The organism is Salmonella sp. SJTUF15570 (assembly GCF_043357055.1).
In the GTDB taxonomy this organism is placed as follows: Bacteria; Pseudomonadota; Gammaproteobacteria; order Enterobacterales; family Enterobacteriaceae; genus Salmonella; species Salmonella enterica.
In genome coordinates this window covers 115,344-165,936 of record NZ_JBEUKJ010000010.1, presented here as the reverse complement: position 1 = coordinate 165,936, position 50,593 = coordinate 115,344, and the positions used below count along the sequence as shown (strand labels likewise).

Here is a 50,593-nt window from a genome sequence, read left to right as displayed (position 1 = left end):
AATAAATATCCTCCGGCATAGCCGGAGGTTTTTCAGATGCGCCTGTAAGGCTCTCTTACCAGCCGCGCCCTAACAGGCGCATACGATCTGACATTTGCATCAAACTTCGTTACTTACGGCCCGTAAACGGGCTGCCCGGATAAGGGATCGATAATTGCTCACCCATTTTATCCTCTTCAAGCTGGTGCTTTATGTAGTCCTGTATCTTCGCCGTGTTCTTACCCACCGTATCGACATAGTACCCTCTGCACCAGAACTCCCTGTTCCTGTATTTGAATTTTAGATCCCCAAACTGCTCGTAAAGCATCAGACTACTTTTACCCTTCAGATATCCCATGAAGCTCGACACACTCATCTTCGGCGGGATCTCCAGAAGCATGTGAATATGATCTGCACAACATTCCGCTTCCAGAATTCGTACGTTTTTCCATTCACACAATTTTCTTAATATGCTGCCTACTGCCCTACGCTTCTCTCCATAGAACGCTTGTCTTCGGTATTTGGGCGCGAAAACTATGTGATATTTACAGTTCCATCGGGTGTGCGCTAAGCTCTTTTCGTCCCCCATTGGGACCCCCTTTTGATTTCTTGTTGAACTTTTGCAGTTGCCAGACCGCAAGATGTTTTAACAAATCAAAAGGGGTTTTAATAACTGACTTAAAGCTGAAAGCTTTCCGGAACCCCCAGCCTAGCTGGGGGTTTTCCATAGACAATAAAAAGGTGAGCGCAATGCTCACCTTTTTGATCCGTCTCAGAAAGAGATTAGAACGCGTAGTTAAAGTTAGTACCGAACAGCCAGGCTTTCCCTTCAGATTCAAACTGATAAGGGCCTTCATTAATTTTCACGCTCTGACCATGCATATAAGAGACGCCAACGTCGACAGACGCATCTTTGTTAAAGGCGTAAGTCGTACCGGCGCTCAGCCAGAAACGGTCCTGGTCCGGAATAGAGATAGAACGGTTTTGCGCTGGTACCGGGCTGTCATCGAAGGCGATACCGGTACGGAACGTCCAGTTGTCATCGTAGTAATAGGTGGTGCCCAACGCAATGCGGTAAGCGTCTTTAAAGCCTTCATGCTTCTCAAAGAGCGTATCGCCAGCGGTCGATTTTGCCTTCAATTCCTGGAACTGGCTCCAGCTGGTATAGGCCAGGCTATAGTGGATGGCCCACTGTGGCGCCACACGGTTATAACCGGACACTTCCCACATTTCCGGCAGATTCAGCGTCAGGTAGCCTGACTGCGTCGCGCCGCCGGTTGCCGTTGGGATAGGCAGGTTAAATCGGTTTATAGCGATGGGAAGATCGCTACTGTAGTTGCCTTTAAAGTCAATTTTGACTTCCGAGCGGTAGGTCAGCGCGTAGCGGTTATTTTTATCCAGTTCATAAAGGATACCGGCATTCCAGCCAAAGCCCCACTGATTACCGTTCAGGTGGGCAATCTTGGTGTCGCTGGGAATCTGACCCGCAACCGGCGCCAGCGCCGGATTCTGTGCCGCGACCAACTGGCCTAAATCGCCCGCAAAACGTTCGATTTTCGCGCGCGCGTATACCGCATCAAAGCCGAGGCCGAAGCTCCAGGCCTCATTTAAGCGATAAGCGCCGCTTAAATTCAGGTTCATGGTTTCAAGATCGGTCGTACCGCCAACCGAGCCGCCGGCGTATGTGTCGTTAAACTCTGTCGCCAGACCATAGTTAGAGGTAATAGAAGCCCCCCAGCCAAACTGGTCGTTAATCGGGGCGACAAAATGGACGTTCGGCACCCAGGCCGTCGGCGCGATGTTATCCGCATCTAACGTCCGACGAGATGGCGATGTCCCGCTAATATTAACATCAGGATCAATATAAACCGCGCCCGCTGAAAACGTCGGGCGGTCAAACATGGTAATTAACGCCGGGTTGCGGCTAACGTTACCCGCATCATCTGCGATTGCGCCTTCACCCGAATAGGCCCGGCCAAGGCCAGAGGAAGAAAATTCGTTTAACTGAAAGCCTGCAGACCAGGCCTGGGTGGAGATGATTGCCACTGCGACTGCGAGAGCAGACTTTGTAAACAGGGTTTTCTGGCTCATGACCATAACCTCATTGATTATTTTTATACAAACTATGTTACATGCTGTAACAGGAGCGCGAAGTGTAGGGTCTGCGGTACGACTTAGAAATCAGACCAGTGGCGAGAGTATAGGTCTGACCAGCTAGAATGTTGCAAGTATGTTTATAAGTTTTTTCAATTGTGATCTTAGAAACGAGATCTGGCTGGCAAAATCGGCGGGCTTAACGGTCACCCGATCGCGCGATTTTTGTTTTAGATCATTTTTAAGTGTGATTTCGGTCACTTAACGCGTTTCCCACCATTAACGACTGGAGAGGCGAATGCCGGGAGCGTAAAATATCCCCATCGTTTATCTGGCACCCTGGGTGCAAATACAGAGGAAATCTACAATGAGTAAATGCAGTGCTGATGAAACCCCGGTTTGCTGCTGTATGGACGTTGGAACCATCATGGACAACTCCGATTGCACCGCGTCATACAGCCGCGTATTCGCTACCCGCGCAGAGGCTGAAGAGACGCTGGCGGCGTTAACCGAAAAAGCGCGTAGCGTGGAGTCTGAACCTTGCCAAATTACGCCAACCTTTACCGAGGAATCCGAAGGCGTTCGTCTGGATATTGATTTTGTTTTCGCCTGCGAAGCAGAAACGCTGATCTTCCAGCTCGGCCTGCGTTAATCCGTTCATTCACGACGCCTCCGTCATCATCTGGCGGAGGCGTTTTCTTTTTTTGTCGTTTCCCTTCACTGTGCCTTAGCTCCCACTTTCTTTTCTCTCTGCTTGGCTAAATGTAAAAAATTGGTTAAGACTGTGATCAGGTCAGACCACTAATTTATTTTTTTACAGGGGAGTACTATGCGTCAGGCTTTACCGTTGGTCACCCGTCAGGGCGATCGCATTGCTATTGTCAGTGGGTTACGAACCCCCTTCGCTCGTCAGGCCACTGCATTTCATGGTATTCCCGCTGTTGATCTCGGCAAGATGGTGGTAGGCGAGCTGCTGGCGCGCAGTGAAATTCCAGCCGATGCCATTGAGCAACTGGTTTTTGGTCAGGTAGTACAAATGCCGGAAGCCCCCAATATTGCGCGCGAAATTGTGCTGGGTACGGGAATGAATGTTCATACCGATGCCTATAGCGTAAGCCGCGCCTGCGCCACCAGTTTTCAGGCGGTAGCGAATGTGGCGGAAAGCCTGATGGCCGGCACGATACGCGCCGGTATCGCTGGCGGCGCAGATTCGTAGTCGGTACTGCCAATAGGCGTGAGTAAAGCCCTGGCGCGGGTACTGGTTGATGTCAATAAAGCCCGGACGACCCGCCAACGGCTGACGATTTTTTCTCGTCTGCGCTTACGCGACCTGCTGCCCGTTCCTCCCGCCGTTGCTGAGTATTCCACCGGTCTGCGCATGGGCGATACCGCCGAACAGATGGCGAAAACGTATGGTATTACGCGTGAACAGCAGGACGCGCTGGCGCATCGTTCACATCAGCGCGCCGCGCAGGCATGGGCGGAGGGCAAACTGGCGGAAGAAGTGATGACGACCTATGTGCCGCCGTATAAAAACCCCTTTGCAGAAGATAACAACATTCGCGGCACCTCCACGCTGGCGGACTACGCTAAACTGCGTCCCGCTTTTGACAGAAAACATGGCTCCGTAACCGCCGCCAACAGTACACCGCTGACCGACGGCGCTGCCGCCGTTATTCTGATGACCGAATCCCGCGCTAAAGAGCTGGGGCTGCACCTGCTTGGTTATCTGCGCAGCTACGCCTTTACCGCTATTGATGTCTGGCAGGACATGCTATTGGGGCCGGCCTGGTCAACGCCGCTGGCGCTGGAGCGGGCCGGGTTGACGATGGCCGATCTGACGCTTTTCGACATGCATGAAGCGTTTGCCGCTCAGACTCTGGCGAACTTACAACTGCTGGGCAGCGAACGATTTGCCCGTGAGGTGCTTGGTCGTGCGCAGGCGACAGGGGAGGTGGATGACGCTAAATTCAACGTGCTCGGCGGCTCAATCGCCTACGGGCATCCTTTTGCCGCAACGGGCGCGCGGATGATAACCCAAACGTTGCATGAGTTACGGCGTCGGGGCGGAGGTTTTGGCCTGGTCACGGCCTGCGCAGCTGGCGGTCTTGGCGCGGCGATGGTTCTGGAGGCGGAATAATGACTACCACATCAGCTTTTATGCTTAACGTGCGTCTGGATAATGTCGCGGTTGTCGCTATTGATGTCCCTGGAGAAAAGGTGAACACCCTGAAAGCGGAGTTTGCCGCGCAGGTACGCGCCATCCTGAAGCAGATCCGGGAAAATAAAGCGTTGCAGGGCGTTGTTTTTATCTCAGCCAAAGCAGATAACTTTATTGCTGGCGCTGATATCAACATGATAGGTCACTGCCAAAATGCGCAGGAAGCGGAAACGCTGGCGCGTCAGGGGCAACAACTGATGGCGGAGATTCAGGCGTTGCCTGTTCCGGTTATCGCTGCCATTCATGGCGCCTGTCTGGGGGGCGGTCTTGAAATGGCGCTGGCCTGCCATCGGCGTATCTGTACCGACGACGTTAAAACCGTTCTTGGACTGCCGGAGGTACAGTTAGGGCTTTTACCGGGATCGGGCGGAACGCAGCGACTTCCACGGCTGGTGGGGGTCAGTACCGCGCTGGATATGATCCTGACAGGTAAACAGCTTCGCGCCAGACAGGCGCTTAAAGCCGGGCTGGTTGATGATGTGGTGCCGCAAACTATTTTACTGGAAGCGGCTGTCGAGCTGGCTAAAAAAGAACGCCTGGCGCAACGGACATTACCGGTCCGTGAACGTATCCTGGCGGGGCCGCTGGGGCGCGCGCTGTTATTTCGCCTGGTGCGTAAAAAGACAGCGCAAAAAACGCAGGGTAATTATCCGGCGACGGAGCGGATCATTGATGTGATTGAAACCGGACTGGCGCAGGGCAGCAGTAGCGGCTATGACGCGGAAGCGCGCGCTTTCGGCGAGCTGGCGATGACGCCTCAATCGCAGGCGCTGCGCGCTGTTTTTTTTGCCAGTACCGAGGTGAAAAAAGATCCCGGTAGCGATGCGCCGCCCGGCCCGCTGAACAGCGTGGGCATCTTAGGCGGCGGGTTAATGGGCGGCGGTATCGCCTGGGTTACGGCCTGTAAAGGCGGCTTGCCAGTACGAATTAAGGATATAAATACTCAGGGGATCAATCATGCTCTGAAGTACAGCTGGGATCTGCTTGAAACAAAAGTACGCCGCCGCCATATCAAAGCCAGCGAACGCGATAAACAGTTGGCGTTGATATCAGGTTCGACCGATTATCGTGGTTTCAGTCATCGTGATCTGGTCATTGAAGCGGTGTTTGAAGATCTGCCGTTAAAACAACAGATGGTGGCGGAAGTGGAGCAAAATTGCGCTGCTCACACCATTTTTGCCTCCAATACTTCTTCCCTGCCGATTGGCGATATTGCGGCGAATGCGGCCAGACCGGAACAGGTGATTGGATTGCACTTTTTTAGCCCGGTCGAAAAAATGCCGCTGGTTGAGGTCATTCCTCATGCGTCTACTTCCGCGCAGACCATCGCCACGACCGTTAAGCTGGCGAAAAAACAGGGTAAAACCCCGATAGTCGTCAGCGATAAAGCCGGGTTTTATGTTAACCGAATTCTTGCGCCGTATATCAATGAGGCGATTCGGATGCTGACTGAAGGCGAACGCGTCGAACATATTGACGCCGCCCTGGTAAAATTTGGTTTTCCGGTGGGGCCAATCCAACTTTTGGATGAGGTAGGAATCGACACGGGCACTAAAATTATTCCTGTGCTTGAGGCGGCGTATGGAGAACGTTTTAGCGCGCCTGCAAATGTTGTCGCTTCAATTTTGAATGACGATCGCAAAGGTAGAAAAAATGGTCGCGGTTTCTATCTTTATGGCGAAAAAGGGCGTAAAAGCAAAAAACAGGTTGACCCTGCTATTTATAAGCTTATTGGCGTGCAAGGGCAGAGTCGACTATCTGCGCAGCAGGTGGCAGAGCGCTGTGTCATGTTAATGCTTAACGAAGCGGCGCGCTGTTTCGACGAAAAAGTGATTCGCAGCGCGCGCGATGGCGATATTGGCGCCGTGTTTGGTATCGGTTTTCCGCCGTTTCTCGGTGGCCCGTTCCGCTATATGGATGCTCTCGGGCCGGGTGAAATGGTGGCGACATTACAGCGCCTGGCCGCACTTTACGGTCCTCGTTACGCGCCTTGTGAACAATTAGTGCGCATGGCGGAGCGCAGGGAGCATTTCTGGACGAATGGGGAAACTGACCAGGGAAATTGAGGTCAAAGAGAATATGAATCCGCACTGAATGCCTCCTTAGTGGCGAAATAATAATCAAGGATTGACTATACTTACGCCATTGAGGTAAAAAACAGCGTTTCATTCAGTGAATGGATAAGGCACAATGCCGGCCACCGCATTTTTGCCGCAGCCAATAGGGGCATGTGGTAAGCGTGTTGGTGAAACTGGTTAACAAAAGCGGTGCAATATGCAAGTTTTTATCATGCGTCACGGCGACGCAGCCCTCGATGCCGCCAGTGATTCGGTTCGTCCCTTGACCCCTTGTGGGTGTGACGAGTCTCGCCTGATGGCGAACTGGCTGAAAGGTCAAAAAGTGGATATCGAACGTGTTCTGGTGAGTCCGTTTCTTCGGGCCGAACAGACGTTAGATGTGGTCGGCGATTGTATGAATCTGCCGGCTCAGGTGGATGTCCTGCCGGAGCTAACGCCCTGTGGCGATGTCGGTCTGGTCAGCGCCTACCTGCAGGCGCTGGCCAATGAAGAGATCGGATCGGTGCTGGTGATCTCTCACTTACCTCTGGTCGGATACCTGGTATCTGAGCTTTGTCCGGGCGAAACGCCGCCGATGTTCACGACGTCCGCAATTGCCAACGTTACGCTTGATGTAAGCGGCAAGGGGACATTCAACTGGCAAATGAGTCCCTGCAATCTGAAAATGGCGAAAGCGATTTAATCTTTGCTGCCTGATGGCGCTTCGCTTATCAGGCCTACGACAGCGCTGGCTGTTCGTAGGCTGGATAAGGCGCTTGCGCCGCCATCCGGCAATTCCGCATCAGGGTAATTCGGGCGGTTGCCACTCTTCCACTTCAATCAACACCAGCAGCGCGGCGTCGCCGCCGTACTCTTTCGGCGCCTGATGAAAGGCCATCACATGCGGATGCTGCGCCAGCCATAACGGCGTTTGCTGTTTCAGAATATGTTTACCGTGTCCATGCATGACGCAGGCGCAAAAAATATGTTCCCGACGGCAGGCGGCAATCAGCGCCCCCAGTTCCTGCTTGGCCTGAAGCTGCGTTAAGCCGTGTAAATCCAGAAACAGTTCCGGCGAATAGTCGCCGCGGCGCATTTTTTTTAGCTCGAAATGGCTGACATCTTCACGGACATACTTTACCGGCCCTTCCGTATTGAGCAGCGGCTGGAACTCATCGGAAAAATAGTGGCTGGCGTCCGCCTGTTCCTGAATTAACCTTCGGGTAGGGACTTCCGTGATTTTCTTGCGCAGTGGCCGATGGACGATAGTATCCTGTTTAATCTTTCGGGTGCCGACCATCAGCTGACGGAACAGCGCCTGGTCCTCCTCGCTGAGCGATGTTTTCTTTTTCATTCGTGGGTCTCGTCTGATCTTTTGCCTTAGTTTACCCGACCTGGAGGATATCCGAACGGTCAAAACGGATTTTTCGTATTCTCCCGCCGCGTCAATGCTGATTTATCCCTGTCTTCGTGGCAAACTAGCCGCCGAATTTAATGCGAGCATGCCCTGGAGGAATACGTGGATAAAATTTTCGTCGATGAAGCAGTAAGTGAACTGCATACCATTCAGGACATGTTGCGCTGGGCGGTAAGCCGCTTTAGCGCGGCGAATATCTGGTATGGACACGGTACCGATAACCCGTGGGATGAAGCGGTGCAACTGGTGTTGCCGTCTCTTTATCTGCCGCTGGATATTCCGGAAGATATGCGGACCGCGCGGCTGACGTCCAGCGAAAAACACCGCATTGTCGAGCGAGTGATTCGTCGCATTAACGAGCGTATCCCGGTCGCCTACCTGACCAATAAAGCCTGGTTCTGCGGCCACGAATTTTATGTCGATGAGCGCGTGCTGGTGCCGCGTTCGCCCATTGGCGAGCTGATTAATAACCACTTCGCCGGCCTTATTAGCCAACAGCCGAAATATATTCTGGATATGTGTACCGGTAGTGGCTGCATCGCCATCGCCTGTGCTTATGCTTTCCCGGACGCAGAGGTTGATGCGGTCGATATTTCGCCGGATGCGCTGGCTGTCGCCGAGCATAACATTGAAGAACACGGTCTTATCCATCACGTGACGCCAATCCGTTCCGATCTGTTCCGCGATCTGCCGAAAGTTCAGTACGATCTGATAGTCACTAACCCGCCCTATGTCGATGCGGAGGATATGTCCGATCTGCCGAACGAATATCGCCACGAACCTGAGCTGGGGCTGGCGTCCGGCACTGACGGCCTCAAATTGACCCGTCGTATCCTGGGAAATGCGCCGGATTATCTGTCCGATGATGGCGTTCTGATTTGTGAAGTCGGAAACAGCATGGTACATCTGATGGAGCAGTATCCGGATGTGCCGTTCACCTGGCTGGAGTTTGACAACGGTGGCGATGGCGTTTTTATGTTGACCAAAGCGCAGTTGCTCGCGGCCCGTGAACATTTCAACATTTATAAAGATTAAAACACGCAAACGACAACAACGATAACGGAGCCGTGATGGCAGGAAACACAATTGGACAACTCTTTCGCGTAACCACTTTCGGCGAATCACACGGGCTGGCGCTTGGGTGTATCGTCGATGGCGTGCCGCCCGGCATCCCGTTGACGGAGGCCGATCTGCAACACGATCTCGACAGACGCCGCCCCGGCACCTCGCGCTATACTACCCAGCGCCGCGAACCGGATCAGGTAAAAATTCTCTCCGGCGTGTTTGATGGCGTGACGACCGGCACCAGCATTGGCCTGCTGATTGAAAACACCGATCAGCGCTCGCAGGACTACAGCGCGATTAAAGATGTTTTTCGTCCGGGACACGCGGATTATACCTATGAGCAGAAATACGGCCTGCGCGATTACCGTGGCGGTGGACGTTCTTCCGCGCGTGAAACCGCGATGCGCGTAGCGGCAGGGGCGATTGCCAAGAAATACCTGGCGGAAAAGTTCGGCATCGAAATCCGCGGCTGCCTGACCCAGATGGGCGACATTCCGCTGGAGATTAAAGACTGGCGTCAGGTTGAGCTTAATCCGTTCTTTTGTCCCGATGCGGACAAACTTGACGCGCTGGACGAACTGATGCGCGCGCTGAAAAAAGAGGGTGACTCCATCGGCGCGAAAGTGACGGTGATGGCGAGCGGCGTGCCGGCAGGGCTTGGCGAACCGGTATTTGACCGACTGGATGCGGACATCGCCCATGCGCTGATGAGCATTAATGCGGTGAAAGGCGTGGAGATCGGCGAAGGATTTAACGTGGTGGCGCTGCGCGGCAGCCAGAATCGCGATGAAATCACGGCGCAGGGTTTTCAGAGCAACCACGCTGGCGGCATCCTCGGTGGTATCAGTAGCGGGCAACACATTGTGGCGCATATGGCGCTGAAACCTACCTCCAGCATTACCGTGCCGGGACGTACGATCAACCGGATGGGTGAAGAAGTCGAAATGATCACCAAAGGGCGCCACGATCCGTGTGTGGGGATTCGCGCAGTGCCGATCGCAGAAGCCATGCTGGCGATCGTGCTGATGGATCACCTACTGCGCCATCGGGCACAGAATGCGGATGTAAAGACAGAGATTCCACGCTGGTAAGAAATGAAAAAAACCGCGATTGCGCTGCTGGCATGGTTTGTCAGTAGCGCCAGCCTGGCGGCGACGCCGTGGCAGAAAATAACCCATCCTGTCCCCGGCGCCGCCCAGTCTATTGGTAGCTTTGCCAACGGATGCATCATTGGCGCCGACACGTTGCCGGTACAGTCCGATAATTATCAGGTGATGCGCACCGATCAGCGCCGTTATTTCGGCCACCCGGATCTGGTCATGTTTATCCAGCGGTTGAGTCATCAGGCGCAGCAACGGGGGCTCGGAATCGTCCTGATAGGCGACATGGGGATGCCTGCCGGAGGCCGCTTTAATGGCGGACACGCCAGTCATCAGACCGGGCTTGATGTGGATATTTTCTTGCAGTTGCCGAAAACGCGCTGGAGCCAGGCGCAGCTATTGCGCCCGCAGGCGTTAGATCTGGTGTCCCGCGACGGTAAACACGTCGTGCCGTCGCGCTGGTCGTCGGATATCGCCAGTCTGATCAAACTGGCGGCACAAGACAATGACGTCACCCGTATTTTCGTCAATCCGGCTATTAAACAACAGCTTTGCCTCGATGCCGGAAACGATCGTGACTGGCTACGTAAAGTACGCCCCTGGTTCCAGCATCGCGCGCATATGCACGTGCGTTTACGCTGCCCTGCCGACAGCCTGGAGTGCGAAGATCAACCTTTACCCCCGCCGGGCGATGGATGCGGCGCTGAACTGCAAAGCTGGTTCGAACCGCCAAAACCTGGCACCACAAAGCCTGAGAAGAAGACACCGCCGCCGCTGCCGCCTTCCTGCCAGGCGCTACTGGATGAGCATGTACTCTGATGGACAATTTTTATGATCTGTTTATGGTCTCCCCGCTGCTGCTGGTGGTGCTGTTTTTTGTCGCCGTACTGGCAGGATTTATCGATTCTATCGCCGGGGGCGGAGGGCTGCTCACTATCCCTGCGCTGATGGCCGCCGGGATGTCGCCGGCAAACGCGCTGGCGACCAATAAATTACAGGCGTGCGGCGGCTCCCTCTCGTCTTCGCTCTATTTTATTCGCCGTAAAGTGGTAAACCTGGCCGAGCAAAAGCTCAATATTCTGATGACGTTCATTGGCTCGATGAGCGGCGCGCTGCTGGTGCAGCACGTGCAGGCGGATATTTTGCGCCAGATCTTGCCCATCCTGGTGATTTTCATCGGCCTCTATTTTTTATTGATGCCGAAGCTGGGCGAGGAAGATCGCCAGCGCCGCCTGTATGGATTACCGTTCGCGCTGATAGCCGGGGGATGCGTCGGGTTTTACGACGGCTTTTTCGGGCCTGCCGCCGGGTCGTTTTACGCTCTGGCGTTTGTCACCTTATGTGGCTATAACCTGGCGAAATCCACGGCACATGCCAAAGTGCTTAACGCTACCTCCAACGTTGGCGGCCTGCTGTTATTTATCATCGGCGGCAAAGTGATCTGGGCGACGGGCTTCGTGATGCTGGTTGGTCAGTTTTTAGGGGCGCGAATGGGGTCGCGTCTGGTGTTGAGCAAAGGCCAAAAGCTTATCAGACCGATGATCGTTATTGTCTCGGCGGTAATGAGCGCCAGGTTACTTTATGATAGCCACGGACAGGAGATCCTCCACTGGTTGGGGATGAATTAATGAACAATACGCACCATTACGAACAGTTAATTGAGATTTTTAACGGCTGCTTTGCCGAAGAATTTAATACCCGTCTGATTAAAGGCGACGACGAACCGATCTATCTTCCTGCTGACGCGCAGGTACCGTACCACCGTATCGTCTTTGCGCATGGGTTTTACGCCAGCGCGCTGCATGAGATTTCTCACTGGTGTATCGCCGGTAAGGCGCGCCGCGAACTGGTTGACTTTGGTTACTGGTACTGCCCGGACGGACGCGACGCGCAGACCCAAAGTCAATTCGAAGACGTTGAGGTGAAGCCACAGGCTTTCGACTGGTTGTTTTGCGTGGCGGCGGGGTATCCCTTTAACGTCAGTTGCGACAATCTGGAAGGCGATATTGAGCCGGATCGCGTGGCGTTTCAGCGCCGGGTTCATGCGCAGGTAATGGCGTATCTGGAGCAGGGCATTCCTGAACGTCCGGCCCGCTTCATCAAAGCGCTACAGAATTACTATCACACGCCCGAACTTAAGGCGGAACAGTTCCCGTGGCCGGAAGCGCTTAATTAAAGCCAGCGCCACGTTTACAATGAGGAAAGAAGATGATCGCGGAGTTTGAATCACGCATTCTGGCATTAATTGACGATATGGTAGAGCACGCCAGCGACGATGAGCTTTTTGCCAGTGGATACCTGCGTGGCCACCTGACGTTAGCCATTGCCGAGCTGGAGAGCGGTGATGACCACTCCGTTGAGGCGGTCTATGCCAACGTTAGCCAAAGTCTGGAAAAAGCGATCGGCGCCGGCGAACTGTCGCCGCGCGATCAGGCGTTAGTCAAAGCGATGTGGGACAATTTGTTCGACAAGGCAAAACAATAACGCCGTGGGCCGGAAGGCGACGCTTGCCGCCTTCCGTTATTGACCCATTACTTCACCGCTTTTCCCTTCAATAACTTTCTCACCCATAACCGATTCGGATTTAACGCCGCCAGCGTACCGGCATCCAGTGGAATCGGCTCGTTACTCATCTGCGCCGCCAGAATTTCTGCGCATAATGGCGCTGAGCACAAACCACGCGATCCCAGCGCGCCGAGCATAAATAAACCCGGATACACAGGCGCAGGCGCCGCCGACGTTTTATTATCGGCTAAATCGGCGTAATGCGTCAGCGTGGCATGGTAATCCGGGACATTGCCCACCATCGGCAGATGGTCGCGGGTGGCGCAACGCACGCCGCAACGGGCGCTGTTGCCGCTAACGTCAACCTCTGTGGCCCATTTCGCATCCGGAAAACAGTCAAGCAGACGCTGTCGGTTCTGACGCTGATCTTCTTCGCGCCAGACGGTGCTTTCGTCACCCCGGTGATAGCTGGCGCCAATACAGTGTTGCTGATTATGCGGATTTTGCGGCGTCAGATAGCCGTCGTAGCATAACACCTGACGCAACGCCGAGAGAGCGGGGGTGGTGGGAATATGACTGACCTGCCCCCCGACGGCATACACCGGCAGCGGCTGGGTCTGATCAAAACGGTTAATCTGATGGCCGTTCGCCAGGACGACGGTCTCATGGCTGACGGTTTCACCTGACGTAAAGCGCAGTTGCCAGCGCGACTCCTGCGCAACGAGCGACGTGAGCGTATGGCGAAAGCGCGTTTGTAAACCCTGTTCGGTCGCCAGTGCGATGACTGCGCGAGTTAATTGTTCCGGGCACAGCCAGCCGCCTTCCGGATAGGTAATTCCTCCGCAGCGTGTCGTCACGCCAACCGCCTGTTCCGCCTCTTCAGCATTGAGCGCCGAGGCCAGTCCGGCGGGCAGCGCCAGGGACAGCATCTGGGCAATTTTCTGCTGGCTTTTCTCATCCCATCCGAGCTGCGTCACGCCGCACCAGTCATGATCAAAAGAGACGGGCAGGGCATCATACAGGCGACGGGCAAAGGTGAATGCGGTCGGGAAAAAGCGATTAATGGCGGCGTCATGTTTGCTAAGGAGCGGATAAAGCGCGCCCTGTCGATTACCGGAAGCGCCCTGGGCGGGCTGATCATCTGCGCAATAGAGCGTCACCTGCCAGCCGCGACGCAGTAACGCCAGTGATAACAACGCGCTGGCGATGCCGCCGCCAATGATCGCCATTTCACGTTTTTCGCTTCCGCTGCGGTAAAACCAGGGCGCGGAAAGGGTCGGCATGAGGTGTTGTTCCATCACTCCGCAAAGCATCTCGCGTTTACGTCCGAAGCCTTTGCGTTTTTGCATGGTAAAACCGGCTTCCTGTAATCCCCGACGGACGAAACCCGCCGAGGTAAACGTCGCCAGCGTTGCGCCGGGCCGCGCCAGCCGCGCCATCGCGTTAAACAGGTTTGGCGTCCACATATCTGGATTTTTCGCCGGGGCAAAACCGTCGAGGAACCAGGCGTCGACTGTTTGATTCAGCGTGGCGTCCAGTTGGTCGGTCAGCTCATTAATATCGCCAAACCACAAATCCAGCGTCACCCGACCCCGATCCAGCAATAGGCGGTGGCACCCCGGGAGCGGCAGCGGCCATTGCGCCTGCAGCTGCTCTGCCCAGGGCGCGAGCTCCGGCCAGTGTTGGTGCGCCAGCGCCAGATCGTCGCGCGTTAACGGGAATTTCTCAAAACTGATGAAATGTAACCTTTGCAGCGTCGCCTGTGGGTGCGCAGAACGAAAGCTGTCAAACGCCTGCCACAGCGTCAGGAAGTTGAGTCCGGTGCCAAAACCGCTTTCCGCGACTATAAATAATGGATGTGAATGTACGGGAAATCGCTCCGCAAGACGATTGCCGCCAAGAAAAACGTAGCGTGTCTCTTCGAGTCCATTGTCATTAGAAAAATAGACATCATCAAAATCTCGGGAAACAGGTGTACCCTCAGCGTTAAATTCGAGTGTGGCGGGTTGTATGGCGTATTGTTTCACGTAAGTTACTCGTCTGACGGGCGGTATCGCGATCTTAACGATGTGTGCCTGACGGCGCAAATTTCCGTACTAAATGGCTGATCGGACTTGTTCGGCGTACAAGTGTACGCTATTGTGCCAATCGAAACTTAAAAATAGTGCGAATTACAGAGGTATTGAATGAAACGTGCAGTGATTACTGGCCTGGGCATCGTTTCCAGCATCGGTAATAACCAGCAGGAAGTCCTGGCATCTCTGCGTGAAGGACGTTCAGGGATCACTTTCTCTCAGGAGCTGAAGGACGCCGGCATGCGTAGCCAGGTATGGGGCAACGTAAAACTGGATACCACTGGCCTCATTGACCGCAAAGTCGTGCGCTTTATGAGCGACGCCTCCATCTATGCTTATCTGTCTATGGAGCAGGCAGTGGCCGACGCCGGTCTGGCGCCGGAAGTCTATCAGAATAACCCGCGTGTCGGCCTGATTGCAGGTTCCGGCGGCGGCTCCCCGAAATTCCAGGTCTTTGGCGCAGACGCCATGCGTAGCCCGCGTGGTCTGAAAGCCGTGGGCCCGTATGTGGTGACGAAAGCAATGGCATCCGGCGTTTCCGCCTGCCTCGCTACGCCGTTTAAAATTTATGGCGTGAACTACTCCATTAGCTCCGCTTGCGCGACCTCCGCACACTGTATCGGCAATGCGGTTGAACAGATCCAACTGGGCAAACAGGACATCGTTTTTGCTGGCGGCGGCGAAGAGCTGTGCTGGGAAATGGCCTGTGAGTTCGATGCGATGGGCGCACTGTCCACCAAATATAACGATACGCCTGAAAAAGCGTCCCGTACCTATGATGCGCACCGTGATGGGTTTGTCATCGCGGGCGGTGGCGGTATGGTTGTTGTCGAAGAGCTGGAACACGCTCTGGCGCGCGGCGCGCATATCTATGCGGAAATCGTCGGTTACGGCGCAACATCCGATGGCGCAGACATGGTTGCTCCGTCTGGCGAAGGCGCAGTACGTTGCATGCAGATGGCGATGCACGGCGTAGACACGCCGATCGACTACCTGAACTCTCACGGTACCTCTACTCCGGTAGGCGACGTGAAAGAACTGGGTGCAATCCGTGAAGTGTTTGGCGATAACAGCCCGGCAATTTCTGCAACCAAAGCGATGACCGGCCACTCGCTGGGTGCCGCAGGCGTGCAGGAAGCTATCTATTCTCTGCTGATGCTGGAGCACGGTTTTATCGCGCCGAGTATCAACATCGAAGAGCTGGATGAGCAGGCTGCGGGCCTGGACATCGTGACCGAAACGACCGAGCGTGAACTGACTACCGTAATGTCTAACAGCTTCGGTTTTGGCGGCACCAACGCCACGCTGGTGATGCGTAAGTTGTAAGCCTGACTATTACGTTGTAGTATCAACAATGAAACAGGTCGCTAATGCGACCTGTTTTTTCATTCAGGGAATAACAAATTATATGGATATTATATAAATGCCAACTAATACATTAGATAAAATTAGGCATAGTTTGAGTTGTGTGGCTGTTTTATTTGGTTTGTTCGGCATTTTTGTTTTTGCCTCATTTTCGCCTTCCTATGCCTGGCTTTATTTGGGAGGTCTGGCTGCGCCTTTTATATATAGTATTGTTTTTGTCTATGCGATTGCCGCCTGGAGTATTTATTCAAAGTATTACCCGTTTTTATCATTGGGTCGCTTATCATTCGTGGAGTGTTTTGTTCCGGCGCTGGCCCTGGTGTGCCTTACCGTTCTCTACAATGCTTTTAGTGGCCCGGAACCCTGGATGGCCGAGTTATCAAGGCAATTTTTTCTTCATAAATTTCTTAACACGCTGGCGATGTGCTTTCTGGCTCCTGTGGCGGAGGAAATTATATTCAGAGGGTTTTTATTAAACAGCAGTATCGGTTGGGGGCGGTACTCAAGAGCTTCCGGTATTATTATTACTTCACTCGCTTTTGCATTTATGCATACACAATATCTCTTTGCGGTGACTTTTGTTTATCTGTTTGTTTTTTCATCGATATTATGCGTTGTTCGAATGAGAAGCCGTGGGCTAATGATACCGATAACACTTCATATTTTAAATAATGCCTGGGTTGTTTTCGGCTTACTGTTTTCAGCGACGGAATAAGAGCCTGATGAAATAGGCGCTTTAACCTCTCCGGTACGAACAAGAGACCGATGGCGATTCCCTTTTTTAATGCTTCTTATATTCCGGCGCGACTTTTGCTGACCAGGCCTCAGCCTGGGTGATGGCGCCTGCGTCATAAATCGGCTGTTCATAATCCTTATCAGCATCCCGAACGCGGTAAATTTTCCAGCGTCCCTCTTCCCAACGGGTATAAACCTCCAGGTGGATGGGCGTTGACTCTGTAGCCAACAGAACATCCACTTTTTCTCCGCCGAGGAAAGGGTGTGCCTTCCCAACCCGTAACTGTGGAATCCACTCTGGCGCATAGTCCTGCGCATACATAAAATAATCTGCCCCCACAATCTCCTGTTCATAAAGGGACTGTATTAGCGCCAGGCGATGAATAACCTCTTTAGCAACGTAACGTTGCATTAAGGCGGTGGTGTCGTCAGGGGTATTCACATCGTTCGTGAACGTCGTCATCCATGAGGTATAGAACTGCTTCACGGCCTGCGTACTGTCGTGATGAGGCGCAGAGCAACTACAAAGCAACAGGATAAGCGCGACAAGGGAGAACGTTTTCATTAATTCTTCCTGTAGATGGTATATGAGGGCCTGGCTGCCCGGTAGCCCGGGCCGGCCCACATATCGCGTTGTTTAAAATCTGAATACCACTCTGCACCATCGTATATCGCCATGTGACCGCTCGGGTTTCCGCCAGCGTAAGGTTGAATAATAATGACGTCACCCTCGCGCGGCATTTCATAGGTACCAATAGCGGTGAATCCGGCGCTTCTTAACATTGGGCCATAATCTTTCGCATGATATGTATGCCCCAGCGTGATACCGCCCGCCTGAATTGCCTTTCGGGTAAATTCCGCACACCGGCCTGACGAGAAAGATCTCTGTGCGTAATACCTCTTTTTTCAAGTGCACTTTTAATATCTGCACGATGCCAGTCCTGGCTTTTTGGTTCCATTCTGTAATCCTAAGAAGATGTGTTATCGGCACCGATATTTTTAAGGTAAAAATTAGCGCGAGAAAAAGAAAGTTACTTTCTTTTTCACTCTGAGAATAGTGCCAGAAAGAAAGCAAAATTTCGCGAAAAAGAAGAAATATTTTTATTTCATCAGGGGAAAGGAAAGAAACCGATGGCAAAGGAATGGTTCACGGTTAAGGAATGTCTTGGCTTACCGGGGTTTCCGGGAAGCGAGCCTGCGGTTCGCGAACGTTTATATAAGTACAGTGAAGGGAAAGCGGGGGTCAGGCGTAAGCGTGTTAAATCAAAGGCCGAGGAGTTTCATATATCTGTTTTCCCTCTCTATGTTCATCGTTATCTGGACGACAGCGGAGAGGAACCGACGCCAGAACCCATTTCCTTACAGGAAGCGGAGCCTGAAGATATCTGGGAGATGATGTTCAGGTTACTGACGCCAGAACAGCGCAAGCAGGTGACCGGACGGTTTAAGGTGAGAGGGATGAAAGCGGTCTTTCCCTTTCTGTTTGATGACACGCCGCCACGTTGATACCCTGGCTGCAATTTCAAGGTTGACAAGTTTCGCGTCTCACAGGCAGACTTCACTTTCTACATTATCCTTCCGATAATGCGTAAGCGTTTAACGTTATCCAACGCACCTTAATCCTGACGTTCAGGTAGAGGGGGGCGTGGCATTCCCCCGCCTTACTCTGCATTCTGGAGTAATGCATGACAGCAGTTAGCCAAAAAACAACGACCCCGTCTGCGAATTTTTCGCTGTTCCGCATCGCCTTTGCGGTTTTCCTGACCTATATGACGGTCGGCCTGCCGTTACCGGTCATTCCGCTTTTTGTCCATCACGAACTGGGCTATAGCAATACGATGGTTGGGATCGCCGTGGGCATTCAGTTTTTTGCGACGGTACTGACGCGCGGCTATGCCGGACGGCTGGCGGATCAATATGGCGCTAAACGATCGGCGTTACAGGGGATGTTTGCCTGCGGGCTGGCGGGCGCCGCCTGGCTCCTGGCCGCGCTGCTGCCGGTTTCCGCGCCGGTAAAATTCGCGCTGCTTATTGTCGGGCGTTTGATCCTCGGATTTGGCGAAAGCCAGCTGCTGACCGGAACCCTGACCTGGGGACTGGGGCTGGTTGGCCCAACGCGTTCCGGTAAGGTGATGTCGTGGAACGGGATGGCGATTTACGGCGCGCTGGCGGCCGGTGCGCCGTTGGGCTTGCTGATCCATAGCCACTTTGGCTTCGCGGCGCTGGCGGGGACGACGATGGTTTTACCGCTGCTGGCCTGGGCATTCAACGGCACCGTGCGTAAAGTGCCTGCGTATACGGGGGAGCGACCTTCACTGTGGAGCGTGGTCGGGCTTATCTGGAAACCGGGCCTGGGCCTGGCATTGCAGGGCGTGGGCTTTGCCGTCATCGGTACGTTTATTTCACTTTATTTTGTCAGCAATGGCTGGACGATGGCGGGATTCACCCTGACCGCGTTTGGCGGTGCGTTTGTACTGATGCGCATGTTGTTCGGTTGGATGCCGGACCGCTTTGGCGGCGTGAAGGTCGCCGTTGTCTCATTGCTGGTTGAGACGGCAGGGCTGCTGCTCTTGTGGCTGGCGCCGACGGCCTGGATAGCGCTGGTAGGCGCGGCGCTCACCGGGGCAGGGTGTTCACTGATTTTCCCGGCGCTGGGCGTGGAGGTTGTGAAACGCGTACCTGCACAGGTACGCGGTACGGCGCTCGGCGGCTACGCCGCGTTTCAGGATATCTCCTACGGCGTTACCGGCCCGCTGGCGGGCATGCTGGCCACGTCATGCGGCTATCCTTCCGTATTCCTTGCGGGAGCGATCTCCGCGGTGGTTGGCATCCTGGTGACGATATTATCGTTCCGGCGTGGTTAAGAAACCAGCCAGAAAAGCGCCAGTACAATTATTAGCGCGATAAACAACAGGCCTGGTCGCGCAGACAGATTTTTCACGGTTTCAATCATCGGCGCAAACGGGCGGTAGATGGGTTGAATAGAGAGCGGTTCCAGCTCATCAGTCTCTCGCTCTACGCGACGCAGGAAAATATGGTTAAGTAAATCCTGTACCTGTGCGGTGGTCAGCACCGTTTGCGGCTGAATTTGATAAGTGTGTTGGGCATACTCTTTGATCGCTGTGAGCTCGTCTGGCTCAAGCGGTTGTTTTAACGCAGCCTGCAGCGTATGTAGCGTAGGCGCGTGTTGTAGTGACAGCGTCTGCCGCGCCTGTAGCCATGTCGCCAGATGAGTAAACTGTTTTGCCGGAATGAGCTCGCCGCTTTTCACGCCGGAGAGTTCCAGCATTGATTGCCAGATAAGTTTGTTTGACTCGCCGGTCGCGGCTGCCAGCTTCGTCACCAACTGATTCAACGTATTATGTTCAGCAGGCAATAATGGCCGATCCGTTGCCGGACGTTGCTGCGGCTGCGGAATGGAAAGCTGCCCCTGTTGCAGGAGCGTCAGCACGTTTTTGAGTTGATCGGGCGTAAGCTGGCTAAGCGCGGTTTGACCGTATTGCTGACGGATAAAATCGCTGACGGCCTGACGATTATTCCCGACGCCAAGCAGCTCTGTTAGCTGTGAAAGCACCTGACGATTGGCGTGATTTTGCTGCGCTACGCCCAGACGCTGGGTAAGATTCTGTTCAGCGGCGGGGAAGTGGCGCGACAGTAGCGGCGCGTCATTTTTTATCCCCAGATCGTGTTTCATTCCGGCCCATACTTCCGCGCTTTGCTGCTGGGTCAGTGAAATCAGGCGCGTGATCAGCCTTTCCAGTACCGTACGCTGTTGCATGGAAAGCGGCTGCTCGCTCGCAGCGGAAAGAGGATTACGCCCTTCGCCTGGAGGCTGTGCAGGGGCGCCGGAGATGGGATGCATAATTAATTATCCTTTAACCATAAATCTGAGCAATATATGCCTGGCGGCCAGATTATGGCACACTTGTCCGGTTAACTCTCGTTCTCAAACAGGTACGACAGTCGTGAAAATTCTCGTTGATGAAAATATGCCTTACGCCCGCGAATTATTTAGCCGCCTGGGTGAGGTAAAGGCAGTGCCGGGTCGCCCGATCCCCGTTGAAGAATTGAACCATGCCGATGCGTTAATGGTGCGTTCGGTCACGAAAGTGAATGAATCGCTGCTGAGCGGCACGCCGATTAACTTCGTTGGTACTGCTACGGCAGGCACCGATCATGTGGATGAGGCATGGCTGAAGCAGGCGGGCATCGGTTTTTCAGCCGCGCCCGGCTGTAATGCTATCGCCGTGGTGGAGTATGTGTTTTCCGCGCTGTTGATGCTGGCCGAACGTGACGGCTTTTCGTTACGCGATCGCACTATAGGGATTGTCGGCGTGGGTAACGTCGGAAGCCGGCTACAGACCAGGCTTGAAGCGTTGGGTATCCGCACGTTGCTGTGCGATCCGCCACGCGCCGCACGCGGGGACGAGGGTGATTTTCGTACGCTGGATGAGCTGGTGCAGGAAGCGGATGTCCTGACTTTCCATACGCCGCTCTATAAAGACGGACCGTACAAAACGCTGCATCTGGCCGATGAGACGCTGATCCGTCGACTGAAACCCGGCGCCATTCTCATTAACGCCTGCCGCGGTCCGGTGGTGGATAACGCCGCGTTGCTGGCGCGACTTAATGCCGGGCAGCCGCTGAGCGTGGTGCTTGATGTGTGGGAGGGCGAACCGGATCTTAACGTCGCGCTACTGGAAGCCGTGGATATCGGCACGTCGCATATTGCCGGCTATACGCTGGAAGGCAAAGCGCGCGGCACCACCCAGGTCTTTGAGGCGTATAGCGCGTTTATTGGCCGCGAGCAGCGTGTCGCGCTGGAGACATTACTGCCTGCGCCTGAGTTTGGTCGTATTACGCTTCACGGCCCGCTGGATCAACCGACGCTGAAAAGACTGGCGCATTTGGTGTATGATGTGCGCCGCGACGATGCGCCACTGCGTAAAGTCGCTGGAATTCCGGGTGAATTTGATAAATTGCGTAAAAATTATCTTGAGCGCCGTGAATGGTCGTCTTTATACGTGATGTGTGACGACGAAACGGCAGCCGCCTTGCTGTGTAAGCTAGGTTTTAACGCTGTTCATCACCCGGCACATTAATGTCTTCTTAATGCTCCCTGTCGAATAATGCGACAGGGACGCTTATGTATTTCTGGAGTAAATCACCATGTCTGAAGGCTGGAACATTGCCATTCTGGGCGCAACGGGCGCCGTAGGCGAAGCCCTGCTTGAAACACTGGCTGAACGCCAGTTCCCGGTCGGTGAAATTTATGCGTTGGCGCGTCATGAAAGCGCGGGCGAGCACCTCCGTTTTGGTGGCAAGTCGGTCATTGTCCAGGATGCGGCGGACTTTGACTGGACGCAGGCGCAGTTGGCGTTTTTCGTTGCCGGCGCAGAGGCATCGGCTGCCTGGATAGACGACGCGACCAATGCAGGTTGCCTGGTGATAGATTCCAGCGGTCTGTTCGCGCTGGAGCCTGATGTGCCGCTGGTCGTGCCGGAAGTTAACCCGTATGTACTGGCGGATTACCGCAACCGTAACGTGATTGCGGTCGCCGATAGTCTGACCAGTCAACTGCTCGCGGCGCTCAAGCCGTTAATCGATCAGGGGGGACTGTCGCGCATCGCCGTCACCAGTATGTTATCAGCGTCCGCACAGGGGAAAAAAGCGGTCGATGCGCTGGCCGGACAGAGTGCGAAGCTGCTTAACGGCATACCGATTGATGAAGATGATTTCTTTGGCCGCCAGTTGGCGTTCAATATGCTGCCGCTGCTGCCGGATCGTGAAGGCAGCGTGCGCCAGGAACGTCGTATCGTCGATGAAGTGCGTAAAATTTTGCAGGACGATGGCGTGATGATCTCCGCCAGTGTCGTGCAGTCGCCGGTGTTCTATGGCCATGCGCAGATGGTGAGCTTTGAAGCGCTCCGTCCGCTGGCGGCGGAAGAGGCGCGCGAGGCGTTTTCCCGCGGTGAAGATATCGTACTGTCAGAAGAGACGGATTACCCGACGCAGGTGGGCGACGCTTCCGGCAATCCACAGCTCTCTATTGGCTGTGTGCATAATGATTACGGTATGCCGGAACAAATTCAGTTCTGGTCAGTGGCGGACAACGTGCGTTTCGGCGGTGCGCTGATGGCCGTTAAAATTGCGGAGAAGCTGGTGCAGGAGTATCTGTACTGATGTCCGGACAGCAATCATCGCCGGTCTATAAAATTGCGCTGGGTATTGAGTACGACGGCAGCAAGTATTATGGCTGGCAGCGTCAGAATGAAGTGCGCAGCGTGCAGGAAAAGCTGGAAAAAGCGCTCTCGCAGGTGGCAAATGAACCTATTAACGTGTTCTGCGCCGGGCGTACCGATGCCGGCGTTCACGGCACCGGGCAGGTTGTCCATTTCGAAACGACCGCATTGCGCAAAGATGCGGCATGGACGCTGGGGGTAAATGCGAATTTGCCTGGTGACATTGCCGTGCGCTGGGTGAAAACTGTACCGGATGATTTTCACGCGCGATTTAGCGCTACGGCTCGCCGTTATCGCTATATCATCTACAATCATCGACTGCGTCCTGCGGTGTTAGCAAAAGGCGTGACGCATTACTATGAGCCGCTGGATGCAGAGCGGATGCATCGCGCGGCGCAGTGTCTGCTTGGCGAAAATGATTTTACCTCGTTTCGCGCAGTGCAGTGCCAGTCGCGCACGCCGTGGCGTAATGTGATGCACATCAACGTTACCCGCCACGGCCCTTATGTGGTGGTCGATATCAAAGCGAATGCCTTTGTTCATCATATGGTCAGGAATATTGTCGGCAGCCTGCTGGAAGTAGGCGCTCACAACCAGCCGGAGAGCTGGATCGCAGAGCTGTTAGCGGCCAGGGACAGAACGCTGGCGGCGGCAACGGCGAAGGCGGAGGGGCTATATTTGGTTGCGGTGGATTACCCTGACCGGTTTGACCTTCCAAAACCGCCAATGGGCCCGCTATTTCTGGCGGACTAATCCGAATCGTACACCCGAAACGTGTCGGGTAGAAAGGCAAAGACAAATATGGACCTGATCTACTTTATTATTGATTTTATTCTGCACATCGATGTGCATCTGGCGGAGCTGGTCGCGGAGTACGGCGTCTGGGTGTACGCTATTTTGTTTTTGATTCTGTTTTGTGAAACCGGCCTGGTCGTCACGCCGTTCCTGCCGGGCGACTCGCTGCTGTTTGTCGCCGGGGCGCTGGCTTCGCTGGAAACCAACGATCTCAATGTGCATGTCATGGTGGCGTTAATGCTGATCGCCGCAATTGTTGGCGATGCGGTAAATTACACGATTGGTCGACTGTTCGGCGAAAAACTGTTCAGTAATCCGAATTCGAAAATTTTCCGCCGCAGTTACCTGGATAAAACCCACCAGTTTTATGAAAAACACGGCGGTAAAACTATCATTCTCGCTCGCTTCGTGCCGATCGTCAGAACCTTTGCGCCGTTTGTGGCAGGGATGGGGCACATGTCCTATCGGCATTTTGCCGCTTATAACGTCATCGGCGCGCTGCTGTGGGTGCTGCTCTTTACCTACGCCGGTTATTTCTTCGGTACGATACCGTTGATTCAGGATAACCTTAAGCTGCTGATTGTGGGGATTATCGTGGTTTCGATATTACCTGGCGTCATTGAGATTGTCCGGCATAAGCGCGCTGCGTCGCGTGCCGCAAAATAGAAAGTAACTCAGCGGTTCGACCACTTTTTTATCCAAAGTTTCGGGCTGTTATGTTTTAATGTGCAACATTCATGGTCTGTTGGGGGCAAAAATGGCATTATGCGCCCCTTATAATAAAGCTGACTAAGGTTCAGGCAGAAAGGTCACCAATGAGCTGGATTGAACGAATTAAAAGCAACATTACTCCCACCCGCAAGGCAAGCATTCCTGAAGGGGTGTGGACCAAGTGTGATAGCTGCGGTCAGGTTTTATACCGCGCTGAGCTGGAACGTAATCTTGAGGTCTGTCCTAAGTGTGACCATCATATGCGCATGTCGGCGCGCAATCGCCTGCATAGCCTGTTAGATGAAGGTTCCCTTGTGGAGTTGGGTAGCGAGCTGGAGCCGAAAGACGTGCTCAAGTTCCGCGACTCCAAAAAATATAAAGACAGACTGGCGTCCGCGCAGAAAGAAACCGGCGAGAAAGACGCGCTGGTGGTCATGAAAGGGACGCTTCACGGTATGCCGGTTGTCGCCGCCGCGTTTGAATTCGCGTTCATGGGCGGCTCAATGGGGTCTGTCGTTGGCGCACGCTTCGTTCGCGCCGTTGAACAGGCGCTGGAAGACAACTGTCCGTTAGTGTGTTTCTCTGCTTCCGGCGGCGCGCGTATGCAAGAAGCGCTGATGTCGCTGATGCAGATGGCGAAAACCTCGGCGGCGCTGGCTAAAATGCAGGAACGTGGTCTGCCCTACATCTCGGTATTGACCGATCCGACAATGGGCGGCGTTTCCGCCAGTTTTGCGATGCTGGGCGATCTCAACATCGCCGAGCCAAAAGCCCTGATTGGCTTCGCCGGCCCGCGCGTTATCGAACAGACCGTTCGCGAAAAACTGCCGCCAGGATTCCAGCGCAGTGAGTTCCTGATCGAAAAAGGCGCTATTGATATGATAGTCCGCCGCCCGGAAATGCGCCTGAAGCTGGCGAGCATTCTGGCGAAGCTGATGAATCTGCCCGCGCCGAACCCGGACGCCCCGCGTGAAGGCGTGGTGGTGCCTCCGGCGCCGGATCAGGAGTCTGAGGCCTGATAACTGAAAAGGGCAGGGCCGCAGGCTCTGCCCTTTTGCTTTTCACCGTAAAGAAGCAGCGGAATCAATGAAAAACAAATCTATACCTCAAGCTGCGTCGCCCCTGGCCTCGTGGCTTTCTTATCTGGAAAACCTGCACAGCAAGAGTATCGATTTAGGCCTTGAGCGCGTAATCCAGGTGGCAGCGCGTCTGGACATCCTCAAGCCTGCGCCGTTCGTTTTTACCGTGGCGGGAACCAACGGCAAAGGTACGACCTGTCGCACGCTGGAGTCGGTGTTAATCGCGGCGGGATACCGTGTGGGCGTCTATAGTTCGCCTCATCTGGTACGTTACACCGAGCGCGTGCGCGTGCAGGGGAAAGAATTAGCGGAATCCGCGCATACCGCGTCCTTTGCGGAAATAGAAGCGGCACGCGGCGATATTTCATTGACCTATTTTGAATATGGCACGTTGTCGGCATTGTGGCTGTTTAAACAGGCTAACCTTGACGTGGTGATTCTGGAGGTCGGGTTGGGCGGCCGCCTGGACGCCACGAACATTGTGGATGCCGATGTAGCGGTAATTACCAGCATCGCGCTTGACCATACTGACTGGCTGGGGCCGGATCGCGAAAGTATCGGCCGCGAGAAGGCCGGGATTTTTCGCGCGGAAAAACCCGCTATCGTCGGCGAACCGGAAATGCCGGCAACCATCGCGGATGTCGCGCAGGAGACCGGCGCGCTGTTGCGGCGTCGCGGCGTTGACTGGCGTTATGAGGTGACAGCGACCCACTGGGCGTTTACCGATGGTGACGGCACGCTTGCCAGACTGCCGTTGCCGCAGGTTCCTCAGCCGAATGCCGCCACCGCTCTGGCCGCGCTGCGCGCCAGCAGGTTGAACATTGACGAGCAGGCGATTCGCGACGGTATTGCGCAGGCTACCTTGCCGGGACGTTTTCAAATCGTGAGTGAGTCGCCGCGCGTTATCTTTGATGTCGCCCATAATCCCCACGCGGCGGAATACCTGACGGGTCGTCTGAAAATGTTGCCGAAACGCGGGCGCGTGCTTGCGGTGATTGGTATGCTGCATGATAAAGATATCGCCGGCACGTTAGCCTGGTTGAAAAGCGTGGTTGACGACTGGTATTGTGCTCCGTTAGAGGGGCCGCGCGGCGCGACGGCGGAACAACTTCTGGAACATCTGGGGAAAGGGAATGTCTATGATAGCGTCGCGCAGGCATGGCAGGCCGCTATCGACGCGGCGCAGCCAGAAGATACCGTGCTGGTGTGCGGATCGTTCCACACCGTCGCACATGTTATGGAAGTGATAGACGCGGGGAGAATCGGTGGCGAGTAAGTTTCAGAATCGTTTAGTCGGCACGATTGTGTTAGTCGCGCTGGGGGTTATTGTGCTTCCCGGTCTGCTGGACGGACAGAAAAAGCATTATCAGGATGAATTTGCTGCGATTCCACTGGTACCGAAGCCTGGCGACCGCGATGAGCCGGATATGATGCCTGCCGCAACGCAGGCGCTGCCGACACAGCCGCCGGAAGGGGCGGCTGAAGAGGTGCGGGCGGGAGATGCGGCAGCGCCGTCTCTGGACCCGTCGCGCATGGCGTCTAACAATGTTGAGCTTGATCCGATACCGGTGGAGACGCCTAAACCGAAGCCGGTTGAAAAGCCGAAGCCGCAGCCTAAACCGCAACAGCCGGTTGTCGCCGCTTCCACGCCGACGCCCGCGCCGCAACCAGTCGCCGACGATAAACCTGCGCCGACCGGCAAAGCCTATGTCGTACAGTTGGGCGCGCTGAAAAATGCGGATAAAGTCAACGAGATAGTCGGCAAGCTTCGTTCCGCCGGGTTCCGGGTTTATACTTCCCCCTCAACGCCGGTACAGGGTAAAATAACCCGTATTCTCGTCGGGCCGGATGCGTCGAAAGATAAGATGAAAGGATCGCTTGGCGAGCTCAAGCAGATTTCCGGGTTAAGCGGCGTGGTGATGGGATATAGCCCGAACTAAGGCGCGTTTTGCCTGAGCGCGCAGCGTTAAGGCCTACGGTGTTCACCTGGTAATAGCCGAAGTTCTGTAGGCTGGATAAGGCGTTTACGCCGCCATCCGGCAGAAGGAATGAACCTGGTATCCTGCGCTTATCAGGCCGATGGCAGCTCTTCTGGTCGTGCCCGAAGAGATAAAAAGTGTGATGGCGTTGAATATTTTTTCAGCGCCATTTTTATTTACGCGTGGGAAGGAAATCCCTACGCAAACGTTTTCTTTTTCTGTTAGAATGCGCCCCGAACAGGACGACAGGGCGTAAAATCGTGGGACATCTATGGTCTGGATTGATTACGCCATTATCGCGGTGATTGCTTTTTCCTGTCTGGTTAGCCTGATCCGCGGCTTTGTTCGTGAAGCGTTATCGCTGGTGACGTGGGGTTGTGCTTTCTTTGTCGCCAGTCACTACTACACTTACCTGTCTGTCTGGTTTACGGGCTTTGAAGACGAACTGGTTCGTAATGGGATTGCTATCGCGGTACTGTTTATCGCGACGCTTATCGTCGGCGCTATCGTGAATTTTGTGATAGGTCAGCTAGTAGAAAAGACCGGCCTGTCGGGAACTGACCGGGTGTTGGGGATCTGTTTCGGCGCACTGCGAGGCGCGCTGATTGTCGCCGCCATTCTGTTCTTCCTTGATACCTTTACCGGCTTGTCGAAAAGCGAAGACTGGAGCAAATCGCAGCTCATCCCGCAGTTCAGCTTCATCATCAGATGGTTCTTTGACTATCTGCAAAGCTCGTCGAGTTTCTTGCCCAGGACGTAACAGGTTCTGAGATGTGGCTTAACGAGGAAAATGACGTATGTGCGGTATTGTCGGTATCGCCGGTGTTATGCCGGTCAACCAGTCGATTTATGACGCGTTAACAGTGCTCCAGCATCGTGGTCAGGATGCTGCCGGTATCATCACCATTGATGCGAATAACTGCTTCCGCTTGCGTAAGGCAAACGGGCTGGTGAACGATATTTTTGAAGCTCGCCACATGCAGCGTTTGCAGGGCAACATGGGGATCGGCCATGTGCGCTACCCTACCGCAGGCAGCTCCAGCGCTTCCGAAGCGCAACCTTTTTACGTTAACTCGCCGTATGGCATCACGTTGGCCCATAATGGCAACCTGACTAACGCGCACGAGCTACGTAAAAAGCTGTTTGAAGAAAAGCGCCGTCATATCAACACCACCTCCGATTCCGAAATCCTGCTCAATATTTTCGCCAGCGAGCTCGACAACTTCCGTCACTATCCGCTGGAAGCCGACAATATTTTTGCCGCGATTGCCGCGACTAACCGTCAAATCCGCGGCGCCTATGCCTGCGTGGCGATGATTATCGGTCACGGCATGGTGGCTTTTCGCGATCCGCACGGCATTCGCCCGTTAGTGCTGGGCAAGCGTGACGTTGGCGATGGTCGTACGGAGTATATGGTCGCTTCTGAAAGCGTGGCGCTGGATACGCTGGGCTTTGAATTCCTGCGCGATGTCGCGCCGGGCGAAGCTATCTATATTACCGAAAAGGGGCAACTGTTCACGCGCCAGTGCGCGGATAATCCGGTCAGTAACCCCTGTCTGTTCGAGTACGTTTACTTTGCTCGTCCGGACTCCTTTATCGACAAGATCTCCGTCTACAGCGCTCGTGTGAATATGGGCACCAAACTTGGCGAAAAAATCGCTCGTGAATGGGAAGATCTGGACATCGACGTCGTGATCCCTATCCCGGAAACCTCCTGCGATATCGCACTGGAAATTGCCCGTATTCTCGGCAAGCCGTACCGCCAGGGATTTGTCAAAAATCGTTACGTGGGACGTACCTTTATCATGCCGGGCCAACAGCTACGCCGTAAATCCGTGCGCCGTAAGCTCAATGCTAATCGCGCGGAATTCCGCGATAAGAACGTCCTGCTGGTGGATGATTCCATCGTGCGTGGCACCACATCAGAGCAGATCATCGAGATGGCCCGGGAAGCCGGCGCGAAGAAGGTTTATCTGGCGTCCGCCGCGCCGGAAATTCGTTTCCCCAACGTCTATGGCATTGATATGCCGACCGCCAATGAGCTGATCGCGCATGGTCGCGAGGTGGATGAGATTCGTCAGATCATCGGCGCAGACGGGCTTATCTTCCAGGATCTGAACGATCTGATCGAAGCCGTACGCGCGGAAAATCCGGATATCCAGCAGTTTGAGTGTTCGGTATTTAACGGGGTATATGTCACCAAAGATGTAGACCAGCAATACCTCGACTTCCTGGATTCATTACGTAATGACGACGCCAAAGCGGTGCTGTTCCAGAACGAAATGGAAAACCTGGAAATGCATAACGAAGGCTAATGGCTTTGCCAGCGGCGCGATGCCGCTGGCCGATGTCAATTACGCACCACGCCGAAGCGAATAGCGTATTTTTGTACTTTGTACTGTAACGTGGTGCGCGATACGTTAAGGCTGCGGGCCGCGGCGGCAATATTCCCCTGATGCGTATCCAGCGCGGTTTCTATTAAATGCCTTTCGTAGTTGGCAACCCGTACCTCCAGCGACCCTTCATACTGCGGATCGGGTGACGAGGGAAGGGGATTTTCCGGCGCGGTTTCCGGTACGCCTAAATTTAACTCGTCCTGTTCAAAAATGATGTGTTTGAGTAGTCCGTCTTTTTCCTGCATGATCATGCTGCGTACGATTGCGTTTTCCAGCATCCTGACATTACCCGGCCAGGCGTGATTGAGCAGATCAGCACGCGCCGTCTCGCTTAATCCGTGAATGTCCTGCGGCACGTCATTACGGTATTTATCAATAAAATAATTCGCCAGTAAGGGAATATCTTCCGGGCGGGCGCGCAGCGGCGGTAACGTTAACATTCCGACGCTCAACCGATAAAAAAGATCTGCCCGCAGACGTTCTTGTTGAATTAATTTGACGGGCGCTTCGTTCATGGCGGCAACGATCCTGACATCAGAGTGGAGTTGCTGCTGTCCGCCGAGGCGCCAGAAGGTTTTATCCTGCAAGAATCGCAGCAGCTTACTTTGCATCTCTATCGGCATGGCGTTCAGCTCATCAAGAAAGAGCGTTCCCCCGTTTGCCAGTTCCAGATAGCCCTGGCTATTTTCCGCGCCGGTATAGGCGCCGCGCACGGTGCCGAAAAGCGTACTTTCGATAAGCGTAGGCGGTAGGGCGCCGCAGTTCAGGGCGATAAATGGCTTATTCGCCCGCTTGCTGCATTGATGGATCAGGCGGGAAAATAGCTCCTTACCCGTTCCCGTCTCCCCGACAATCGTCACCGGAATATTACTGGCGGCCAGCCGTTTGGCTTTGGCGATATTACTGAGCATTTCCGGGTTTTCGGTAATAATGGCATGGTGCTTCTCATGGTGATCGGCATACAGCAGTTGGTTCAGTTCTACCACCTGCTCCTGGAGCCGCCTGACGCCGGACATATTCCTGCCGATTTCGATAACGCCGACCATGCCGCCATCGCTTGCATAGAGCGGCGCGGTGGTGTGCTGATAGTCAACGGCCTGGCCTCGCGCATTGTAATAAATTTGATAATGGCCAATGTATTCCACGCCTTTTTTTAACGATGAAAGCATCGTACTTTGGGTCTCTTTCATGCCCGGATAGACATCCAGCATATGTTTTCCCATTGCCCGTTCAATACTGTAGCCGTCCAGATCCGCGCTTTCCTGATTGTAGTAAACGTATTCACCACGCTCATTAATGACGGCCAACGGCTGATGAATCAAATCGAAAAAGCGGGAAAACATCCTGAGCGCCGAGGCCAGTTCCTGATTGGTGGATGCCATACATGCATTCCTCATATCTATTGTTCATGTTGTCATTATAAAAGTGACGAATTTTCGTCGTTGTGATGAATAACAAACTCAATGACGAAAATGAGAAAAAGCTTATTTTTATAAGCAATTGATTATTATGATAAAAAATAGTGGCATGCCTTTTGCTTTATCCCTGTAAAGAATGCGGATTTTTACCATAAACATTAAGCAGAGGGCGTTATGACTGACTCGATTATGCAGAATTACAACCAGCTACGTGAGCAGGTAATCAACGGCGATCGCCGTTTCCAGCACAAAGACGGTCATTTGTGTTTTGAAGGGGTCGATCTGGACGCTCTGGCGCGCCAGTACCCCACGCCGTTCTATGTGTTTTCTGAGCCGGAGATTATTCGTAACATTCATGAAATCCAGCAGGCATTTGCGGCGCATAAAAATACCAAAACCTTCTTTGCGTCAAAAACCTGCTCGGTCATGGGGGTGTTGAAAGCCATTCGTGACGCCGGAATTTGCGCGGAGGCAAACTCACAATATGAGGTTCGCAAGTGTCTGGAGATAGGCTTTCGCGGCGATCAGATCGTCTTCAACGGCGTGGTGAAAAAGCCTGCCGATCTGGAATATGCCATCGCTAACGATCTGTATCTTATTAATGTTGATAGCCTGTATGAGCTGGAACATATTGATGCCATCTCTCGCAAGCTGAAGAAAGTCGCCAATGTTTGCGTCCGCGTAGAGCCGAATGTTCCCTCGGCGACGCATGCGGAACTGGTTACCGCTTTCCATGCGAAGTCGGGTCTCGACCTGGAACAGGCGGAAGAAACCTGCCGCCGCATTCTGGCGATGCCTTATGTGCATTTGCGCGGCTTGCATATGCATGTGGGCGATCAGGTGCCGGAGTCAGAGCCTTTCGCAAAAGCGACTAAAGTGCTGGTGGATGAATCCCGTCGCCTGGAAGAGGTGCTCGGTATTAAATTTGATTTGATCAACGTGGGCGGCGGAATTCCGGTTCCCTATAAATATGACGATGAGAATGGCGACCCGTTAAAAGATAATATGTATGCCGGTATTACCGCCCAGGATTTTGCCGATGCGGTCATTCGCGAAGTGCATAAATGGCGTACCGATGTGGAAATATGTATTGAACCTGGACGTAAAGTGACCGGGTCGGCGGCGGTGTTACTGACGGAAGTCTCCTGCGAAAAACGTAAAACAAATTACGATCTTAACGGCAATGTGGAATGCCACGTTGAATGGAAATTTGTCGACGCCGGTTACAGCGTACTCTCTGACAGCCAGCATTTTGACTGGTTCTTTTATGTCTATAACGCCTCTCGCATGACGGCAGCGCACGACGCCTGGATAAAATTAGCCGGGCCGCTGTGTGATGGCGGAGATTATTTCCACATGGGAGTGAAAGGCGAAGAGTTTTTACTGCCGAAGGAGACTCATGTTGGCGATATTGTCGCATTTCTTGATGCCGGGGCATACACCATTGAAAGTCAAACCGTTTATAACAACCGTCCGCGCACGGGCGTGGTGATGATCGATAAAAATGGTGAGACGCGTCTGATTCGTCGGGAAGACAGTTACGAAGATATGGTCAAGTACGACATTTATTAATACTGTTTTGGGCTTCAGTTTCATGCTGAAGCCCGTCGTCAGATGATAAGAAGAGGGCAGTGATGCCTGAATGCATAACAGGAGATGGCCATGAGTAACACGAATTCTGGCTTACTTGGCATCAAAGACATTGTCTTTATGAATGTCATCGCTATTCTGAGTTTGCGGCAAATCCCTAACGTGGCGCCTTACGGGGCATCGGCCATGTTGTTATGGGTGATCGCCGCATTCTGCTTGTTTTTTCCTTTAGCGATGGTATGCGGCGAGCTGTCAACCGGCTGGCCGAAAGATGGCGGGATATTTGTCTGGATTAAAGAGGCATTTGGTAAACGTATTGCATGGATTGTCGTGGTTTGTTTTCTCTTTTCCTGCGTACTGTTTTTCCCATTAATGCTGCAATTCGGCTTTACCGCGTTGGGCTATATGATCGGCGGCGGCCTGGCGGAAAATAAAGCATTTATCGGTATTGGTTCCGCGGTAATTTTCTGGCTATTAACGCTGATGAATATCCGCGGGATGGAATGGACAAAAATTATTAACAGCATCAGCGCCTGGTGCGGCGTATTTATTCCCTCCGCCATCCTCATTTTACTGGCGGTGGTATGGCTATGTACCGGACACCAGATGCAGACGGACTACACTACAGCGAAAAACTGGATTCCGGATCTCGGACACTGGGATACGATCGTTTTCTTATCCAGCATGATGTTTGCGTTTGCCGGACTGGAGGTCGCCCCGATGATTGCCGGGCGTACCCGTAATCCACAGCGTGATTTTCCGCGAGCGATGGCCGTCTCCGCCGCCGTTATCGTTGGGATCTATATGGTCGGTACCTGGGCGCTAAACACGCTTTTACCCGCAGGGAAAACCGACATCGTGGCAGGCGTCATGCAGGCTATGCATGCTGCTGCGGACACGCTGCATATGCCGTGGTTAATTCCTGTTATGGCCATCTGTATGTTTTTTGGCGCTCTCGGGCAGATTAACTCCTGGCTGGTGGGGCCGATTTATATGCTCCAGGAAGCCTCGCGTGAAGATAATCTGCTGGGGGACCGAATCGGCAAATTACATCCGGTGTGGAAAACGCCCGCCTTTGCCTTGACTGTACAGGCGATTATTGTCACGGTCCTGTGTTTTTCGACTTTTATTTCGCCAAGCGTTGCGGCGGCTTACTGGATGTTAACGGCGCTAACGACCATCACCTATTTTATTCCTTACCTGGTGATGTTCCCGGCGTTCTGGCGTTTACGTAAGACTCAGCCGGATACGCCAAGAAGTTTTAAAATTCCGGGCAAGGTTTTACCGGCTATTTTACCCGCGCTGGGCTTTCTTTCTATCGCCTTTGCCGTTGCGCTGTTATTTATTCCGCCTTCTCAAATTGATATGGGCGGATATTTCCAGTACGCCGGGAAAATTATTGGCGGAGCCGTGCTGGCGGTTGTCGTCGCGGAGTACATTTACCATCGGGCGCAGAAACGTAATGCCCGTTTAAGCATGGCGGGAGGAAAATAAAATGTATATGCCAGTTCTGGAAATAAATCTACGCAAGCTGGAAGAAAACGCCCGCACGGAAAAAGCTCTGCTGGCAAGTAGCGGTATTGACGTGATGGCTGTCAATAAAGTTTTTGACGGCTGCGTGGAAACCGCGCAGGCGGTGTTCAACGGCGGAATTACCGTTATTGCTGAATCACGAACCTATAATTTGAAAAAAATACGCGAGACAGGATGTACGACCTGCCTGTTACGCAGCCCGTGTCTGAGTGAAATCGAAGATGTGGTGCGCTACGCGGATATTAGTTTAAATAGCGAGCCGGTGGTATTACGGGCATTATCGCAAGAAGCCCAACGCCAGGGGAAAACGCATCAGGTATTACTGATGGTGGATATGGGCGATTTACGCGAGGGTATCTGGTTTGGTGAATATCAACGCATTCTTGAGACCGTGACTCTGATTACTGGTCTGCCCGGTCTGGAATTATATGGACTGGGCACCAACTTTAATTGTTACGGCACCGTGTTGCCAACGGTAAAAAATGGCGAGGATTTTCTGGCGCTGGCCGCCCGGCTGGAAGCCGACAGCGGTATTCCTGTCCGGCGGCTTTCTGCGGGAAACTGCACCAGCTATCACCTGCTGGATAAAGGTATCTGGCCGCAGGGGCTGAATCATCTGCGCATCGGCGGACTGCATGAATTCGGCATTGAATATGTGGACATGAAATACCTGAATGAATTTCACCACTCCGCAAAACCGGTCGATAAAGCCTGTTCCGATATGTATATCCTGGAAGCGGAAATCATCGAACTGAACAGTAAACCGACCGTCCCGGTCGGGGAGCTGGGCGTCGATGCCTTTTTGCAAAGTAAATCCTTTGTCGATCGTGGCATACGCCGACGCGCATTGCTGGCGTTTGGTCGCCAGGATGTGCCGTCGGATAACTGTGTGCCATGCGACGACGCTATCACTATCTTAGGGCAAACCAGCGATCATACGCTGGTGGATATTGAAGATTGTCGTCAGTCGCTAAAAGTAGGCGATGTGGTTCGCTTTGAGCTGGATTATACGGGCCTGTTAATGGCCTGCCAAACCAAAGGCGTCGCCTGGAGGTTTACGCGTTAACGCATAACCGCCGCGGCTATGTCGCGGCGGCATCTTTGACCTCACGAAAGACAGGGAGTAACGATGGATACCCTGCAACAATCACCGCCAGCAGAGCCTGAAGGCGGTCTGCGGCGTAACCTGAAGAAGCGGCACCTGCTGATGATGTCGCTGGGCGGCACGATTGGCACCGGCTTATTTATCGGCATTGCCGAACCGTTAAGCAGCGTCGGGCCGGCGGGAACCTTACTGGCCTATCTGTTTGCCGGAACCATTATGCTGGCGACGATGATGTGTCTTGGCGAATTATCATGCGCCTTTCCTCACTCCGGTTCATTTCAACATTACGCGCTGATGTTTATGCCGTCACCTTGCTGGAGCTATACCATTGGCTGGCTTTACTGGTTTAGCTGGGTCTTTTCCCTGGCAGCCGACCTCACTGCCGCAGGGTTTATTGCTCACCAGTTTTTCCCCGCGGTTCCGGTATATATGTTCTGTCTGGCGATTCTGCTCATCCTGACGGCCATCAATCTCACCTCCGCAAAAAGTTTTGGCGAATGCGAATACTGGCTTTCGGCCATTAAGGTTTTCGCGATCGTGCTGTTTATCTGCGCGGGCGGGGTCATGATCTACTCGCTAATGGGCCATAGCGACTGGCACCCGACATTAAAAGCAGACGGAGTGTGATTTCCCCACGGTTGGGAGCAAATTGTGGTCTGTATGACGATCGTGATTTACTCCTTCCAGGGGGTGGAACTGGTAGGAAATGCGGCAGGGGAGACCGAATCGCCGCACATTATTTTACCGAAAGTGATCCTGGGGATCGGTCTCAGAATCATTTTGTTTTACGGCCTGGCGATTGCGGTGCTGGCGCTGGTCTATCCGCATGAACTGACACCAAATGGACAAAGTCCCTTTGTATGGGTATTCTCCCACGCGGGCATTCCGGGGGCGGATACGCTGATGACGCTGGTGATCTTTTCCGCCGCGGTTTCTGCCGCTAACTCGGCTATTTACGCCAGTTCGCGTATGCTGTGGTCTATGGCGGGCGATCGCTTTGCGCCAGCCTGCTTTGGTAAAACGAACGGCGGCGGCGTGCCGGTGTATGCTATTTTAATCACGGCCTTGCTGGCGTTGGTGTCGTTGCTGACCCGCTATATTCCCGCACAGCAATTTTATTTATATCTGATCGCCAGTACCGGGCAGGTGGGTTGCCTGGCATGGATAACCATCGGATGGTGCCAGTATCGTTTCCGACAATCGGTGCGTAATGGAACGTACGCCAGCGATTTGCTACGCTATCGATCGCCGCTTTTCCCCTGGACGGCCCGATTTGTCATTATCACCAATTTTGCCATTATGGTCGGCACCTGGTTTAGTGAGCAAGGGGTAGTGATAATGTTGGTTGAGCTGGCTTTTATGATAGGGATTCTTTTGTCATGGTATCTCTTCAGACCCACTTTGAGCCGATTACGTAACACAGTGGGATGAACGGCGCTCGTAAACGGTAAGAGAACATGAAACGACTCATTGTAGGAATTAGCGGCGCCAGCGGAGCGATTTATGGCGTGCGCTTATTACAAATTTTGCGCGATGTCGATAGCGTGGAAACGCATCTGGTGATGAGCCAGGCGGCCCGGCAAACGCTGGCGCTGGAGACCCATTTTTCGCTGCGCGAGGTGCAGGCGCTGGCCGATGTGACGCACGATGCGCGCGACATTGCCGCCAGCATTTCCTCGGGCTCTTACCCGACGGCGGGAATGGTTATCTTGCCCTGTTCGATTAAAACGCTGTCGGGGATTGTCCACAGTTATACTGACGGACTGCTTACCCGCGCAGCGGATGTGATATTAAAAGAGCGGCGACCTCTGGTGCTGTGTGTGCGCGAAACGCCGCTGCATATCGGGCATTTGCGTTTAATGACCCAGGCCGCTGAGATAGGCGCGGTGATTATGCCGCCGGTTCCGGCTTTTTATCATCTTCCTCAGACGTTAGATGATATTATAAATCAAACGGTTAACCGAGTTTTGGATCAGTTTGATATCCCCCTTCCGCACGATCTTTTTGTTCGCTGGCAGGGCGCATAGCGTTGTCTGTTTAGCGTGCATTATTGTCCCTGTTGCCCTGTTTCAGGGCAATTTTGTAACCGCGATCATATCCTCAACATTTAATTCGTTAAAAGCCGCCGAAACGCTGCGGTTCAACCGTCATACCTGCTATCTTCAACATCAGGACAATATTGCAACGTTTTATTAACAAATTTAACGTCGAATCGTTTTGCTGACGTGAAAATGGCATAAGACCTGCATGAAAAAGTCTGCAAACACACAACACCACGTAAAACATAAGAAAATGACGCCACTTGAGGGGTATGTATGAAGAAGACCGTTCTCGCTTTGTCTTTGCTGATAGGTCTGGGCGCGACGGCGGCCAGTTACGCCGCGCTCCCGCAAACGGTTCGTATTGGAACAGATACCACCTACGCGCCTTTCTCATCAAAAGATGCCAAAGGCGAGTTTATTGGCTTTGATATCGATCTCGGTAATGAAATGTGTAAGCGTATGCAGGTGAAATGTACCTGGGTCGCCAGCGACTTTGATGCGCTTATTCCCTCACTAAAAGCGAAAAAAATTGATGCCATTATTTCATCGCTCTCTATCACCGATAAACGCCAGCAAGAAATTGCGTTTTCCGACAAACTTTACGCGGCGGATTCACGCCTGATTGCGGCAAAAGGGTCTCCCATTCAGCCGACGCTGGAATCGCTGAAAGGCAAGCATGTCGGCGTGCTGCAAGGGTCCACGCAAGAGGCTTACGCCAATGATAACTGGCGCACTAAAGGCGTGGATGTGGTGGCTTATGCTAACCAGGATCTTATCTATTCCGATTTAACCGCCGGTCGTCTGGATGCCGCATTGCAGGATGAAGTCGCCGCCAGCGAAGGTTTCCTGAAGCAGCCAGCGGGCAAAGAGTATGCGTTTGCCGGTCCTTCCGTGAAGGATAAAAAATATTTTGGCGACGGGACGGGGGTTGGGCTGCGTAAAGACGATACCGAGCTAAAAGCCGCGTTTGATAAAGCGCTGACCGAACTGCGCCAGGACGGAACTTACGACAAAATGGCCAAAAAGTACTTCGATTTTAATGTTTACGGCGATTGAGGGAAGGGGATAACGCGCCGCGCTGGGGAACTATCACGGTGCAAAATAGATGTTTTGCACCTTTTTGGTGCATAAGCCGTTGCGGAACAGGCGCATAAATGCATACTTAATCGATTTTTATGCAAAATAAACCGGCTGACAAGGTAGAATGCTTTGCCTTGTCGGCCTGATTAATGGCACGATAGTCGCATCGGATCTGTAAAGATCTCCTGGAAAGACAGTCTGTTGAGGATAGTTATGAAAAAACTGGCGTTATCCCTTTCTCTGGTGCTGGCATTTTCCAGCGCTACCGCAGCATTTGCCGCTATTCCACAAAAGATTCGTATCGGTACCGATCCTACATACGCACCGTTTGAATCCAAAAATGCACAAGGTGAATTGGTCGGCTTTGATATCGATCTGGCCAAAGAGCTGTGCAAACGTATCAACACACAGTGTACGTTCGTGGAAAACCCGCTGGATGCGCTGATTCCGTCTTTAAAAGCGAAGAAAATTGATGCCATCATGTCCTCGCTGTCCATCACTGAAAAGCGCCAGCAGGAAATCGCGTTTACCGACAAGCTTTACGCCGCTGATTCCCGTCTGGTGGTGGCGAAGAACTCTGATATTCAGCCGACCGTCGCGTCGCTGAAAGGCAAGCGCGTCGGCGTGCTACAGGGGACGACGCAGGAGACCTTCGGCAATGAGCATTGGGCGCCGAAAGGGATTGAGATCGTCTCTTACCAGGGGCAGGACAACATTTATTCCGATCTGACGGCGGGTCGTATTGATGCAGCGTTCCAGGACGAGGTCGCGGCCAGCGAAGGTTTCCTTAAACAGCCCGTCGGAAAAGACTATAAATTCGGCGGCCCGGCGGTGAAAGATGAGAAGTTATTCGGCGTAGGAACCGGTATGGGGCTGCGCAAAGAGGATAACGAGCTGCGCGAAGCGCTGAACAAAGCCTTTGCTGAAATGCGTGCTGACGGTACTTACGAAAAGCTGGCGAAAAAGTACTTTGATTTTGATGTTTATGGCGGTTAATCACCGTCGGTGCAGATAAAGCCCAAAGAATGTTGACTGTCTGCATTGCCTGATGGCGCTGCGCTTGTCAGGCCTACGGAGCATCGTAGGCCTGACAAGGCATAGCCGCCATCCGGCGTGATGTGAGGCAAAAATGCAAAAGAGGCTTCTTACTTCACCACACACAACAGGACAGGCTGCATGTTGTACGGGTTTTCAGGCGTAATTTTACAGGGCGCGATCGTCACGCTGGAACTGGCGCTCAGTTCCGTGGTGCTGGCCGTGCTTATTGGTCTTGTCGGCGCGGGGGCGAAGCTTTCGCAAAACCGGATAACGGGGCTTATTTTTGAAGGATACACCACCCTGATTCGCGGGGTGCCGGATCTGGTCTTAATGCTGCTGATATTTTACGGATTGCAAATCGCGCTTAACGTGGTGACCGATTCGCTGGGTATCGACCAGATAGATATTGATCCGATGGTGGCCGGTATTATCACCCTTGGTTTCATCTACGGCGCCTATTTTACCGAAACCTTTCGCGGCGCGTTTATGGCGGTGCCGAAAGGCCATATCGAGGCGGCGACGGCTTTTGGTTTTACCCACGGGCAAACCTTCCGGCGGATTATGTTCCCGGCGATGATGCGTTACGCCCTGCCGGGGATCGGCAATAACTGGCAGGTGATACTCAAAGCGACGGCGCTGGTGTCGCTGCTGGGCCTGGAAGATGTCGTCAAAGCCACGCAGCTTGCCGGTAAAAGCACCTGGGAGCCTTTCTATTTTGCCGTGGTCTGTGGACTTATCTACCTGGTATTTACCACCGTTTCCAATGGTGTGCTGCTCTTACTTGAGCGTCGCTATTCCGTGGGCGTGAAGAGGGCCGATTTGTGATTGAGATCATTCAGGAGTACTGGAAATCCCTGCTGTGGACGGATGGCTATCGTTTTACCGGCGTGGCGATTACGCTGTGGCTGTTAATTTCATCGGTGGTGATGGGCGGTCTTCTGGCGGTGATTCTGGCGGTAGGTCGCGTTTCCAGTAATAAATTCATCCGTTTTCCCATCTGGCTGTTTACGTATATTTTTCGCGGCACGCCGCTGTACGTACAGCTACTGGTGTTCTATTCGGGGATGTATACGCTGGAGATAGTCAAAGGCACCGATCTTCTTAACGCGTTTTTCCGCAGCGGACTGAACTGTACCGTACTGGCGCTGACGCTGAATACCTGCGCGTACACCACGGAAATTTTCGCCGGGGCGATTCGCTCGGTGCCGCACGGTGAAATTGAAGCGGCACGGGCCTATGGCTTCTCGTCATTTAAAATGTATCGCTGCATTATTTTGCCGTCGGCATTACGCATCGCCTTGCCTGCCTACAGCAACGAAGTGATTTTAATGCTGCACTCTACGGCGCTGGCGTTTACCGCGACGGTGCCGGATTTGTTGAAAATCGCCCGCGATATTAACTCAGCGACTTACCAGCCGTTTACCGCGTTTGGCATTGCCGCCGTGTTGTATTTACTCATTTCGTATGTCCTGATAAGCCTGTTCCGTCGGGCGGAAAGACGCTGGTTGCAGCACGTGTCCTCTAAATAATTCGAGTAACATGATGTCAGAAAATAAATTACACGTTATCGATTTGCACAAACGCTACGGCGGTCATGAAGTGCTGAAAGGGGTATCGCTGCAGGCCCGCGCCGGAGATGTGATTAGCATCATCGGCTCGTCCGGCTCCGGTAAAAGCACTTTTTTGCGCTGCATTAACTTCCTCGAAAAACCGAGCGAAGGCGCGATTATCGTGAACGGTCAGAACATTAATCTGGTGCGCGACAAAGACGGGCAGCTCAAAGTGGCGGATAAAAATCAGCTACGCTTGTTGCGTACCCGCCTGACGATGGTGTTTCAGCACTTCAACCTCTGGAGCCACATGACGGTGCTGGAAAATGTGATGGAAGCGCCGATTCAGGTACTGGGATTAAGCAAGCACGACGCGCGCGAGCGGGCGTTGAAATATCTGGCGAAGGTGGGGATTGATGAGCGCGCTCAGGGCAAATATCCCGTCCATCTCTCCGGCGGCCAGCAGCAGCGCGTTTCTATTGCGCGCGCGCTGGCGATGGAACCTGACGTTTTACTGTTCGATGAACCCACATCGGCGCTCGATCCTGAACTGGTCGGCGAAGTGTTGCGCATCATGCAACAACTGGCGGAAGAAGGCAAAACGATGGTGGTGGTCACGCATGAAATGGGCTTCGCTCGCCATGTCTCTTCGCACGTTATTTTTCTGCATCAGGGGAAAATTGAAGAAGAGGGCGATCCGGAGCAGGTGTTCGGTAATCCGCAAAGCCCGCGTTTACAGCAATTCCTGAAAGGCTCGCTGAAATAAAAGAAGCCCGGCGGCGCATCGCTCACCGGGCAGGATACGGCGCTTTGGGAACTAGCGAATCACATCCGCCAGCGCCTCTTCTAAATCATACCAGCGAAATGCGAATCCGGCGGCTTCAAGCCGTTTTGGCAGCGCCCGCTGTCCGCCCAACACCAGCACTGACGACTCTCCCATCAATAAGCGAATTGCCGTCGCCGGAATGCGAATAATCGCCGGACGGCGCAGCGCGCGACCCAGCGCATGAGCAAAATGCTCATTATGGACGGGATACGGCGAGACCATATTGAAGGGACCGCGAAGATCGTTATCCAGCAGCCACAGAATGCCGTTGACCATATCGTCGATGTGAATCCAGGCCAGATATTGCCGACCATTACCCACCGGACCGCCGAGTCCAAGGCGAAACGGCGGAACCATTTTCCCCAGAATCCCGCCTTGCGGCGCCAGGACAACGCCGGTACGCAGCAGGCAGACGCGGGTCTGGTCGCTCTGCGCACGACAGGCAATCTGTTCCCAGCGGGCGCAAAGTTTATGCGTAAATTCGTTGTGCGGCGGCTCATCTTCAGTGACGACAACGTCGCCCAGATCGCCGTAATAGCCCGTGGCGGAGCCGGATATCAACACCGAGGGCGGCGTAGCGCTGGCATGAATTAAATCCACCAACTTTTGCGTGATAGCCCAGCGGCTTTGGCACAACCGTTCTTTTTGTTGCGACGTCCAGCGCTTGTCGGCAATCGGTTCGCCCGCCAGATTGATGATGGCATCAATCTCATTGAGGTGCTCACGTTCCGCCAGCCCTTTCCATAATGTCACTCTGGAATCGAGAATCTGACGCGCGTTATCGGGATTGCGCGTAACGACCGTCACCTGATGCCCCAGTGTTAACAGCCGGGGAATGAGATGACGCCCTATCAGGCCCGTACCGCCGGTAATCAGAATCTGCATATGACCTCCAGAGTAGGGAGGATTTCCTCTTCCCTAATGTCAGGTTTTTAATACGAATAAGGGTGCCGGACGCAGGTTTTTTCCGTGTATACACCTCTACATCATACATGATGTATGCCACCGCGTTACGCTTTCGCACTGTTACAGTGCAGTTGCGCTTGTAACAGTGCGCGCGCTGTCGCAGGACGCGTGCGAATGCGTTCAAACCAGTTATACACCGCCGGGTAGGTATCAAGATCGATTCGCTGACGCTGATGTGCGTTAACCCACGGCCAACTGGCGATATCCGCAATACTGTAGTGGTCGCCGCCCAGCCACGGGGAGGCTTCAAGGCGTTTATTCAGGACGTTGTATAAGCGTTGCGTTTCAACCTGATAGCGTTCAATCGCATAGGGGATGGCCTGCGGCGCAAAATGGTTAAAGTGATGATTCTGGCCCAGCATCGGCCCTAACCCGCCGACCTGCCAGAACAGCCATTGCAGCGTGGTATGGCGTTCACGCAGCTCCCCGCTAAGCAGTTTGCCGCTTTTTTCCGCCAGGTAGAGAAGAATCTCGCCGGATTCAAAAAGACTAAGCGGTTGACCGCCGTCTGCCGGGGCGTGATCGACGATGGCAGGAATTTTATTATTGGGAGAGATAGCCAAAAAATCAGGGCGAAACTGATTGCCCTTGCTGATATCTACTTTTAGCAAACGATACGCCAGCTCCGCCTCTTCCAGAAACAGCGTTATTTTATGCCCGTTGGGCGTGGGGGCGTAGTAAAGGTCAATCATTTTGGCTCCTGCATGTGCGTAAAGAGTCTGGGCTGAATTAAGTATAGAAAGCCTCCTGATGTGTGTGAGTTTTCATCAGGTGACAGCAGGCGAAAGACGCTATATTTTGGGAAGAAACTTAATACGCCCTCAAGAGGACATTATGAGTAAGCCTGTTATTGTGCTGTGGTCGGATGCGAACTTTTTTTCTCCCTACGTCTTGTCCGCCTGGGTGGCATTACAAGAAAAAGGGCTTTCCTTTACTCTGAAAACCCGCGATCTGGACCAGGGAGAACATCTGCAACCTGGCTGGCGGGGATATGCGCTGACGCAGCGCGTACCGGTGCTTGAGGCCGACAATTTTGAGCTGAGCGAGTCGTCCGCTATTGCGGAATACCTGGAGGAGCGTTTCGCGCCGCCGCAGTGGGAGCGTATCTACCCGCACGATTTACAAAAACGCGCCCGCGCGCGACAGATTCAGGCGTGGCTACGCAGCGATTTACTGCCGCTTCGCGAAGAACGGCCTACCGACGTGGTGTTTGCCGGGGCGAAAAAAGCGCCGCTAAGCGAGGCTGGAAAAGCCAGCGCGGCAAAACTGTTTGCGACGGCTGAAGCGCTATTGGGGCAGGGGACGCAAAATTTATTTGGTGAATGGTGCATTGCCGATACCGATCTGGCATTGATGATCAATCGTCTGGCGCTGCATGGCGATGACGTGCCGGCGTCGCTGGCGGCGTATGCGACATTCCAGTGGCAGCGTGCTTCCGTACAGCGTTTTATTGCGCTTTCCTCGAAGCGTTCAGGCTGAAAATCTATTCATATTCCAGTATTATAACGCCGTTTTTCACAACGAGGAGTGAGCGATGAAACTGATGTTCGCATCGGACATTCATGGTTCTTTACCCGCCACGGAACGCGTGCTTGAGCGGTTCGCGCAAAGCGGCGCGCGTTGGCTGGTGATATTAGGCGATGTCCTTAACCACGGGCCGCGAAATGCGCTGCCTGAAGGCTATGCGCCCGCCCAGGTCGCCGAACGCCTGAACGCGGTGGCGACGCAAATCATTGCCGTGCGCGGCAACTGCGATAGCGAAGTGGATCAGATGCTGCTGCATTTCCCGATAACTGCGCCGTGGCAGCAAATATTGACGCAAGAGAGGCGGCTATTTTTAACGCATGGGCACCTCTTCGGGCCGACGAATCTGCCCGCTCTGCATACTGGCGATGTGTTGGTCTATGGTCATACGCATCTGCCGGTGGCGCAACAGCAGGAAGGACTGTATCACTTTAATCCTGGGTCAGTGAGCATCCCGAAAGGCGGGTATGCGGCAAGCTACGGTATTCTGGATGATAATGTGTTGAGCGTAATCGCACTCAATGATCAAAGTATCATTGCGCAGGTTGCAATTAACTCGTAATTTACCTCACAAACGTAAATGCGCCGTAAGAGCGCCAGAAATAAGAAGGTTTCCTGATGGTGGAACAGCGTCGTTTGGCAAGTACGGAATGGGTGGATATTGTGAATGAAGACAATGAAGTCATTGCACAGTCCAGCCGGGAACAGATGCGTGCGCAACGCTTACGGCATCGTGCGACGTATATCGTCGTTCATGATGGTATGGGTAAAATTCTGGTGCAGCGTCGTACCGAAACAAAAGATTTTTTGCCCGGTATGTTAGATGCTACCGCAGGCGGCGTGGTCCAGGCTGATGAGCAGCTACTGGAATCTGCCCGCCGCGAAGCGGAAGAAGAGTTGGGTATTGCAGGCGTGCCGTTTGCCGAACACGGTCTGTTTTACTTTGAAGACCAACATTGCCGGGTTTGGGGCGCGCTGTTTAGCTGCGTTTCCCACGGGCCTTTCGCGCTTCAGGAAGATGAAGTCAGCGAAGTGTGTTGGCTGACTCCGGAGGAGATCACCGCGCGCTGTGATGAGTTTACGCCAGATTCGCTCAAAGCGCTGGCGCTGTGGATGACCCGCAACGCCAAAAACGAAGCTGCGCTTCAGGAGAAACCGGAAGAGACGGAATAAGCGTTTTAGCAGCTTTCCCGCATACATAAACTGGAGGCGATGGATTTTCGATCGCTCCAGTTGCCCTGATTTAACCTTTCCAACAGCGCCCGTCCGGCTTCACTGCCAATCTTACGGTGCGGTACGGCCATGGTGGTTAACGGCGGCTGACAGACCCGGCTGACATCGCTATCGCCAAACCCGACCACCGCTAAATCGTCCGGAACTTTGATCCGCCGTCGTTGGCACTCGTATAACGCGCCGCAGGCCAGCTCATCCGATACGCATACCAGCGCGTCCAGTTCCGGCCACGCCAGTAAAAACTCCGGCAGTTGCGACGCGCCGGTAGAAAAATTGGGCGGCAAGGCGGCATTAATCACCCGGTTTGGCGACATATGGTGGCGAAGCATCGCTTTGTACCAGCCGTGCAGATGTTGCTGAAAAATCCACTGCTCCTGATTGGCGCATAGTAGCCCGATATTCTGATAACCGCGCTGAATCAGCATTTCCGTCAGCTCATACATTGCCGCAACGTTATCAATACCGATATTCATATCAATAGGATCGCTGCGAATCGCGCCCATCTCCATCACCGGGATAGAGGCATTTTTCAGCCACTGGCGCACGGTAGTGCTATGTTCGACGCTAAGCAGAATCGCCGCGGCAATGTTGGAGGCCAGCAGCGTTTCGAGCAGCTTCTCCTCTTGTTCCACGCGATGCTGCGATTCCGCCAGCATAATCTGGTAGCCAGCGGGCTGTAAAATTTGTTGCAGCCCGGCGAACATTTCAGAACACCCCGCTTCCGCAAGGTTCGGTACGACCATCGCGATGGTGTGCGAGGAGGCAGACGCCAGCGCGCTGGCGGCGAGATTAGGCATATAGCCCAGCTCATGCACTGCCGCTTCGATTTTTTCCCGGAGTTTATCAGAGACCTGTTCCGGCGTGCGTAAGGCTCGTGATACGGTCATCGTGCCTACACCGGCAAGTTGGGCTACATCGGCGATAGTCACTTTACCGGTACTGCGCCGTTTACGGGGTATCGACATACAAATTCCTGCGTCATTACAACATGTTGAGATGCTTTTTTATTGTCGTTCTTTGCTTCGCATGACTGGCAGTATACGCCTTAAATCCGCTTTTTTGCTGTGATTTCACACCATGATTTTAATTTGATAGCGCTATCACAATTCTGAGTAATAGTCGCTGGTAGCGCTATCTTTGTGATAACGATCGCAGCTAATATCGAATGGCTTGAATAAAGTTTGTTCATAATTTCATACACCGTGGGGGCGAATAACATGCTGGGAACCTGGTTATCTGACGCAACCATCACGCTACAGGAGAGCGTGGAAACGTGGCCGCAGGCGCTGGAAATTTGCGGCAAACCCCTGCTGGACGCAGGTGTTATCGCACCGGAATACCTTACGGCGATTGTTCAGCAGCACCAAAAGCTTGGGCCGTATTATGTATTAGCGCCAGGGTTAGCGATGCCGCATGCGAGGCCGGAAGAGGGGGCGAAAGGGTTAGGTTTATCGTTACTGAAACTACAGCGCGGCGTTTCATTTGGCGCAGACGAATTCGATCCGGTTGACATCATTATTATGCTGGCGGCGCCTGATAAGCACAGTCATATCGAAATGATATCGGCGCTGGCGGAATTATTTTCCAGTGATGTAGATATGGAAAAATTACATCAGGCAAAAAACCTGGAGGACATTAAAACGATTATTGACCGTTTTTGATTTTATTCCATTTTCTTGCGGTAAATAACATTACGCCCGTGCGTGATGCAGACCAACTCTACTTTTAAAAGGTGACAATAATGAAAATCATGGCAATTTGCGGTTCCGGCCTGGGTAGTAGTTTTATGGTAGAAATGAACATTAAAAAAGTATTAAAGAAACTCAATATTGACGCTGAAGTAGAACACTCCGATCTCTCATCGGCCACACCCGGGGCTGCCGATCTTTTTGTAATGGCCAAAGATATCGCGGCCAGCGCCAGCGTACCGGAAAGCCAACTGGTGGTGATCAATAACATCATCGACATCAACGAACTGGAAACGCAGTTGCGCGCATGGTTCGCTAAACAATAATTATTGCTGGCGAGGTGGATATGTTTATCCTTGAAACGCTGAATTTTGTTGTTGATATTTTAAAAGTGCCCTCGGTGCTTGTAGGGTTAATTGCGCTGATTGGTCTGGTGGCGCAGAAAAAAGCGTTTTCCGATGTGGTAAAAGGTACGATTAAAACCATTTTAGGTTTTATTGTGCTTGGCGGTGGCGCAACCGTACTGGTGGGTTCATTAAATCCACTGGGGGGTATGTTTGAACACGCTTTTAATATTCAGGGCATTATTCCTAATAATGAAGCGATAGTCTCAATCGCGCTGGAGAAATATGGCGCGTCCACGGCGTTAATTATGGCATTTGGTATGGTGGCCAATATTGTCGTGGCGCGCTTTACGCGTCTTAAATATATCTTTTTGACCGGGCATCACACCTTTTATATGGCCTGTATGATTGGCGTAATCCTGACCGTGGCGGGGTTTGAGGGCGTAGGGCTGGTCTTCACCGGATCGCTAATCCTGGGGCTGGTGATGGCCTTCTTCCCGGCGTTGGCCCAACGTTATATGAGGCGGATTACCGGTACCGATGACATTGCGTTTGGTCACTTCGGTACCCTGGGATATGTGCTTTCCGGCTGGATTGGCAGCCTGTGTGGTAAAGGCTCCCGCTCCACGGAAGAGATGAACCTGCCGAAAAACCTCAGTTTTTTACGCGACAGTTCTATCTCGATTTCGCTGACCATGATGATTATCTATCTGATCATGGCAGTCAGCGCAGGGCGTGAGTATGTCGAAGCGACGTTTAGCGGCGGGCAAAACTATCTGGTGTACGCCATTATCATGGCAATCACCTTCGCCGCCGGCGTATTCATCATTCTGCAAGGCGTCCGTCTGATTCTGGCGGAAATTGTTCCGGCCTTTACCGGCTTTTCAGAAAAACTGGTGCCAAACGCGCGTCCGGCGCTGGACTGCCCGGTGGTGTATCCCTATGCCCCTAACGCGGTACTGATTGGCTTCCTGTTCAGTTTTCTCGGTGGGCTGGTGGGTCTGTTCCTGCTTGGACAGATGAAGCTTGTGTTGATCCTGCCAGGCGTTGTGCCGCACTTCTTTACCGGCGCGACCGCAGGCGTCTTTGGCAATGCCACCGGCGGTCGCCGCGGGGCGATGATCGGCGCATTTGCTAATGGTCTATTAATCACTTTCCTGCCAGTGCTGTTACTGCCGGTTCTCGGCGCGATCGGCTTCGCCAATACCACGTTCTCGGATGCTGACTTTGGCGTAATCGGTATTTTGCTGGGCAACCTGGCGCGTTATCTGTCGCCGATGGCTATCACGGGGCTGGTGGTGGCGCTATTCGCGCTACTGGTGGCGTACAACGTGTTGGCCAAAAACAAAAAAGCGAATGCCGAAGTGCAGGAAAATAGCGGAGCGAAAGAATGAACGTAACCGAAATCACCCAACTGGCGCGCGATATTCGCGTCGCCACGCTCAAATCCTTAAACCATCTTGGCTTTGGTCACTATGGCGGCAGCATGTCGGTAGTGGAAACTCTGGCGGTTCTGTACGGCGCGGTGATGAAAATCGACCCTGCCGACCCGGACTGGCCGGAACGCGATTACTTCGTACTGTCGAAAGGCCATGCGGGCCCCGCGTTGTACAGTACCCTGGCGATTAAAGGCTATTTCCCGCGCGAAGAGCTGAATACGCTTAACCAGAACGGCACCCGTCTTCCCAGCCATCCGGATCGGCTAAAAACGCGCGGCGTGGACGCCACGACCGGCTCACTGGGACAGGGCATCTCTATTGCGGGCGGAATGGCTTTGTCGCATAAACTAGCGCGGCGATCCAACCGGGTATTTTGCATTGTCGGCGATGGCGAGCTGAATGAAGGGCAGTGCTGGGAGGCGTTTCAGTTTATTGCCCACCACCGCCTGAATAATCTGACCGTTTTCATTGACTGGAACAAACAGCAGCTTGACGGTGAGCTGGAGGAGATTATCAATCCGTTCGATCTGGAAGGGAAATTCCGCGCGTTTGGTTTCGATGTCGTCACCGTCAAAGGCGATGATATCGCCGGACTACTGGCGGTGGTTCAGCCTGTGCCGCCCGCCGATGCCCGGCCACGGGTTGTGATCCTTGACAGCATTAAAGGGCAGGGGGTGCCATGCCTGGAGCAGTTAACGAATTCTCACCACTTACGCCTGACGGATGGCATGAAGCAGACGCTCAATGAGGCCATTCATCAACTGGAGGTCATGCATGATTAAGCTTGCGCCCGCAGGGCTTAAAGACGATATCGAAATGCGCAAAGTTTACGCCGGTTTTGTCGCCGGGCAGATTGAGGCCGGAAGCCCAATTATTGCGCTTGAGGCTGATTTAATGAGCTCAATGGCGATGGACAGCGTGGCGCGTGACTACCCGCAGCATGTCATTAACTGCGGTATTATGGAGGCGAATGTGATTGGCACTGCGGCGGGTCTAGCGCTGACCGGTCGTAAACCGTTTGTGCATACCTTTACCGCTTTTGCCAGCCGTCGCTGTTTTGATCAGCTCTTCATGGCGCTGGATTATCAGCGTAACAACGTCAAAGTGATCGCCTCCGATGCCGGAGTGACGGCGTGCCATAACGGCGGCACCCATATGTCTTTTGAAGATATGGGGATTGTTCGCGGGCTGGCGCACTCCGTAGTACTGGAGGTGACGGATGCGGTGATGTTCGCGGATATTTTACGCCAGCTAATGGATCTGGACGGTTTTTACTGGCTGCGTACCATCCGTAAGCAGGCGCGGAGTATCTATGCGCCAGGCTCTACCTTTACCATTGGCAAGGGCAACGTACTGCGCGAGGGCGATGATATTACGCTTATCGCCAACGGCATTATGGTGG

At 53.4% G+C, this 50,593-nt stretch carries 49 protein-coding genes and 4 pseudogenes (1 of these 53 running past the window's edge); 41 read left to right on the top strand and 12 right to left on the bottom strand.

The annotated features are described in order from the left end of the window. Positions 1-109: 109 nt before the first annotated feature. Positions 110-568 carry an IS200/IS605-like element IS200F family transposase gene (gene tnpA, locus ABVN44_RS19090; RefSeq protein ID WP_000502119.1) on the bottom strand — a complete coding sequence of 153 codons (459 nt, stop codon included), beginning with the start codon at positions 566-568 and terminating at the stop codon, positions 110-112. A gap of 194 nt (positions 569-762) precedes the next feature. Beyond that, the gene (gene fadL, locus ABVN44_RS19085; RefSeq protein ID WP_001518618.1) at positions 763-2,070 is read right to left on the bottom strand and encodes a long-chain fatty acid transporter FadL; all 1,308 of its coding nucleotides are present in this window, start codon (positions 2,068-2,070) and stop codon (positions 763-765) included. Positions 2,071-2,440: 370 nt separating this feature from the next. On the opposite strand from fadL, the gene ABVN44_RS19080 reads away from it, so the two are divergent. From ABVN44_RS19080 to sixA, 4 genes and pseudogenes are all read left to right on the top strand, one after another. Next, positions 2,441-2,725 carry a YfcZ/YiiS family protein gene (locus tag ABVN44_RS19080; RefSeq protein WP_000030904.1) on the top strand — a complete coding sequence of 95 codons (285 nt, stop codon included), beginning with the start codon at positions 2,441-2,443 and terminating at the stop codon, positions 2,723-2,725. Between the two features lie 177 nt (positions 2,726-2,902). Then, positions 2,903-4,213, top strand: a pseudogene (fadI, locus tag ABVN44_RS19075) (acetyl-CoA C-acyltransferase FadI). Beyond that, positions 4,213-6,360, top strand: a complete 2,148-nt coding sequence (gene fadJ / locus ABVN44_RS19070) for a fatty acid oxidation complex subunit alpha FadJ (RefSeq protein ID WP_000214145.1) — start codon at positions 4,213-4,215, stop codon at positions 6,358-6,360. The pseudogene fadI and the gene fadJ overlap by 1 nt, the downstream one beginning before the upstream one ends. 208 nt (positions 6,361-6,568) lie before the next feature. Then, complete coding sequence (sixA, locus tag ABVN44_RS19065; protein WP_001195801.1) at positions 6,569-7,054, top strand: phosphohistidine phosphatase SixA; 486 nt, start codon at positions 6,569-6,571, stop codon at positions 7,052-7,054. 99 nt (positions 7,055-7,153) lie between these two features. Here the strand turns inward: sixA and smrB are convergent, their stop codons facing one another. Further along, on the bottom strand, positions 7,154-7,705 hold the full coding sequence (gene smrB, locus ABVN44_RS19060) for an endonuclease SmrB (RefSeq protein WP_000730794.1): 552 nt from the start codon (positions 7,703-7,705) through the stop codon (positions 7,154-7,156). Between the two features lie 165 nt (positions 7,706-7,870). Here smrB and prmB point away from each other — a divergent pair, with 165 nt between their 5' ends. From prmB to ABVN44_RS19030, 6 genes are read left to right on the top strand one after another with little or no spacing between them, the layout of a single operon-like run. After that, entirely contained in the window at positions 7,871-8,803 is a 933-nt protein-coding gene (gene prmB / locus ABVN44_RS19055; RefSeq protein ID WP_001542329.1) for a 50S ribosomal protein L3 N(5)-glutamine methyltransferase, read from the top strand. A gap of 35 nt (positions 8,804-8,838) precedes the next feature. Further along, complete coding sequence (aroC, locus tag ABVN44_RS19050; protein WP_000918457.1) at positions 8,839-9,924, top strand: chorismate synthase; 1,086 nt, start codon at positions 8,839-8,841, stop codon at positions 9,922-9,924. Between the two features lie 3 nt (positions 9,925-9,927). Further along, positions 9,928-10,752: a penicillin-insensitive murein endopeptidase gene (gene mepA, locus ABVN44_RS19045; RefSeq protein ID WP_023232282.1), complete on the top strand. Its 825-nt coding sequence runs from the start codon at positions 9,928-9,930 to the stop codon at positions 10,750-10,752. Beyond that, positions 10,752-11,561: a sulfite exporter TauE/SafE family protein gene (locus ABVN44_RS19040; RefSeq protein WP_000368599.1), complete on the top strand. Its 810-nt coding sequence runs from the start codon at positions 10,752-10,754 to the stop codon at positions 11,559-11,561. Before mepA ends, ABVN44_RS19040 begins: the two co-directional genes overlap by 1 nt. Continuing rightward, on the top strand, positions 11,561-12,109 hold the full coding sequence (locus tag ABVN44_RS19035; protein WP_001066345.1) for an elongation factor P hydroxylase: 549 nt from the start codon (positions 11,561-11,563) through the stop codon (positions 12,107-12,109). The genes ABVN44_RS19040 and ABVN44_RS19035 overlap by 1 nt, the downstream gene beginning before the upstream one ends. Before the next feature lie 32 nt (positions 12,110-12,141). Continuing rightward, on the top strand, positions 12,142-12,417 hold the full coding sequence (locus tag ABVN44_RS19030) for a YfcL family protein (protein ID WP_000559749.1): 276 nt from the start codon (positions 12,142-12,144) through the stop codon (positions 12,415-12,417). Between the two features lie 47 nt (positions 12,418-12,464). On the opposite strand, the gene mnmC is transcribed toward ABVN44_RS19030, so the two are convergent. After that, positions 12,465-14,465, bottom strand: a complete 2,001-nt coding sequence (gene mnmC, locus ABVN44_RS19025) for a bifunctional tRNA (5-methylaminomethyl-2-thiouridine)(34)-methyltransferase MnmD/FAD-dependent 5-carboxymethylaminomethyl-2-thiouridine(34) oxidoreductase MnmC (protein WP_023232281.1) — start codon at positions 14,463-14,465, stop codon at positions 12,465-12,467. 159 nt (positions 14,466-14,624) lie between these two features. Here mnmC and fabB point away from each other — a divergent pair, with 159 nt between their 5' ends. Next, positions 14,625-15,839, top strand: coding sequence for a beta-ketoacyl-ACP synthase I (gene fabB / locus ABVN44_RS19020; protein ID WP_000817159.1), 1,215 nt, complete (start codon positions 14,625-14,627; stop codon positions 15,837-15,839). Between the two features lie 97 nt (positions 15,840-15,936). Next, positions 15,937-16,593, top strand: a complete 657-nt coding sequence (locus tag ABVN44_RS19015) for a CPBP family intramembrane glutamic endopeptidase (RefSeq protein ID WP_001142900.1) — start codon at positions 15,937-15,939, stop codon at positions 16,591-16,593. A 66-nt stretch (positions 16,594-16,659) separates the two neighbouring features. On the opposite strand, the gene ABVN44_RS19010 is transcribed toward ABVN44_RS19015, so the two are convergent. From ABVN44_RS19010 to ABVN44_RS19000, 3 genes and pseudogenes are all read right to left on the bottom strand, one after another. After that, positions 16,660-17,178 carry a YbjP/YqhG family protein gene (locus ABVN44_RS19010; protein WP_023181631.1) on the bottom strand — a complete coding sequence of 173 codons (519 nt, stop codon included), beginning with the start codon at positions 17,176-17,178 and terminating at the stop codon, positions 16,660-16,662. Further along, a pseudogene (locus ABVN44_RS19005) lies at positions 17,178-17,495 on the bottom strand (hypothetical protein); the annotation flags it as partial. The pseudogene ABVN44_RS19005 and the gene ABVN44_RS19010, both read right to left, overlap by 1 nt. After that, positions 17,441-17,572: pseudogene (locus tag ABVN44_RS19000) on the bottom strand (helix-turn-helix domain-containing protein); the annotation flags it as partial. The pseudogenes ABVN44_RS19005 and ABVN44_RS19000, both read right to left, overlap by 55 nt. Positions 17,573-17,744: 172 nt before the next feature. Here ABVN44_RS19000 and ABVN44_RS18995 point away from each other — a divergent pair. Continuing rightward, positions 17,745-18,119: a hypothetical protein gene (locus ABVN44_RS18995; RefSeq protein WP_001051261.1), complete on the top strand. Its 375-nt coding sequence runs from the start codon at positions 17,745-17,747 to the stop codon at positions 18,117-18,119. Positions 18,120-18,298: 179 nt separating this feature from the next. Further along, a complete protein-coding gene (locus tag ABVN44_RS18990) occupies positions 18,299-19,477 on the top strand; it encodes an MFS transporter (protein WP_000127731.1) in 1,179 nt (392 codons plus the stop codon). On the opposite strand, the gene flk is transcribed toward ABVN44_RS18990, so the two are convergent. After that, positions 19,474-20,475 carry a flagella biosynthesis regulator Flk gene (gene flk / locus ABVN44_RS18985; RefSeq protein WP_000553397.1) on the bottom strand — a complete coding sequence of 334 codons (1,002 nt, stop codon included), beginning with the start codon at positions 20,473-20,475 and terminating at the stop codon, positions 19,474-19,476. The two genes, ABVN44_RS18990 and flk, sit on opposite strands and share 4 nt — an antisense overlap. Before the next feature lie 103 nt (positions 20,476-20,578). Here flk and pdxB point away from each other — a divergent pair, with 103 nt between their 5' ends. The 9 genes from pdxB (at position 20,579) to purF (ending at position 29,734) form a co-directional block, all read left to right on the top strand. Next, positions 20,579-21,715, top strand: coding sequence for a 4-phosphoerythronate dehydrogenase PdxB (gene pdxB, locus ABVN44_RS18980; protein WP_000699178.1), 1,137 nt, complete (start codon positions 20,579-20,581; stop codon positions 21,713-21,715). Positions 21,716-21,782: 67 nt separating this feature from the next. Beyond that, the gene (locus ABVN44_RS18975) at positions 21,783-22,796 is read left to right on the top strand and encodes an aspartate-semialdehyde dehydrogenase (RefSeq protein WP_001289141.1); all 1,014 of its coding nucleotides are present in this window, start codon (positions 21,783-21,785) and stop codon (positions 22,794-22,796) included. Next, entirely contained in the window at positions 22,796-23,608 is an 813-nt protein-coding gene (truA, locus tag ABVN44_RS18970; RefSeq protein WP_000016631.1) for a tRNA pseudouridine(38-40) synthase TruA, read from the top strand. The genes ABVN44_RS18975 and truA overlap by 1 nt, the downstream gene beginning before the upstream one ends. Positions 23,609-23,656: 48 nt before the next feature. Further along, complete coding sequence (locus ABVN44_RS18965) at positions 23,657-24,316, top strand: DedA family protein (RefSeq protein WP_000364318.1); 660 nt, start codon at positions 23,657-23,659, stop codon at positions 24,314-24,316. 149 nt (positions 24,317-24,465) lie between these two features. Beyond that, a complete protein-coding gene (gene accD, locus ABVN44_RS18960; RefSeq protein ID WP_000118383.1) occupies positions 24,466-25,380 on the top strand; it encodes an acetyl-CoA carboxylase, carboxyltransferase subunit beta in 915 nt (304 codons plus the stop codon). A 67-nt stretch (positions 25,381-25,447) separates the two neighbouring features. Next, entirely contained in the window at positions 25,448-26,716 is a 1,269-nt protein-coding gene (folC, locus tag ABVN44_RS18955) for a bifunctional tetrahydrofolate synthase/dihydrofolate synthase (RefSeq protein WP_000792265.1), read from the top strand. Then, a complete protein-coding gene (gene dedD / locus ABVN44_RS18950) occupies positions 26,706-27,380 on the top strand; it encodes a cell division protein DedD (RefSeq protein WP_000157037.1) in 675 nt (224 codons plus the stop codon). The genes folC and dedD overlap by 11 nt, the downstream gene beginning before the upstream one ends. A 310-nt stretch (positions 27,381-27,690) precedes the next feature. After that, entirely contained in the window at positions 27,691-28,179 is a 489-nt protein-coding gene (gene cvpA / locus ABVN44_RS18945) for a colicin V production protein (protein ID WP_000262102.1), read from the top strand. 37 nt (positions 28,180-28,216) lie between these two features. Beyond that, positions 28,217-29,734, top strand: coding sequence for an amidophosphoribosyltransferase (purF, locus tag ABVN44_RS18940; protein WP_000334205.1), 1,518 nt, complete (start codon positions 28,217-28,219; stop codon positions 29,732-29,734). Positions 29,735-29,769: 35 nt separating this feature from the next. Here purF and ABVN44_RS18935 read toward each other — a convergent pair whose 3' ends face one another. After that, the gene (locus ABVN44_RS18935) at positions 29,770-31,197 is read right to left on the bottom strand and encodes a sigma-54-dependent Fis family transcriptional regulator (RefSeq protein WP_000168925.1); all 1,428 of its coding nucleotides are present in this window, start codon (positions 31,195-31,197) and stop codon (positions 29,770-29,772) included. A gap of 210 nt (positions 31,198-31,407) precedes the next feature. On the opposite strand from ABVN44_RS18935, the gene ABVN44_RS18930 reads away from it, so the two are divergent. The 10 genes and pseudogenes from ABVN44_RS18930 (at position 31,408) to hisP (ending at position 41,937) form a co-directional block, all read left to right on the top strand. Then, a complete protein-coding gene (locus ABVN44_RS18930; protein WP_000132306.1) occupies positions 31,408-32,805 on the top strand; it encodes an alanine racemase in 1,398 nt (465 codons plus the stop codon). Between the two features lie 90 nt (positions 32,806-32,895). After that, positions 32,896-34,317 carry an APC family permease gene (locus ABVN44_RS18925; RefSeq protein ID WP_000072512.1) on the top strand — a complete coding sequence of 474 codons (1,422 nt, stop codon included), beginning with the start codon at positions 32,896-32,898 and terminating at the stop codon, positions 34,315-34,317. A gap of 1 nt (position 34,318) precedes the next feature. Next, the gene (locus tag ABVN44_RS18920) at positions 34,319-35,422 is read left to right on the top strand and encodes an alanine/ornithine racemase family PLP-dependent enzyme (RefSeq protein ID WP_000281905.1); all 1,104 of its coding nucleotides are present in this window, start codon (positions 34,319-34,321) and stop codon (positions 35,420-35,422) included. Positions 35,423-35,485: 63 nt separating this feature from the next. Then, positions 35,486-36,892 (top strand): annotated as a pseudogene (locus ABVN44_RS18915) (amino acid permease). A gap of 26 nt (positions 36,893-36,918) precedes the next feature. Further along, on the top strand, positions 36,919-37,488 hold the full coding sequence (locus ABVN44_RS18910; protein WP_000825680.1) for a UbiX family flavin prenyltransferase: 570 nt from the start codon (positions 36,919-36,921) through the stop codon (positions 37,486-37,488). 288 nt (positions 37,489-37,776) lie between these two features. Continuing rightward, positions 37,777-38,559: a lysine/arginine/ornithine ABC transporter substrate-binding protein ArgT gene (gene argT / locus ABVN44_RS18905; protein ID WP_000754423.1), complete on the top strand. Its 783-nt coding sequence runs from the start codon at positions 37,777-37,779 to the stop codon at positions 38,557-38,559. Between the two features lie 237 nt (positions 38,560-38,796). Next, the gene (gene hisJ / locus ABVN44_RS18900) at positions 38,797-39,579 is read left to right on the top strand and encodes a histidine ABC transporter substrate-binding protein HisJ (RefSeq protein WP_000731868.1); all 783 of its coding nucleotides are present in this window, start codon (positions 38,797-38,799) and stop codon (positions 39,577-39,579) included. A 180-nt stretch (positions 39,580-39,759) separates the two neighbouring features. After that, positions 39,760-40,446, top strand: a complete 687-nt coding sequence (locus tag ABVN44_RS18895; RefSeq protein WP_000965495.1) for a histidine ABC transporter permease HisQ — start codon at positions 39,760-39,762, stop codon at positions 40,444-40,446. Further along, positions 40,443-41,150, top strand: a complete 708-nt coding sequence (hisM, locus tag ABVN44_RS18890; RefSeq protein ID WP_000569771.1) for a histidine ABC transporter permease HisM — start codon at positions 40,443-40,445, stop codon at positions 41,148-41,150. Before ABVN44_RS18895 ends, hisM begins: the two co-directional genes overlap by 4 nt. A gap of 13 nt (positions 41,151-41,163) precedes the next feature. Next, positions 41,164-41,937: a histidine ABC transporter ATP-binding protein HisP gene (gene hisP / locus ABVN44_RS18885; protein WP_001293591.1), complete on the top strand. Its 774-nt coding sequence runs from the start codon at positions 41,164-41,166 to the stop codon at positions 41,935-41,937. A gap of 51 nt (positions 41,938-41,988) precedes the next feature. Here hisP and ABVN44_RS18880 read toward each other — a convergent pair whose 3' ends face one another. Further along, positions 41,989-42,882, bottom strand: coding sequence for a TIGR01777 family oxidoreductase (locus ABVN44_RS18880; RefSeq protein WP_001166274.1), 894 nt, complete (start codon positions 42,880-42,882; stop codon positions 41,989-41,991). Between the two features lie 125 nt (positions 42,883-43,007). Then, positions 43,008-43,655 (bottom strand): GSH-dependent disulfide bond oxidoreductase, encoded by a 648-nt coding sequence (gene yfcG, locus ABVN44_RS18875; RefSeq protein WP_023232278.1) that lies wholly within the window; start codon positions 43,653-43,655, stop codon positions 43,008-43,010. A 142-nt stretch (positions 43,656-43,797) separates the two neighbouring features. On the opposite strand from yfcG, the gene yfcF reads away from it, so the two are divergent. The 3 genes from yfcF to yfcD are packed head-to-tail and all read left to right on the top strand — an operon-like array spanning position 43,798 to position 45,660. Continuing rightward, on the top strand, positions 43,798-44,442 hold the full coding sequence (gene yfcF / locus ABVN44_RS18870) for a glutathione transferase (protein ID WP_000043010.1): 645 nt from the start codon (positions 43,798-43,800) through the stop codon (positions 44,440-44,442). Positions 44,443-44,497: 55 nt separating this feature from the next. Continuing rightward, the gene (gene yfcE, locus ABVN44_RS18865; protein ID WP_000772458.1) at positions 44,498-45,049 is read left to right on the top strand and encodes a phosphodiesterase; all 552 of its coding nucleotides are present in this window, start codon (positions 44,498-44,500) and stop codon (positions 45,047-45,049) included. 56 nt (positions 45,050-45,105) lie between these two features. Continuing rightward, positions 45,106-45,660, top strand: coding sequence for an NUDIX hydrolase YfcD (gene yfcD, locus ABVN44_RS18860; protein ID WP_000230215.1), 555 nt, complete (start codon positions 45,106-45,108; stop codon positions 45,658-45,660). A 5-nt stretch (positions 45,661-45,665) separates the two neighbouring features. Here the strand turns inward: yfcD and ABVN44_RS18855 are convergent, their stop codons facing one another. Continuing rightward, positions 45,666-46,685 (bottom strand): LacI family DNA-binding transcriptional regulator, encoded by a 1,020-nt coding sequence (locus tag ABVN44_RS18855; protein ID WP_000026949.1) that lies wholly within the window; start codon positions 46,683-46,685, stop codon positions 45,666-45,668. Positions 46,686-46,937: 252 nt separating this feature from the next. Between ABVN44_RS18855 and ABVN44_RS18850 the strand changes: the two genes are divergently transcribed. The 5 genes from ABVN44_RS18850 to ABVN44_RS18830 all read left to right on the top strand — a co-directional run. Then, positions 46,938-47,381, top strand: coding sequence for a PTS sugar transporter subunit IIA (locus ABVN44_RS18850; protein ID WP_000901813.1), 444 nt, complete (start codon positions 46,938-46,940; stop codon positions 47,379-47,381). A gap of 80 nt (positions 47,382-47,461) precedes the next feature. After that, complete coding sequence (locus ABVN44_RS18845) at positions 47,462-47,734, top strand: PTS sugar transporter subunit IIB (RefSeq protein WP_000699818.1); 273 nt, start codon at positions 47,462-47,464, stop codon at positions 47,732-47,734. Positions 47,735-47,754: 20 nt separating this feature from the next. After that, positions 47,755-49,146: a PTS ascorbate transporter subunit IIC gene (locus ABVN44_RS18840; protein ID WP_001518515.1), complete on the top strand. Its 1,392-nt coding sequence runs from the start codon at positions 47,755-47,757 to the stop codon at positions 49,144-49,146. Next, positions 49,143-49,973, top strand: coding sequence for a transketolase (locus tag ABVN44_RS18835; RefSeq protein ID WP_001103272.1), 831 nt, complete (start codon positions 49,143-49,145; stop codon positions 49,971-49,973). Before ABVN44_RS18840 ends, ABVN44_RS18835 begins: the two co-directional genes overlap by 4 nt. After that, a protein-coding gene (locus ABVN44_RS18830) for a transketolase family protein (protein WP_000593026.1) crosses the window boundary here: on the top strand, positions 49,966-50,593 show its 5' portion. It continues 326 nt past the right edge of the window; only the first 628 of its 954 coding nucleotides appear in the window; its start codon is at positions 49,966-49,968; its stop codon lies off the right edge, out of view. Before ABVN44_RS18835 ends, ABVN44_RS18830 begins: the two co-directional genes overlap by 8 nt.

Coding starts and splice junctions, on each gene's coding strand:
- tnpA (WP_000502119.1), bottom strand. CDS start 568: ATGGGGGACGAAAAGAGCTTAGCGCACACCCGATGGAACTGTAAATAT.
- fadL (WP_001518618.1), bottom strand. CDS start 2,070: ATGAGCCAGAAAACCCTGTTTACAAAGTCTGCTCTCGCAGTCGCAGTG.
- ABVN44_RS19080 (WP_000030904.1), top strand. CDS start 2,441: ATGAGTAAATGCAGTGCTGATGAAACCCCGGTTTGCTGCTGTATGGAC.
- fadJ (WP_000214145.1), top strand. CDS start 4,213: ATGACTACCACATCAGCTTTTATGCTTAACGTGCGTCTGGATAATGTC.
- sixA (WP_001195801.1), top strand. CDS start 6,569: ATGCAAGTTTTTATCATGCGTCACGGCGACGCAGCCCTCGATGCCGCC.
- smrB (WP_000730794.1), bottom strand. CDS start 7,705: ATGAAAAAGAAAACATCGCTCAGCGAGGAGGACCAGGCGCTGTTCCGT.
- aroC (WP_000918457.1), top strand. CDS start 8,839: ATGGCAGGAAACACAATTGGACAACTCTTTCGCGTAACCACTTTCGGC.
- mepA (WP_023232282.1), top strand. CDS start 9,928: ATGAAAAAAACCGCGATTGCGCTGCTGGCATGGTTTGTCAGTAGCGCC.
- ABVN44_RS19040 (WP_000368599.1), top strand. CDS start 10,752: ATGGACAATTTTTATGATCTGTTTATGGTCTCCCCGCTGCTGCTGGTG.
- ABVN44_RS19035 (WP_001066345.1), top strand. CDS start 11,561: ATGAACAATACGCACCATTACGAACAGTTAATTGAGATTTTTAACGGC.
- ABVN44_RS19030 (WP_000559749.1), top strand. CDS start 12,142: ATGATCGCGGAGTTTGAATCACGCATTCTGGCATTAATTGACGATATG.
- fabB (WP_000817159.1), top strand. CDS start 14,625: ATGAAACGTGCAGTGATTACTGGCCTGGGCATCGTTTCCAGCATCGGT.
- ABVN44_RS19015 (WP_001142900.1), top strand. CDS start 15,937: ATGCCAACTAATACATTAGATAAAATTAGGCATAGTTTGAGTTGTGTG.
- ABVN44_RS19010 (WP_023181631.1), bottom strand. CDS start 17,178: ATGAAAACGTTCTCCCTTGTCGCGCTTATCCTGTTGCTTTGTAGTTGC.
- ABVN44_RS18995 (WP_001051261.1), top strand. CDS start 17,745: ATGGCAAAGGAATGGTTCACGGTTAAGGAATGTCTTGGCTTACCGGGG.
- ABVN44_RS18990 (WP_000127731.1), top strand. CDS start 18,299: ATGACAGCAGTTAGCCAAAAAACAACGACCCCGTCTGCGAATTTTTCG.
- flk (WP_000553397.1), bottom strand. CDS start 20,475: ATGCATCCCATCTCCGGCGCCCCTGCACAGCCTCCAGGCGAAGGGCGT.
- ABVN44_RS18975 (WP_001289141.1), top strand. CDS start 21,783: ATGTCTGAAGGCTGGAACATTGCCATTCTGGGCGCAACGGGCGCCGTA.
- truA (WP_000016631.1), top strand. CDS start 22,796: ATGTCCGGACAGCAATCATCGCCGGTCTATAAAATTGCGCTGGGTATT.
- ABVN44_RS18965 (WP_000364318.1), top strand. CDS start 23,657: ATGGACCTGATCTACTTTATTATTGATTTTATTCTGCACATCGATGTG.
- accD (WP_000118383.1), top strand. CDS start 24,466: ATGAGCTGGATTGAACGAATTAAAAGCAACATTACTCCCACCCGCAAG.
- folC (WP_000792265.1), top strand. CDS start 25,448: ATGAAAAACAAATCTATACCTCAAGCTGCGTCGCCCCTGGCCTCGTGG.
- cvpA (WP_000262102.1), top strand. CDS start 27,691: ATGGTCTGGATTGATTACGCCATTATCGCGGTGATTGCTTTTTCCTGT.
- purF (WP_000334205.1), top strand. CDS start 28,217: ATGTGCGGTATTGTCGGTATCGCCGGTGTTATGCCGGTCAACCAGTCG.
- ABVN44_RS18935 (WP_000168925.1), bottom strand. CDS start 31,197: ATGGCATCCACCAATCAGGAACTGGCCTCGGCGCTCAGGATGTTTTCC.
- ABVN44_RS18930 (WP_000132306.1), top strand. CDS start 31,408: ATGACTGACTCGATTATGCAGAATTACAACCAGCTACGTGAGCAGGTA.
- ABVN44_RS18925 (WP_000072512.1), top strand. CDS start 32,896: ATGAGTAACACGAATTCTGGCTTACTTGGCATCAAAGACATTGTCTTT.
- ABVN44_RS18920 (WP_000281905.1), top strand. CDS start 34,319: ATGTATATGCCAGTTCTGGAAATAAATCTACGCAAGCTGGAAGAAAAC.
- ABVN44_RS18910 (WP_000825680.1), top strand. CDS start 36,919: ATGAAACGACTCATTGTAGGAATTAGCGGCGCCAGCGGAGCGATTTAT.
- argT (WP_000754423.1), top strand. CDS start 37,777: ATGAAGAAGACCGTTCTCGCTTTGTCTTTGCTGATAGGTCTGGGCGCG.
- hisJ (WP_000731868.1), top strand. CDS start 38,797: ATGAAAAAACTGGCGTTATCCCTTTCTCTGGTGCTGGCATTTTCCAGC.
- ABVN44_RS18895 (WP_000965495.1), top strand. CDS start 39,760: ATGTTGTACGGGTTTTCAGGCGTAATTTTACAGGGCGCGATCGTCACG.
- hisP (WP_001293591.1), top strand. CDS start 41,164: ATGTCAGAAAATAAATTACACGTTATCGATTTGCACAAACGCTACGGC.
- ABVN44_RS18880 (WP_001166274.1), bottom strand. CDS start 42,882: ATGCAGATTCTGATTACCGGCGGTACGGGCCTGATAGGGCGTCATCTC.
- yfcG (WP_023232278.1), bottom strand. CDS start 43,655: ATGATTGACCTTTACTACGCCCCCACGCCCAACGGGCATAAAATAACG.
- yfcF (WP_000043010.1), top strand. CDS start 43,798: ATGAGTAAGCCTGTTATTGTGCTGTGGTCGGATGCGAACTTTTTTTCT.
- yfcE (WP_000772458.1), top strand. CDS start 44,498: ATGAAACTGATGTTCGCATCGGACATTCATGGTTCTTTACCCGCCACG.
- yfcD (WP_000230215.1), top strand. CDS start 45,106: ATGGTGGAACAGCGTCGTTTGGCAAGTACGGAATGGGTGGATATTGTG.
- ABVN44_RS18855 (WP_000026949.1), bottom strand. CDS start 46,685: ATGTCGATACCCCGTAAACGGCGCAGTACCGGTAAAGTGACTATCGCC.
- ABVN44_RS18850 (WP_000901813.1), top strand. CDS start 46,938: ATGCTGGGAACCTGGTTATCTGACGCAACCATCACGCTACAGGAGAGC.
- ABVN44_RS18845 (WP_000699818.1), top strand. CDS start 47,462: ATGAAAATCATGGCAATTTGCGGTTCCGGCCTGGGTAGTAGTTTTATG.
- ABVN44_RS18840 (WP_001518515.1), top strand. CDS start 47,755: ATGTTTATCCTTGAAACGCTGAATTTTGTTGTTGATATTTTAAAAGTG.
- ABVN44_RS18835 (WP_001103272.1), top strand. CDS start 49,143: ATGAACGTAACCGAAATCACCCAACTGGCGCGCGATATTCGCGTCGCC.